This window comes from Streptomyces sp. SP17BM10 (assembly GCF_036322405.1).
In the GTDB taxonomy this organism is placed as follows: Bacteria; Actinomycetota; Actinomycetes; order Streptomycetales; family Streptomycetaceae; genus Kitasatospora.
This window is the reverse complement of the sequence record NZ_JAQYXB010000637.1, coordinates 171,334-212,229: the sequence shown is the minus strand read 5'-3', so window position 1 is coordinate 212,229 and position 40,896 is coordinate 171,334. Positions and strand designations below refer to the sequence as shown.

36 protein-coding genes (1 of these 36 only partly in view) are annotated in these 40,896 nt (G+C 72.9%); 18 read left to right on the top strand and 18 right to left on the bottom strand.

The annotated features are described in order from the left end of the window. On the bottom strand, window positions 1-300 hold a 300-nt coding region (locus tag PUR71_RS28030), incomplete at its 3' end, for a ricin-type beta-trefoil lectin domain protein (protein WP_329929920.1). A 969-nt stretch (window positions 301-1,269) separates the two neighbouring features. On the opposite strand from PUR71_RS28030, the gene PUR71_RS28025 reads away from it, so the two are divergent. The 6 genes from PUR71_RS28025 to PUR71_RS28000 all read left to right on the top strand — a co-directional run bounded on the left by PUR71_RS28025 (window position 1,270) and on the right by PUR71_RS28000 (window position 8,162). Further along, on the top strand, window positions 1,270-2,259 hold the full coding sequence (locus PUR71_RS28025; protein WP_329929919.1) for a LacI family DNA-binding transcriptional regulator: 990 nt from the start codon (window positions 1,270-1,272) through the stop codon (window positions 2,257-2,259). A 357-nt stretch (window positions 2,260-2,616) separates the two neighbouring features. Then, window positions 2,617-3,600: an ABC transporter substrate-binding protein gene (locus PUR71_RS28020; protein ID WP_329929918.1), complete on the top strand. Its 984-nt coding sequence runs from the start codon at window positions 2,617-2,619 to the stop codon at window positions 3,598-3,600. Window positions 3,601-3,679: 79 nt separating this feature from the next. Next, window positions 3,680-5,206 (top strand): sugar ABC transporter ATP-binding protein, encoded by a 1,527-nt coding sequence (locus PUR71_RS28015; protein WP_329929917.1) that lies wholly within the window; start codon window positions 3,680-3,682, stop codon window positions 5,204-5,206. After that, entirely contained in the window at window positions 5,203-6,291 is a 1,089-nt protein-coding gene (locus tag PUR71_RS28010; protein WP_329929915.1) for an ABC transporter permease, read from the top strand. The genes PUR71_RS28015 and PUR71_RS28010 overlap by 4 nt, the downstream gene beginning before the upstream one ends. Before the next feature lie 14 nt (window positions 6,292-6,305). Continuing rightward, complete coding sequence (gene yjfF, locus PUR71_RS28005; protein ID WP_329929931.1) at window positions 6,306-7,259, top strand: galactofuranose ABC transporter, permease protein YjfF; 954 nt, start codon at window positions 6,306-6,308, stop codon at window positions 7,257-7,259. A gap of 378 nt (window positions 7,260-7,637) precedes the next feature. Next, the gene (locus tag PUR71_RS28000) at window positions 7,638-8,162 is read left to right on the top strand and encodes a hypothetical protein (protein ID WP_329929914.1); all 525 of its coding nucleotides are present in this window, start codon (window positions 7,638-7,640) and stop codon (window positions 8,160-8,162) included. Between the two features lie 66 nt (window positions 8,163-8,228). Here the strand turns inward: PUR71_RS28000 and PUR71_RS27995 are convergent, their stop codons facing one another. From PUR71_RS27995 to PUR71_RS27975, 5 genes are all read right to left on the bottom strand, one after another. Next, entirely contained in the window at window positions 8,229-8,915 is a 687-nt protein-coding gene (locus PUR71_RS27995) for a DUF6544 family protein (protein WP_329929930.1), read from the bottom strand. 95 nt (window positions 8,916-9,010) lie between these two features. Then, window positions 9,011-9,391 carry a hypothetical protein gene (locus PUR71_RS27990; RefSeq protein ID WP_329929913.1) on the bottom strand — a complete coding sequence of 127 codons (381 nt, stop codon included), beginning with the start codon at window positions 9,389-9,391 and terminating at the stop codon, window positions 9,011-9,013. Window positions 9,392-9,649: 258 nt separating this feature from the next. Further along, the gene (locus tag PUR71_RS27985; RefSeq protein WP_329929912.1) at window positions 9,650-10,276 is read right to left on the bottom strand and encodes a hypothetical protein; all 627 of its coding nucleotides are present in this window, start codon (window positions 10,274-10,276) and stop codon (window positions 9,650-9,652) included. Window positions 10,277-10,447: 171 nt separating this feature from the next. After that, on the bottom strand, window positions 10,448-12,112 hold the full coding sequence (locus PUR71_RS27980; RefSeq protein ID WP_329929911.1) for an oleate hydratase: 1,665 nt from the start codon (window positions 12,110-12,112) through the stop codon (window positions 10,448-10,450). A gap of 116 nt (window positions 12,113-12,228) precedes the next feature. After that, a complete protein-coding gene (locus PUR71_RS27975) occupies window positions 12,229-12,513 on the bottom strand; it encodes a hypothetical protein (RefSeq protein ID WP_329929910.1) in 285 nt (94 codons plus the stop codon). A 469-nt stretch (window positions 12,514-12,982) separates the two neighbouring features. Between PUR71_RS27975 and PUR71_RS27970 the strand changes: the two genes are divergently transcribed. Then, window positions 12,983-15,367 (top strand): phosphoketolase family protein, encoded by a 2,385-nt coding sequence (locus tag PUR71_RS27970; protein ID WP_329929909.1) that lies wholly within the window; start codon window positions 12,983-12,985, stop codon window positions 15,365-15,367. Window positions 15,368-15,547: 180 nt separating this feature from the next. Here PUR71_RS27970 and PUR71_RS27965 read toward each other — a convergent pair whose 3' ends face one another. From PUR71_RS27965 to PUR71_RS27955, 3 genes are all read right to left on the bottom strand, one after another. Beyond that, on the bottom strand, window positions 15,548-16,357 hold the full coding sequence (locus PUR71_RS27965) for a phytanoyl-CoA dioxygenase family protein (RefSeq protein ID WP_329929908.1): 810 nt from the start codon (window positions 16,355-16,357) through the stop codon (window positions 15,548-15,550). A 490-nt stretch (window positions 16,358-16,847) separates the two neighbouring features. Continuing rightward, window positions 16,848-17,669 (bottom strand): ABC transporter permease subunit, encoded by an 822-nt coding sequence (locus tag PUR71_RS27960; protein ID WP_329929907.1) that lies wholly within the window; start codon window positions 17,667-17,669, stop codon window positions 16,848-16,850. Beyond that, the gene (locus PUR71_RS27955; protein WP_329929906.1) at window positions 17,666-18,643 is read right to left on the bottom strand and encodes an ABC transporter ATP-binding protein; all 978 of its coding nucleotides are present in this window, start codon (window positions 18,641-18,643) and stop codon (window positions 17,666-17,668) included. The genes PUR71_RS27960 and PUR71_RS27955 overlap by 4 nt, the downstream gene beginning before the upstream one ends. Window positions 18,644-18,881: 238 nt before the next feature. On the opposite strand from PUR71_RS27955, the gene PUR71_RS27950 reads away from it, so the two are divergent. Continuing rightward, window positions 18,882-19,331, top strand: a complete 450-nt coding sequence (locus PUR71_RS27950; protein WP_329929905.1) for a universal stress protein — start codon at window positions 18,882-18,884, stop codon at window positions 19,329-19,331. Window positions 19,332-19,400: 69 nt separating this feature from the next. Next, the gene (locus PUR71_RS27945) at window positions 19,401-20,075 is read left to right on the top strand and encodes a CBS domain-containing protein (protein WP_329929904.1); all 675 of its coding nucleotides are present in this window, start codon (window positions 19,401-19,403) and stop codon (window positions 20,073-20,075) included. Between the two features lie 92 nt (window positions 20,076-20,167). On the opposite strand, the gene pflA is transcribed toward PUR71_RS27945, so the two are convergent. The 4 genes from pflA to PUR71_RS27925 all read right to left on the bottom strand — a co-directional run bounded on the left by pflA (window position 20,168) and on the right by PUR71_RS27925 (window position 26,962). Next, entirely contained in the window at window positions 20,168-20,902 is a 735-nt protein-coding gene (pflA, locus tag PUR71_RS27940) for a pyruvate formate-lyase-activating protein (RefSeq protein WP_329929903.1), read from the bottom strand. A gap of 89 nt (window positions 20,903-20,991) precedes the next feature. Next, on the bottom strand, window positions 20,992-23,256 hold the full coding sequence (gene pflB / locus PUR71_RS27935) for a formate C-acetyltransferase (RefSeq protein WP_329929902.1): 2,265 nt from the start codon (window positions 23,254-23,256) through the stop codon (window positions 20,992-20,994). A 14-nt stretch (window positions 23,257-23,270) separates the two neighbouring features. After that, window positions 23,271-25,901, bottom strand: a complete 2,631-nt coding sequence (gene adhE / locus PUR71_RS27930; RefSeq protein ID WP_329929901.1) for a bifunctional acetaldehyde-CoA/alcohol dehydrogenase — start codon at window positions 25,899-25,901, stop codon at window positions 23,271-23,273. A 200-nt stretch (window positions 25,902-26,101) separates the two neighbouring features. Further along, window positions 26,102-26,962, bottom strand: a complete 861-nt coding sequence (locus PUR71_RS27925) for a universal stress protein (protein WP_329929900.1) — start codon at window positions 26,960-26,962, stop codon at window positions 26,102-26,104. A 219-nt stretch (window positions 26,963-27,181) separates the two neighbouring features. On the opposite strand from PUR71_RS27925, the gene PUR71_RS27920 reads away from it, so the two are divergent. Then, window positions 27,182-28,900 carry a GAF domain-containing sensor histidine kinase gene (locus tag PUR71_RS27920; protein WP_329929929.1) on the top strand — a complete coding sequence of 573 codons (1,719 nt, stop codon included), beginning with the start codon at window positions 27,182-27,184 and terminating at the stop codon, window positions 28,898-28,900. A gap of 12 nt (window positions 28,901-28,912) precedes the next feature. Here PUR71_RS27920 and PUR71_RS27915 read toward each other — a convergent pair whose 3' ends face one another. The 4 genes from PUR71_RS27915 to PUR71_RS27900 all read right to left on the bottom strand — a co-directional run bounded on the left by PUR71_RS27915 (window position 28,913) and on the right by PUR71_RS27900 (window position 31,869). Further along, the gene (locus tag PUR71_RS27915; RefSeq protein ID WP_329929899.1) at window positions 28,913-29,290 is read right to left on the bottom strand and encodes a pyridoxamine 5'-phosphate oxidase family protein; all 378 of its coding nucleotides are present in this window, start codon (window positions 29,288-29,290) and stop codon (window positions 28,913-28,915) included. A gap of 98 nt (window positions 29,291-29,388) precedes the next feature. Further along, entirely contained in the window at window positions 29,389-30,054 is a 666-nt protein-coding gene (locus PUR71_RS27910) for a response regulator transcription factor (RefSeq protein WP_329929898.1), read from the bottom strand. Between the two features lie 118 nt (window positions 30,055-30,172). Then, window positions 30,173-31,171, bottom strand: a complete 999-nt coding sequence (locus tag PUR71_RS27905) for an Acg family FMN-binding oxidoreductase (protein ID WP_329929897.1) — start codon at window positions 31,169-31,171, stop codon at window positions 30,173-30,175. A 65-nt stretch (window positions 31,172-31,236) separates the two neighbouring features. Then, on the bottom strand, window positions 31,237-31,869 hold the full coding sequence (locus tag PUR71_RS27900) for an Rv1733c family protein (RefSeq protein WP_329929896.1): 633 nt from the start codon (window positions 31,867-31,869) through the stop codon (window positions 31,237-31,239). A gap of 363 nt (window positions 31,870-32,232) precedes the next feature. On the opposite strand from PUR71_RS27900, the gene PUR71_RS27895 reads away from it, so the two are divergent. From PUR71_RS27895 to PUR71_RS27865, 7 genes are all read left to right on the top strand, one after another. Further along, window positions 32,233-33,606: an amino acid permease gene (locus PUR71_RS27895; protein WP_329929895.1), complete on the top strand. Its 1,374-nt coding sequence runs from the start codon at window positions 32,233-32,235 to the stop codon at window positions 33,604-33,606. A 40-nt stretch (window positions 33,607-33,646) separates the two neighbouring features. Then, window positions 33,647-34,870, top strand: a complete 1,224-nt coding sequence (locus PUR71_RS27890) for an arginine deiminase (protein ID WP_329929894.1) — start codon at window positions 33,647-33,649, stop codon at window positions 34,868-34,870. A gap of 22 nt (window positions 34,871-34,892) precedes the next feature. After that, a complete protein-coding gene (gene argF / locus PUR71_RS27885; protein ID WP_329929893.1) occupies window positions 34,893-35,897 on the top strand; it encodes an ornithine carbamoyltransferase in 1,005 nt (334 codons plus the stop codon). A gap of 2 nt (window positions 35,898-35,899) precedes the next feature. After that, entirely contained in the window at window positions 35,900-36,844 is a 945-nt protein-coding gene (locus PUR71_RS27880) for a carbamate kinase (RefSeq protein ID WP_329929892.1), read from the top strand. Beyond that, on the top strand, window positions 36,841-37,614 hold the full coding sequence (locus PUR71_RS27875) for a ribosome hibernation promotion factor (RefSeq protein ID WP_329929891.1): 774 nt from the start codon (window positions 36,841-36,843) through the stop codon (window positions 37,612-37,614). The genes PUR71_RS27880 and PUR71_RS27875 overlap by 4 nt, the downstream gene beginning before the upstream one ends. Before the next feature lie 145 nt (window positions 37,615-37,759). Then, on the top strand, window positions 37,760-38,557 hold the full coding sequence (locus tag PUR71_RS27870; RefSeq protein WP_329929890.1) for a universal stress protein: 798 nt from the start codon (window positions 37,760-37,762) through the stop codon (window positions 38,555-38,557). Between the two features lie 25 nt (window positions 38,558-38,582). Then, window positions 38,583-39,374, top strand: a complete 792-nt coding sequence (locus PUR71_RS27865; RefSeq protein WP_329929889.1) for a universal stress protein — start codon at window positions 38,583-38,585, stop codon at window positions 39,372-39,374. 309 nt (window positions 39,375-39,683) lie between these two features. Here the strand turns inward: PUR71_RS27865 and PUR71_RS27860 are convergent, their stop codons facing one another. Beyond that, window positions 39,684-40,211, bottom strand: a complete 528-nt coding sequence (locus tag PUR71_RS27860) for a dsRBD fold-containing protein (protein WP_329929888.1) — start codon at window positions 40,209-40,211, stop codon at window positions 39,684-39,686. Window positions 40,212-40,561: 350 nt separating this feature from the next. Here PUR71_RS27860 and PUR71_RS27855 point away from each other — a divergent pair, with 350 nt between their 5' ends. After that, window positions 40,562-40,896 carry the beginning of a YhjD/YihY/BrkB family envelope integrity protein gene (locus tag PUR71_RS27855; RefSeq protein ID WP_329929887.1) on the top strand. It continues 547 nt past the right edge of the window, so the window shows 335 of its 882 coding nt (coding positions 1-335); its start codon is at window positions 40,562-40,564; the stop codon falls past the right edge of the window.

Here is a 40,896-nt window from a genome sequence, read left to right as displayed (position 1 = left end):
GGTGGCGTGGCCCGGCACGTCCAGGCACTTGTCGCCGTACACGGTCAGCTGGTCGCCGGCCGTCGACGTCCACTGCTGGTTGGCCCCGCCCGAGCAGTCGTAGACCTGCAGGGACGTGCCGTCGGCCCGGCCGAAGTTCGGCACGTCGAGACACCGGCCGGAACCCGCACCGCGCAGGGCGCCGCTGGTGTCCGCCTGAGCCGGGTTGGCGACGAGCATCGCCGCCAGTGCCGCCGCGACCGCAAGTACGGTGGTGAGCACCACAGAGGGGTGCCTGGGGCTGGAACTTCGTCTATGCATGGAGACCTCCATTGTGAACGGACCGGAGCTGTCGCACGGCTTTGTTAGCGATGACATCCGAGTGCTGCCGTGAGCGCGCGCTCCAAGAGTTGTCAATCGGCCGGCGAAGGAGTCCTCGCCTTGGCCGGTGGGTTTCAAAGTCCCCTTCACGTGCCGACCTGTGCGTTTGGCAGGTCGCCGGGGCTTCTCATTGAGTCGTGGTGTGTCCATCGCTCCCCATCTGCGGGGATGCCTGCGCACCGGTGGCGCCCGGTCGGCCGGGGGACCTACCGGGTTGCCCGGGCTGCCTGTTAGCGCTAACAATCCTTCGAGGATCACTCACGTGGCATGCTCAGGTAAATCTTCGGCAGGTGATGCGCGTTGTCAATACTCTGCGCGGCGGACCGTCAGCTCACGCCACAGGAGACCGTCGGCCAGAGGGCCGGCATGACGGCGCGCGCCCTGCGGACGATCCGCCGGAGGCGGCTGGTCCCAGGGGGGTGGGGTGGAGCGAGCTCACGTCGGTGATCCGTCCTGCCGATGAGTGGGGCGGATCCCTTCGTGCCACCGATGGCCGCGAAGGATGGGCCCGCCGGACTGCGTCGCGCGGCGGTGCACGGAACCGACTCGTCATCAACGTCGCCGCGTCCGCCACCGGTTGCCGAACACACCGGGATCCACGGCCGTTCGGACGTGTCGACGGCGACAGTGTTGGGCTCCGCTCGACAAGCTGTCAACGCTTCCGGCCGGTACGGCGAAGGCATTGCCGATCTTTCTTCGCCGGCGTGCCGGCCAGGCGATCAACGGCCGGTGCACGCCCAGGAGGGGCCGGAACCTGCCCGTATGTTAGCGCTAACGTCTGCACTGCACAGTGGAGGCATGAGACAGTGGCGCCGCCGCATGACGACGTGGCGCACGGTCGGATCGGGCACCAGAGGGGGGCTGCGCGTGGGAAGTGAAGCGGTTGGTTCGGCGGCGAGACAGCCGGTGATGGCGGACGTCGCGAAGCTGGCCGGCGTCTCCCACCAGACGGTGTCCCGGGTGCTCAACGGCGCCCCACACGTGCGGCCGGGCACCCGGGAGAGGGTACGTGCCGCGATCCGCGAACTCGACTACCGGCCGAACTCGGCCGCGCGTGCGCTGGTCACCCGCCGCTCGCGGACCCTGGGCGTGGTCAGCTTCGACTCCATCCTGTACGGGCCCGCCTCGATGCTCGACGGCATCGAGCGCGCCGCCCGCACCGCCGACTACTTCGTCAGCGTCGCCAGCCTGCGTTCCCTGGACAGCCGCTCCGTGCAGGAGACCGTGGACCGGCTGCGCGACCAGGGCGTGGACGGCGTCGTGGTGATCGCCCCACAGGTCGACGCGGTCGGCGCTCTCGCCGACCTGTCCAGTTCGGTGCCGGTGGTCGCGGTCGGTTCCGGCAGCCGGTCCCCGGTGCCGATGGTGTCGTTCGACAACCGGGCCGGCGCCGAGGCCGCCACCCGCCACCTGCTCGACCTGGGCCACCGCACCGTGCACCACGTGGCGGGGCCGGTGGGCTGGATGGAGAGCCGCGACCGCCAGGACGGCTGGCGGCAAGCTCTGGAGGCCTGCGGTGCCCGGGTGCCTCAGGTCGGCGGCGGCGACTGGAGCGCCCGTTCGGGTTACGAGGCGGGCCGCCGGATCGCGCAGGACCCGGAGGTCACGGCCGTCTTCTGCGCCAACGACCACATGGCCCTCGGCCTGCTCCGCGCCCTGCACGAGGCGGGCCGCGCGATGCCGGGCGAGATCAGCGTGGTCGGCTTCGACGACATCCCCGAGGCCGCGTACTTCACCCCGCCGCTCACCACCGTCCGCCAGGACTTCGGGGAACTCGGCCGCCGTGCCCTCGAACTCCTCCTCGAGGAAGTCGCCGGGATGACGCACACCCGCAACCGTGCCCGGATCTCCCCGGAAATGGTTCTCCGCCGCAGCGCCGGACCCGCCCGCCGCGACTGACCTGCCGCCTGCGGCAGCTGAGGTGAAGGTGAAGTCGTCGCAGCCTTCCCCCGGATTCACGGCTCTCCGCGTGCTGCCTTCCAGCTGGGCGGGTGTGCGCGTCATCCAGGCTCCGTGCGCTGCGCGCGTGGCACGGATCGCACGCGCAGCGGCTCAACGCGGCTTGCCGCAGGCGAGTTGACGGCACTTCGGACAGCCCTCGGCGAGCTGGTCAAGATTGGGTAACGGGGTGCGAGAGCCTTGCCGGTGGCGTTTGTTAGCGCTAACAATCGACCTCGAGCGAAACGGCGCCGATACCTCACGTTCACGTGGCGGGTGCCGTTCGCGCGATCGACGAACCCGAGAGGAAGTCCCACCATGTCCAAGAGAGCTGCGGCGGCCCTGGTCGCCGGTGCGATGGTCACCGTCCTCACCGCGTGCGGTTCCGGCGGTGGCGGGGGCTCGGCCGACAAGGGTGCCGGCCACAAGCTCGTCGTGGGCTTCTCGCAGGTCGGTGCGGAGAGCGGCTGGCGCACCGCGAACACCAAGTCGATCCAGGAGTCCGCGAAGAAGGCGGGCATCGAGCTGAAGTTCTCCGACGCTCAGCAGAAGCAGGAGAACCAGATCAAGGCGATCCGTTCGTTCATCCAGCAGAAGGTCGACGTGATCGCCTTCTCGCCGGTGGTGGAGTCGGGTTGGGACACCGTGCTGAAGGAGGCGAAGGACGCCAAGATCCCGGTGATCCTGACCGACCGGGCGGTGGACTCCAAAGACGACTCGCTCTATGTCTCCTTCCTCGGCTCGGACTTCGTCGAGGAAGGAAAGAAGGCCGGCGACTGGCTGGTGAAGGAGTACCAGGGCAAGTCCGACGAGGTGAACATCGTCGAGTTGCAGGGCACGACGGGGTCGGCGCCGGCCAACGACCGCAAGGCGGGCTTCGGCGACGTGATCAAGGCGGACGCGAAGTTCAAGGTGGTGGCCTCGCAGACCGGTGACTTCACCCGGGCGAAGGGCAAGGAGGTCATGCAGGCCTTCCTGAAGGCCCAGCCGAAGATCGACGTGCTGTACGCGCACAACGACGACATGGCGCTGGGTGCCATCCAGGCGATCGAGGAGGCCGGCAGGAAGCCGGGCACCGACATCAAGGTCATCTCGGTGGACGGGGTGAAGGACGCCTTCACCGCGATGAGCCAGGGCAAGATCAACGTCGACGTGGAGTGCAACCCGCTCCTCGGTGACCAGCTGATGGACCTGGTGAAGAAGGTCAAGGCCGGCGAGCAGGTGCCGAGGCGGATCAAGACCCAGGAGGGTGTCTTCACCCAGGACCAGGCCGCTGCCGCACTGCCGACCCGCCAGTACTGACCGAGCCCGCCCGCCCGGGGAGCGATCGGCGGATCGCTCCCCGGGCGGGCCGGGTTCGCACGAGGAGAGGAGAACCGGGGTGCGTCAGCAACCGGTCCTGGAAGTGCGGGGGATCCGCAAGGAGTTCCCCGGGGTGGTGGCGCTGGACGGGGTCGATTTCCGGCTCTTCCCCGGCGAGGTGCACGCCCTGATGGGGGAGAACGGCGCCGGCAAGTCCACGCTGATCAAGGTGCTGACCGGGGTGCACCCGGCGGACGGCGGCGAGGTGGTGCTGGCCGGGCAGCGGGTGTGGATCGCCGGTCCGCTCCAGGCCCAGCAGGCGGGCATCAGCACCGTCTACCAGGAGGTGAACCTCTGCCCGAACCTGTCGGTCGCGGAGAACATCTTCATCGGCCGCGAACCGCGCCGCTTCGGGCTGATCGACTGGGCCGAGATGCGGCGCCGGGCCGCCGAGTTGGTCCGCACACTGGAGCTGGACATCGACGTCAGCGCGAGGCTGGACAGCCACTCCATCGCCGTCCAGCAACTGGTCGCCATCGTCCGCGCGGTGGACGTCTCGGCCAAGGTGCTGATCCTCGACGAGCCGACCTCCAGCCTGGACCGAGACGAGGTGCGCCAACTCTTCACCGTGATGCGGCGGTTGCGTGACCAGGGGGTCGCCATCCTGTTCGTCTCGCACTTCCTCGACCAGATCTACGAGATCTGCGACCGGATGACCGTGCTGCGCAACGGGCGGCTCGAGGGCGAGTACCTGACCAGTGAACTCGACCAGGTCGACCTGGTCGCCCGGATGATCGGCGCCGAACTCGCCGGACTCGAGCAACTCGCCGGGGGCGGCGGGCGGCGCGAGCGCTCCGCGTCGGCCACCGACCGGGCCTTCCTGCAGGCCGAGGGGCTGGCCCGGCAGGGCGCCGTCGAACCGTACGACCTCGCCATCCGCCCCGGTGAAGTGGTCGGCCTGGCAGGCCTGCTGGGATCGGGCCGGACCGAGGCCGCCCGGCTGCTGTTCGGTGCCGACCACAAGGACCGCGGCACCGTGCGGATCAACGGCACCGAGACGGACCTGCGCACCCCGCGCGACGCGATCGCCCACGGCATCGCGTTCTGCTCGGAGAACCGCAAGACCGAGGGCCTGGTCGGCGAGTTGACCGTCCGGGAGAACATCGTGCTGGCGCTCCAGGCGGCCCGCGGCTGGGCCCGTCCGCTGTCGCGCACCGCACAGGACGAGTTGGCGCTGCGCTGGATCCGCGCCCTGGACATCCGCCCGGGCAACCCGGAGGCGCTGGTCCGCAACCTCAGCGGCGGAAACCAGCAGAAGGTGCTGCTGGCACGCTGGCTGATCACCGACCCCAAGTTGCTGATCCTGGACGAGCCCACCCGCGGCATCGACATCGGCGCCAAGGCCCAGATCCAGAAGCTGGTCGCGGACCTCGCCGAGGAGGGCATGGCGGTGCTGTTCATCTCCGCCGAACTGGAGGAGGTGCTGCGGCTCAGCCACCGCGTCGGCGTGCTGCGCGACCGCCGGATGGTCGCCCAACTGAGCAACGACGGCGAACTCACCCCGGAGCGCGTCCTGGCCACCATCGCGAGCGGAGCGGAACAATGACCACGGCACCGACCACCCAGCGGGCCAGGGCGGTGACCCGGTACCGGCTGTTCTGGCCGGCCGCGGTGCTGGCCGGGCTGCTGCTCGCCAACCTCGCCTTCACTCCGGACTTCTTCGCCGTCCACCTCAAGGACGGCCACCTGTACGGCAGTACGATCGACATCCTGCACTTCGGCGCTCCGCTGATCCTGGTGTCGCTCGGCATGACCTTGGTGATCGCCACCGGCGGCATCGACCTCTCGGTCGGCTCCACCGTCGCCATCGCCGGCGCGCTGGCCTGTCTGCACATCAGCGAGGCCGCCGACCCGGCGAGTCTCGGCACGGTGCTCGGCGCGGTCGCCATCGCGCTCGGTACGGCGGTGCTGCTGGGCGTCGCGAACGGGGTCCTGGTGGCCCGGGTCGGGGTGCAGCCGATCATCGCCACCCTGATCCTGATGGTCGCCGGACGCGGCGTCGCCCAGCTGATCACCGATGGTCAGATCATCACGATCACCAGCGAGCCGTACAAGCTGATCGGCGGCGGCTACTGGCTGACGATGCCGTTCGCGATCCTGCTCAGCGGAATGGTCGCGCTGCTGACCGCGCTGCTCACCCGCTCCACCGCGCTCGGCCTGCTGCTGGAGTCGGTCGGCGGCAATCCGGTGGCCAGCCGACTGGTCGGGATCCGGGCGATGCGCCTGGTGGGCCTGGTGTACGTGTTCAGCGCGCTCTGCGCGGCGGTCGCCGGGCTGATGGTCTCCTCCAACGTCTCGGCGGCGGACGGCAACAACGCCGGCCTGTGGATCGAACTGGACGCCATCCTCGCCGTGGTGATCGGCGGGACCTCGCTCAACGGCGGCAGGTTCTCCATCGGCGGTACGGTCCTCGGCGCGTTGATCATCCAGACCCTCTCCACCACGGTCTACACCATCGGCATCCCGCCGGAGACCACGCTGGTCTTCAAGGCCTTCGTGGTGATCACGGTCTGCCTGATCCAGTCGCCGAACTTCCGTGCCAAGCTCGCCCGGCGCGGCGCCGGGCGCCGGAGCGGCGTGCGGCCTGGTCGTCCTGCCACCACCACCACCAACCGGGAGGTCGGCGCGTGAACGCCAACGCCCTGATGACCAGAGTGCGCACACAGATCCCGCTGCTGGTCACCTCCGTCCTGCTGGTGTCGATGTTCACCGTCGGATCGGTGCAGTACGACGGGTTCTTCTCCGGGCAGGTGCTGCTCAACCTGTTGATCGACAACGCCTTCCTGCTCGTGGTCGCGGTCGGGATGACCTTCGTCGTGCTGACCGGCGGCATCGACCTGTCGGTCGGCGCGGTGGTGGCGCTGTCCACCATGGTCTCCGCCTGGCTGGTGGAGCGGCACGGGTGGCCGCCGCTGGTCGTCATCCCGCTGGTGCTGCTGATGGGCGCCGCCGGCGGTTGGGTGATGGGGTGGGTGATCCACACCTTCGAGATCCAGCCGTTCATCGTGACGCTGGCGGGCATGTTCCTGGCCCGGGGCCTGTGCTACACGATCAGCATCGAGTCGATCTCCATCACCAACCCGTCGTACACCGCGATGGCGCAGACCCGGATCCCGCTCGGCGACCTGTTCGTATCGCCGAGCGTGCTGGTCGCGCTGGTGGTGGTGGCGGCCGGGTTCGTCGTGCTGCACTACACCCGGCTCGGGCGGAACGTGTACGCGCTCGGCGGCAGTGAGCAGTCCGCTCTGCTGATGGGCCTGCCGGTGGGGCGGACCAAGACCACCGTGTACGCGATCAGCGGCTTCTGCTCGGCGCTCGGCGGTGTGCTGCTCACGTTCTACATGCTCTCCGGCTACGGTCTGCACGCCGTCGGTCTGGAACTGGACGCGATCGCCGCCGTGGTGATCGGTGGCACACTGCTCACCGGCGGATCCGGCTACCTGCTGGGCACCGTGCTGGGGGTGCTGGTGCTGGGCCTGATCCAGACCGTCATCAGCTTCCAGGGCACCCTCAGCTCGTGGTGGACCAGGATCGTGATCGGCGGGCTGCTGTTCGTCTTCATCGTCCTCCAGCGCCTGATCACCGCCCGCCGCCGGTAGCACACCACGCCAACCCGGCCGGCCTGCCCAGGCTGTGCAGAGGTGCGTCGACAGGCGACCGCCAGCGGTCACGATCCTTCTCGGAGGCGATGACCCCCGGCCGGGTCCGTCCCCGCCGCCGGGGCCGGCCGGGAGGACGCGGGCAGCCTGGACCGGATCGCCACCGCGCACCTGCCGCACCGAGTGAGTGCCGGACTGCACGGCTCCTGGATCCCCGACGACCCGCAGGACGGTGCCACCGACTGACCCTGTGCCGCCGCGCCGTACGGCAGCCTGGGGAGGGTAGCGGAAGAGGGCGGGGGTCGGCGTCACGCCGACCCCCGCCCTGTGCCGTACGGCTGCCGGAGGCCCAGCGTGAACCTTCCGTCGGACAGTCAGATGGCGCTCGCTCGTACGCTGCCCTTGCGGCACGTCCGGGGCCCGGATGGACGCTTCGACCAGCAGCTGAACCTGCTGCACGCGCAGGAACTCCCGCTCGTCGAGGGCTTGCCCGGCGGCGGGAACCTCGCCGGCAGCCGTCAGACGCTACGTCAGATCCTGCTCTTCGGGCCGGAGAAGTCCGTGCGCCCCGGCTGCCGGTTCACCCACGACAGGACCAACCCGTCGGGCACGGTGACCGCGCACGTCGCCGACGGCACCGGTGCGACAGGTGACGTACTGGTGGGCGCGGACGAGGGAAACTCGGCGGTCGGCCGCGAGTACCTGCGCCGGGCCCGCGTGGTCGACGGCGGACCGCGACTGCTGTACGGCAAGGCCCCGCTCGTCGGCGACGAAACCCGCTCCTGTTCCTGGCCGGACTCCGGGCCTGTGCACCGCGGTCGGACCGGCCCTGCGCCGGGCCGACGTGCATCGGTCCCGCGGTACCCCGCCGGCCGGGGGCGAAAGTGGCGCTCCAGGTCTTGAGTCGCGGTAGGCCAGAGGCAGGATGACGAGGCGCGGCCTGCCGGCCGAGTGCGAGGAGGGCATTCCTCAGCGGTACACAGCACGGTCGACGGTGAACCTGAAGAACTCGCCCTCCGACTGGCGCTCGGTGCCGTACCACCATCCGGCGCTCGCGGTGCACGGGATCGTGAAGCCGCCGAAGACGGCCTCGTCCTGGAAGCCGGCGCCGAAGGTGTGCTCGCGGTAGCCCCTGCGGTCCGGATCGCCCCATCGGTACAGCGTGACCGACTCCAACGCCCCCGAAGCCGAGACCTCCAGCGTCACGCGGACCTCGCGCCCTCCGATCGAGACCCGGGCGACAGCCCGCCGGTCGTCGAGCGGCTCCCAGACGACCGCCGGCCCCAGGGCCGTAGCCGGCACGAAGACGAACTCGCCCGCCAGGCGACCGGCGGCGCTGCGGGTGACATCGGCTCCGACGCCGGACATGACCGGGAACGCGCCGAGCAGCCGCCAGCGCATCTCGCCGGTCCCGTTGCCGTACCGGTCGAAGCCGCTGACCGGCAACGCGGTGATATGCGCGGTCGCCGCCCAGAGGAACCCCTGCGGCGGGGTGAGGATCTGAGCGGCCTCAAAACGCCGCCAGGCGCCCAGCCGGATCCCACCGTGCATGGCCAGCTCGACCGACCGCAGCAGCGCGGTCCCGGGGGCGATGGCGTGCACCAGCCAGCGCCGCACCGGTGGGGGCAAGTGCACCACCATGGCCGGATCGAACACCGCGGGCCGCGGGGTGGGGACGGCAAGGGAGGCCCATTCCCGGCGCGCCCGACCGGTGAGCGTGCGCGGGGGGCGCCCGACGGCCGCTGCCCGGCTCACCGGAACCTCACCTGCGCGCCGCGCCGCGGGACGAATGTGCGGCCGAGCACTGTGATGAGCACGCCGATGTCGACGACCAGACCCGCTCGCGCAGCCGACCCCATGAGCGTGACCACTGGCGCCGACACGACAGCGGCCACGACGGTCACCGCCGCCCATGGCAGGCGGGTCACCAGCAGCACCGCCGACCACACGAAGAGCACCGCCGCCGACAGCCACAGGGCGCCCACCGTGGTGCCGGCTGACGAGCCCGGCCGGGGGACCGCGTCGGCGTACCGCAGGTTTCCCGGCTCGGCGAGCCGCCACAGCACGGTCATGCCCAGGAGATGGACCAGGCCGTGTCCGGCCAGTACGGCGCCGCCCAGCCAGCGCACCACCCGCTGCCCGCCGGTGGGTCCGTGACCATGCTCCGGCGGGGCCGCTGCCGTCGCAGAGGACGGTAGATGCCGAACGGATCCGGGCATGTCTGCCTCCTGGCCTCCGGACCCGCCAACCGGGTCGCCCGCTCTGAGTCTGGCCGCCACGAGGGGGCGTTTCCAGGGCTGAACGGCACCGATGCGCCCGGCAAACGGCCCGCCGCGCAGGGAGGCCGGCCGCGACGACGGCTCGCGGCCGGCCTGATGTGCTGACGGGGCTCAGCGGAGCCAAGCGTGGTCGCGGACGAACGGGAGGGCGGCCCAGCGCCGGCCCAGGCCCCAGGTGTCGCCGGCGGCGGTGGCGGCGAGAGCGACGAGGAGCAGGGCGTAGATCAGGTGGTAGTCGGCGACGGGGTTGCTGGATCCGCTGGCGGCACCCTGGGCCAGGTGGCGGGCGGGTGGCCACTCGGCGGCCCACATCAAGGCCAGCAGCAGGGTGCCGCTGACGGCGGCCATCCGCAGGCCGATGCCGCCGATGAGGGCGAGGCCGATGCCGAGCAGGCCGAGCATGAACAGCCAGTCGGCCCAGGCCTGCCCGGCCCAGTGGTGGAACGTCGACTGGAGCGGGCCCGCCGACACGTGGCTGAGGAAGCCATTGGTCGGGGAGGCGCCGTCCAGCCAGGAGTTCGCGCTCCTGGTGGCGTAGCCGAGGCCGAAGGTCTTGTCGAGGAAGGCCCAGAGGAAGACGAAGCCGAGGCCGACCCGGGCGGTGGCGAGGGTCCGTGCGCCGGTGGTGGTCGCTACGGCGGCGCCGGCCGCGTCCCGGGTGGCGTGGGCGGCGTTGTGGCGGAGCCGGCTGGTGAACCGGTGGGCGAAGCGGGGAGTGTGCGCGTGGTGAACGGCCATGGCGCGGCCTACCTTTCCCAATTCCATGGTGGGTGTGGTGTGTTGTGCCTGATGCAGTCTGTTGCCGGGCGACTGGGGTGATCAGGTGTCGAAGGTCCCGGTTGCGCGGGCGAAGGGCCGGGCCGATCCGGGCCGGGTGGGTCGAGGGGCCGGGCGCACTCGGCGGTTCGGTTACCTGCGGTGCATGGTGTGCAGGGCCTTGGCCAGGATGTGCGGGTCGTGGTGGCCCTTGTAGACGGCCGGCGGCTGCTTGTCGGTCTTCAGGAGCTGCGCGACGGCCGTCCAGGCGGTGCGCACGGAGTACTCGACGGTGAAGACCACGTCGTCGGGGACCTCGGCGAACTGACCGATGAAGGCGAGGTTGGTCGACCCCTTCGGCACGACCTGGGGACGGTCGCCGTGGCTGCGGACCAGGAACTGGCTGGTGATGTAGGGCATCAGGCAGGGAATGGCGGTCGAGGTCGCCAGCACGCGGTCCGTCACGTCGGCGTCGACGTTCAGGTGGCGAAGTGTCTCGTGGAGGATCTCCTCGCCGGTGCATTCGGACATCGGCTTCTGGACGAAGTTGCCCGGCCGGTCCGGGAAGAGGCCGTAGCCCCACCAGACGGAGACTCCCTCGGGCTGCCGCTGGTAGACGGGCTGGCGGTTGACGACGAGGGTGAGCAGCCAGTTGGAGGCGGTCAGGGTCAGCAGGCCGCCCCGGCCGGTGGTGCGGCCGGTGAACGTCTCCATCCAGTCCAGGAAGGCCGGGTCCTCGGCCGTCACGGTGAAGGACTCCCAGGTGGAGTCCTTGACGTTGCCGTCGAAGACGGCGGGGTGGCCGAAGTCCTCGCGGCCGCGGGCGAGTCGGTGCCACAGCAGCCAGGAGCCGGGGCTGCGGCCGGTGTGCGGGGCGGGCGGGGCCCCGGTGTGGGAGCCGTAGACGGAGTCGGCGGTCATCGAGCCGTTGGTGACGAACACCAGGTCCTCGGGCGCGACGGGGATCTCCTCGCGTCCGCCGGCGAACAGGATCCGCTGGACGGTGGTGCCGTCGCCGGGCTTCAGCGAGAGGTCGGCGACCCGGCAGCCGGTGTGGATCGTCACTCCTCGGTCGCGCAGCCACGCCGTCAGGGGGCGCACGATCGAGTCGTACTGGTTGTAGCGGGTGCGGTAGATCCCGGACATGGTCTCGAACTCCGGGAAGAGGTGGACGAAGCGCTTCAGGTAGCGGCGGAACTCGATCGCGCTGTGCCACGGCTCGAAGGCGAAGGTGGTGCACCACATGTACCAGAAGTCGGTGGTGAAGAAGTCCTCGGCGAAGCAGTCGGTGATCCGCTTGCCGTCCAGCATCCGTTCCGGGGTGGCCAGGCACCTGACCAGCTCCAGCCGGTGGCGCTCGGAGAAGCCCATCGCATGTCCGTCGACGATCCGGCCCCCCTCGGTGACGAGGCGGGCGGCGTCGTCCCAGGGGGACTCCTCGTGCGAGTCGAGGATGTCCTGGGTGGCCGACTTCGACGGGTCGTCCAGGGAGGGAACGCCCGCCAGCAGATCGAAAGTGCAGCGGAACCGGGCCTCGAACATCCGCCCGCCGCGCATCGTGTAACCCGCCTGGGGCGTGCCGCCCGCATCGAGACTCCCGCCGACCTCCTCCTGCTCCTCGAACAGGTGAATGTCGGCGCCGGAGAAGCCTCCGTCGCGGATGAGGAACGCCGCCGCGGACAGTGCGGCGATGCCGCTGCCGACCAGGTACGCCTTGGCCATCACGGACTCCTGAACTCTCGCTCTCCGTTGCTCGACCCCTGTTGGGGCCGACACGGAAAGCCTCGCGGCCGCAGCGCGAGCGGGTCTGTGGGCCATTGGTCACGGGGACGGGAACAACGGTCCCGGTGACACCGGTCCTGTTGGGACCTCCCGGTCAGGGCGCTCGGTCCCGGCGGCGCAGCAGTGGAACGGCCGCGCCGAGACGGGCGTGCTCAGGTCTTGCGACCCTGCGCCCACGCCTCGATCCGTCGCTGGTACGCCTCCTGTCGGCGGGTCGCGTTGCTGCCGTCCAGTTGTCCCGCGAAGGCGCGGTAGGCCGCCGCTACGAGGTCCTCCCGGTCGGCCGGCGCGGTGCTGGCGATCGCCCACAGGGCGTCGTCGGTGTCCTCGTCCAGCCCGGTATGGGTGCGCACCTCGCCCGTCAGCGCGGCCTGCAGGTGGTAGTGGAAGCTCTCCCGAAACTGCTTCTGGCTCGGCCTGTCGGAGCGAAAGCCCATTCGTACCTCCCCCTGTTGGATCCCGAGCCCACAAGGACGCACCCGGCCGGTCATCCGGTTCCGGCCTGGCCGCCGGGATACTCATCGGCCTGCTCACTCTCTGCGGCCCGCTTTTCGGGGGCCAGGGCCCGGTCGCGCAGCCCCGCGGCGGAGCAGCTGCCCGCCTCGACCGCGCCGAGGCAGGCGTCTATGCCGGTCACCGCGTGGTGGACCTGCCGGGTCGAACTCCTCGCCACCCTCCTGCACCCGCCCGCCGACGGACGGCGGGGACCCGCGCCCGCCGCATAGCCACCCGTCGTCCCGTCCCGCGACGATGGCGGAAGCCGCCTGGGGGCAGCCGGGACCACCGGCCCGCTCCGCCGCAGGGAACATGGCCCGTTCGGCCCTGCGACGGCTTCGGCCGGAGGGCGACGATGGGGGCCCGGCCGCCCGTCGGCGGCGTCCACGGATTGCGAGGAGACCGCTCACGATGTCCGTCACCCCCAGCCCGGCTCCCGGTGCACCGCCCGAGGAGGAGATCCGTGCGCTCGACGCCCACTGGCGGGCCGCCAACTACCTTTCGGCGGGCCAGATCTACCTGATGGCCAACCCGCTGCTGCGCGAGCCGCTGCGGCCCGAGCACATCAAACCGCGTCTGCTCGGCCACTGGGGCACCTCGCCCGGCCTCAACCTGGTGCACACCCACCTCAACCGCGTGATCAGGGCCCGGGACCTGGACGCGATCTGCGTCTGGGGCCCGGGACACGGCGGGCCCGCCGTCCTCGCGAACTCCTGGCTCGACGGCAGCTACACGGACACCTACCCGAGCGTCACCCGCGACGAGGCCGGCATGGCCCGGCTGTTCCGCCAGTTCTCGTTCCCCGGCGGCGTGCCCAGCCACGTCGCCCCCGAGACGCCCGGCTCCGTCCACGAGGGCGGCGAACTCGGCTACGCGCTGTCGCACGCCTACGGCGCGGCCTTCGACAACCCGGGCTTGCTGGTCGCCTGCGTGATCGGCGACGGCGAGGCGGAGACCGGCCCGCTGGCCGCCTCCTGGCACGGGAACAAGTTCCTCGACCCCGTCCACGACGGAGCGGTGCTGCCGATCCTCCACCTCAACGGCTACAAGATCGCCAATCCGACCGTGCTCGCCCGCCTTCCCGAGGCCGAACTCGACGCCCTGCTGCGCGGGTACGGCCACCTCCCGCTGTACGTCGGCGGCGACGACCCGCCGGCCGTCCACCGAGCCATGGCCGAGGCGATGGACACCGCCCTCGACCTGATCGCCACCGCCCAGCGGGGCGCCCGCACCGGGCGCACCACCCACCGGCCGCAGTGGCCGGTGATCGTGCTGCGCACCCCCAAGGGCTGGACCGGCCCGGCCGAGGTGGACGGCCTGCCGGTCGAGGGCACCTGGCGGGCCCACCAGGTGCCGCTCGACCGGGTCCGCGACGACCCCGCCCACCTGCGGCAGCTGGAGGACTGGCTGCGCTCCTACCGGCCCGAGGAGCTCTTCGACGGGCACGGGCGTCCCGCGCCGCAGGTCCTCGCACACGTCCCCGGGGGCGCCCGCCGCCTCGGCGCGAACCCGCACGCCAACGGCGGCCTGTTGCTGCGCGATCTGCCGCTGCCGCCGCTGGAACGGTACGCCGTGACCGTCGACAAGCCCGGTGCGACGCTGCACGAGCCCACCAGGGTCCTCGGCGACCTGCTCGCCGACCTGACCGCCGCCACCGCCGAGCGCCGTGACTTCCGCCTGGTGGGCCCGGACGAGACCGCCTCCAACCGCCTCCAGGCCGTCTACCGGGCGACCGGCAAGGCGTGGCAGGCCGACACCCTGCCCGTCGACGAACACCTCGCCCACGACGGGCGCGTGCTGGAGATCCTCTCCGAACACACCTGCCAGGGCTGGCTGGAGGGCTACCTGCTGACCGGCCGGCACGGCCTCTTCTCCTGCTACGAGGCCTTCGTCCACATCGTCGACTCCATGGTGAACCAGCACATCAAGTGGCTGCGCACCTCCCGGGCCCTGCCCTGGCGCGCACCGATCGCCTCCCTCGACTACCTGCTCACCTCGCACGTCTGGCGCCAGGACCACAACGGCTTCTCGCACCAGGACCCCGGATTCGTCGACCACGTCCTCAACAAGAGCCCGGAGGTCGTCCGGGTCTACTTCCCGCCGGACGCCAACACCCTCCTCGTGACCGCCGACCACGTGCTGCGCAGCCGCGACCACGTCAACGTCGTGGTGGCCGGGAAGCAGCCGTGCTTCGACTGGCTCACCCTGGAGGAGGCCCGCGCCCACTGCGTCCGCGGCGCCGGGATCTGGGAGTGGGCCGGCACCGAGGACGGCACCGGCGAGCCCGACGTCGTCCTCGCCTGCGCCGGCGACGTCCCGACGCAGGAGGTGCTGGCCGCCGCCGGGCTGCTGCGCCGGCACCTGCCCCACCTCCGGGTCCGGGTGGTCAACGTGGTCGACCTGGCCCGGCTGATGCCCGCCGAAGAGCACCCGCACGGCATGCCGGACGCCGAGTTCGACGCGCTGTTCACCCGTGACCGGCCGGTGATCCTCGCCTACCACGGCTACCCGTGGCTGATCCACCGGCTCGCGTACCGCCGTGCCGTCCACCCGCACCTGCACGTGCGCGGCTACAAGGAGTCCGGCACCACCACGACGCCCTTCGACATGGTCGTCCGCAACGACCTCGACCGCTACCGCCTCGTCATGGACGTCATCGACCGCGTCCCCGGACTGGCCGTGCGCGCCGCCGCCCTGCGCCAGGAGATGGCCGACCGGCGCACCCGCCACCACGACTGGATCCGCGAGCACGGTACCGACCTGCCCGAGGTCACCGACTGGACGTGGCAGGACTGACCGGCGGCCTCCGGTCCGCCGGCTGACGGCCGCCAAGGCCCGGCACCGCTCGAAGGGCGTTCACGCCGGCGAGCGGTGCCGGGAGGCCCTGTGGTCGCATCGGCACGCGATCGCGGTAGCGGGCCCAGTGAGGTCGCCCTCCCGCGTGTGACCGGCTGCTGCCGGCCCCGGGGGCTGCCCTTACCGAGCCGTCGAGCCGCCGGCCTGGCTCAGTCCGAGCCGCACCGCGCGCTCGACCGGCGTGTACGCGCCGTCGGCGCGGTCGAGGTCGAGCGGTGCGGCCGACATCAGCGGAGGCTGGGCGAGGAACCGCGGCCGGGTGCCGCGGTTGGGCTGGGCGGCGTGGATCAGGAACGGGTGGCAGAGGTAGACGTCTCCGGCTCGCCCGGTGGCGAGCGCCAGCGGGCGGTCAGGGGCATCGAGCCTGCCCGCGGTGTCCATGGTCCGGCAGAGCTCCATCCCGTCCACACCGCGTTCGCCGGCCGGCTCCAGGAAGGCGGGAACGTCCAGGTGCGATCCGACCTTGATCCGGGTCGGCCCGTGGTCGGCGTCGACGTCCGAGAACAGGAACAGCATCAGCAACGCCCGCTCACGGGAGCGGAGGTTGAGCCAATAGCCGGTCTCCCCCTCAGGCGTGTAACTGGCATCCATGTGCCACCCGGTGTCGCCGGGATCGTCAGGATGTGGAAAACGAATGGGAAACGTGCCCAGGCCGGTACGCGGCAACCAGCGTCCGGGTCCGACGAGTTGGTCGAACGCACCGTGCAGGCGCTCGGTGGTCGCGGCGCGCTGGAACGGCGCCTCCGCGTATCCCCACAGCCTGACCACCGGCTGGGTCCAGGTGGCGGGATCGTCTGGATCGAGACCGGTCTCGCGCCACAGGAACGTCCGGCACTCATCGGCCAGCGACCGGGAGAACGCCTCTTCGAGGTGGACGAAGCCATCGGAAACGAATCGGTCGATCTGATCCGAGGTCAAGACATCGCGCATGCTGACACTTTCGTGAGCGAGTTGGTGGACAAGCAGCAGGTCTTTCGGGGTCGCGCAGACCTGCGATGCACGACACCGCCGAGCCCACTGCCGGGCGGCGGCAGGCCGGCAGCAGCCCCTGGCACGCCGTTGGCGCCCACTGTCATCTCTTCCTCCTCGGGTGGCTGGTCCAACCGGACCCGCGCCTCGGACACACCGGGCGGCGCAGGTCGTAGGACCGACGCTAGGAGGGGTGACGACGAGTCGACCCGACCTTTCGAGGAGGGCTTCGGTCGGGTCGACGGAGCCGGGAACGGGTAGGTGTCAGGCCGGGCGGTTCACGGCGGCGAGCCGCTGCCGCGAAGCCTCGTCCAGTACGGCGCTCGCGGCGTTCGTCGCGGTCACCCTTCTCGTCGGTGCCGACCAAGGCGATCGGCTGCCCGTCGGCCCGCTGCTCGCCGACCCGTGCCGTCACCTCGTCGCGCGGTGACACGGGCACGGCGGGGCGGGGTCAGGGCGCGAGGTCCCGTCGGCGCAGCAGGGGGAGTGCGGTGCAGGCGCCCGCGATGCCGACGGCGGTCAGGACGCCCAACGGCCCCCATTCGAGCGTGCCGTGGGCGAGGGCGTCGCCCGGAGTGTAGTAGTGGAAGGGGCTCAGGTACCGCAGCGGAGCGGCCGGCTGCCACGCCATCGCCACGAAGTTGAGGGCGAAGCCGACGGCGCCCAGCGCGATCGTGGCGCCGATGACCGGGGCGCGGCGCCGCGCGGCGGCCGAGACCGCCAGCGCCGGCCCTGCCAGGCAGAGCGTGAACGCGCAACCCTGGAGCCCGGCCGCGAGGATGCCGCCCAGCGGCACGGCCCGGTGCAGGGCGGGGGAGAGCGCGACCCCGGCCACGAGCGTCAGGGTGGCCGCGGCGTTGAGGAGAAGCGAGGAGGCCAGGACGGCGGCGGCCCGCTCGGCCAGCAACCGCGCGCGGGAGACCGGACGGACCATCAGCAGCTCGATGGTGCCCGATTCGACGTCGGCCGCGACGGCCGCCGCGGCCAGCGAGCCGATCGCCGTCAGCTGCATCGCGATCCAGAACGGGTGCACCAGCCCGGCCCCGAGCAGACCGGCGTGGCTCGCGATGGACACGTCCCCGGTCGACCCGGAGAACGCCCTCAGTGTGTCCGGCACGGCCCGCCCGGCGCCGGCGAACCACTGTTCCGGCGGCACCGCGCGGACCACGGCGACCATCAGGGTCTCGAACAGGACCATGCCCGCGGCCAGGAGGGCGAGCATCCTGCGCCGACGGTGCAGGGCCAGCCGGAACAGCGGGAACCCCGTGCTCATGACCGCACCTCCGCCGCCTGCGCGCCCTCCTGCCGGTACAGGTCGAGGAACGCCTCGTCCAGCCCGGCCTCCTCCACCGACAGGTCGGCCACCGGGAGAGCGGCCAGGAGTTCGCCCACGCCCCGGACCAGTTCGTCGGGCGGGACGAGCAGCCGCACCTCGTCGCCGTGCCACTGCGGTGACCACCGCTGCGCCCGTCCCAGGCCGCGCGAGCCCAGCCCGTCGGAGAGCACCAGGCGCACCCGGCGGGCGCGCTCCTCCCGCAGCGCCGACACGGCCCGCACCGCGACCAGCCGTCCGGCCCGAACGAGCGCCACCCGCCCGCAGGCGCGCTGCACCTCGGGCAGCACGTGGCTGGAGAGCAGGACGGTGCGCCCGGCTCGCCGGGCCTCGTCGAGCAGCGCGAAGAAGACCTCCTGGACCAGCGGGTCCAGCCCCTCCGTGGGTTCGTCCAGGACCACCAACTCGGGGTCGTGCTGGAGCGCCTGGACGAGGCCGAGCTTCTGCTTCATCCCGCGCGAGTACTCCCGCACCGGCCGGGCCAGGTCGCCCGCCGTCAGTCCGAGCCGCTCGCACAGTTCGCCGCGCCGGGGCGTCGGGGCGTCCTGCAGGTCCCCGAGCAGCTTCAGGGTCCGGGTGCCCGTCAGCTCCGGGTAGAGCCGCAACTCGCCCGGCAGGTAGCCGAGCCTGGGGGCGAGTCGCCGGTGGTCGGCCACCGGGTCGAGGCCCAGCAGCCGGATCCGCCCTGCGCTCGGGCGCAGCAGGCCCACCAGGCAGCGGATCGTGGTGGTCTTCCCGGCGCCGTTGGGGCCGAGGAAGCCGAACACCTCACCGCGTCCCACGGCGAGGTCCAGGTGGTCGATGCCGGCCTTGCGGCCGTAGTACTTGCTCAGCGCGGCCAGCTCGATCGCCGGCCCGTCGCCGTCCCCGCCCGTACCCTCCCCGCCCGTACCGCCCATGCCCGTGCCGCCCATGCCCGTCTCCCTCGTCGTGTGCCCGGTGCCCGCAGCTCCTGCCGGCACCACGACTGCACCGCACGGCGGCGCCCGGGGACAGGGCGCATGGTCCCTGCCGGTCGGGCCGGTCGGGCCCGACCTTCGCCGGGGACGGCGGACGGGGCTGAAGGTCCCGGCGTCGCGGCCCGTTCGGTCCTTCGCAACACCCCCGGCGGCGCGGATGGTTGGGAGGACGAGAACACGAAGGAGTGGACCGGTGAGTGAGAAGAACGGATCGCACGAGCGGCGGATCGTGGTCGGCGTCGACGGGTCGCCGTCCTCGGTCGACGCACTCCGGTGGGCCGTCGGCCAGGCCCGCCTGGAGGACGCCGTGGTGGAGGCGCTGAATGTGTGGCAGCCCCCGGTGACCAACGGCTGGTCGGTGCCGATCACGGCCTACGAGGACCTGCCGGGCATCGCGCGGACGATCCTCGACGACAGCGTCGCAGCGGTGCGCGGTTCCGGCGCCCCGGTGGAGATCAGGACCCGCGTCCTGGCGGGCGGCGCCGCGTCGTGCCTGCTGGACGCGGCCGGTGGCGCCGAACTCCTGGTCGTCGGCAGCCGGGGCCACGGGGGCTTCGCCGGAGCCCTGCTCGGCTCCGTCAGCCAGCACTGCGTCCAGCACGCGCCCTGCCCGGTCGTCGTGGTCCGCCACCGGAACGACTGACCCGCCGACCCCGCACACCCAGCGACCGACGCGCGGCCGTGCCGCCGATCGGAGAGGAGTGAACCGACCATGCGCCACCGGATCGTGGGAGAACTGATGACCCCGGCCGTCGTGCACGTACGGCCCGACACCGGCTTCAAGGAGATCGCCCGGCTGCTCGCCGAGCACGACATCACCGCCGTGCCCGTCGTGGACGGGGAGGACCGGCCGCTGGGCCTGGTCTCCGAGGCCGACCTGCTGCTCAACGAGGCCGCCCAGGAGGACCCCGCCGGGCTGCTCCTGGCCCCGGACCTGCCGCCCCGCGAGCGCGCCCGCAGCCGCGCGACCACCGCCGTGGGACTGATGAGCGCCCCGGCCGTGTGCGCGCGTCCGGAGTGGACCGTCGTGGAGGCGGCCCGGCTGATGCAGGGCGAGCGGGTCAAGCGCCTGCCCGTCGTCGACGAGGCCGGCCGCCTGGTGGGCATCGTCAGCCGCAGCGACCTGCTCCGCGTGTTCCTGCGGCACGACGCCGCGATCCGCGAGGAGATCCGGGCCGAGGTCCTGCGCCGTGTCCTGGGCATCGACCCGGACACCCTGGACGTCCGGGTCCGGGACGGCCGTGTGAGCCTCACCGGAACGCTCGACCACGCCGGCCAGGCGCCGGTGGTCCAGCGCCTGTGCCGCAGCGTGGACGGGGTCGTCGACGTCACCTGCCACCTCGGCCACCGCACGGTCCCCGCCGCCGCCCGGCACCACGCCGACTGAGCCTCCGGGGCCTCCCCGCGCAACGGACCGGCCACCGCCCGAGCCTCGGGCGGTGGCCGGTCCGTTGCGCCTCCCGAAGAACGGGGCGCGGGTCAGCAGGCGTACAGGCCGTGCGCGGCGAAGACCGCGCGGGCCGCGGCGGTCTGGTCCGGAGTGGGGACCGGGGTGTCGGCGAGGGGGAAGTCGAGGCCGAGGGCGCGCCACTTGGCGGCGCCGAGCTTGTGGAAGGGCAGGACGTCCACCCGGGTGACGTTGCCGAGCGAGGCGGCGAAGGCGGCGACGCCCTCGACGTTGTCGGCGGGGTCGGTCAGGTGCGGGACGAGGACGGAGCGGATCCAGACCTCGGTGCCGACGTCGGCCAGGTGGCGGGCGAAGTCCAGGGTGGGGGCGAGTTCCCGCCCGGTCAGCCGCCGGTGGAGGGCGCGGTCCCAGGACTTGATGTCGAGCAGCACGAGGTCGGTGTCGGCGAGCAGCGCGTCGTCGGCGCGGGCGCCGAGGTGGCCGGAGGTGTCCAGTGCGGTGTGCAGGCCGAGCTCGTGCTTGAAGCGGTGCAGCAACTCGCCCGTCAGGGCCGGCTGGAGCAGCGGTTCGCCGCCGCTGACGGTGGCGCCGCCGCCGGCGGCGCGGATGAAGCCGGTGTACTTGGCGGCCTCCCCGACGATCTCGTCGGCCGAGCACGGGTGGCCGTTGCGCCTCGACCGGGTGTCCGGGTTGTGGCAGTACAGGCACCGCAGCGGGCAGCCGGCCAGGAAGGCGACGAAGCGGGTGCCGGGGCCGTCGACGCCGGTGGACAGGTCCCAGGAGTGCAGCGTGCCGGTCGCGGTCATGGGTGTTCCTCGTGACGGAGGCGCGGTGCCGGCGCCCTTGGTCGGGGAGGTGCCGGCACCGCGAGCGAGTGGTGGGGGACGGGGCGGGACTACAGCGCGTCGTGGAAGGTGCGGCCGATCACGTCGAGCTGCTGCTCGCGGGTGAGCCGGACGAAGTTGACGGCGTAGCCGCTGACCCGGATGGTCAGCTGCGGGTACTTCTCGGGGTGGTCCATGGCGTCGAGCAGGGTGTCGCGGTCGAGGACGTTGACGTTCATGTGGAAGCCGCCGCAGGTGGTGAAGCCGTCCAGCACGCCGACCAGGTTGCGCACCCGGTCCCCGGGGGTGCGGCCGAGTGCGTCGGGGGTGACGGTGTTGGTCAGCGAGATGCCGTCCTCGGCGTGCTCGTACGGCAGTTTGGCGACCGACAGCGCGCTGGCCACGTAGCCGTGGGCGTCGCGCCCGTTCATCGGGTTGGCGCCGGGGGAGAAGGGCTCGCCGGCCCGCCGGCCGTCCGGGGTGTTGCCGGTCTTCTTGCCGTAGACGACGTTGGAGGTGATGGTGAGCACCGACTGGGTGTGCTCGGCGCCCCGGTAGGTGGGGTGCTTGCGCACCTTGTGCATGAACTCCTCGACCAGCCGCACGGCGATCCGGTCCGCCCGGTCGTCATTGTTGCCGTACGCGGGGTAGTCGCCCTCGACCACGTAGTCGGTGACCAGCCCGCTCTCGTCGCGCACCGGCCTGACCCGCGCGTACTTGATCGCGGACAGCGAGTCGGCGGCGACCGCGAGGCCGGCGATGCCGCAGGCCATGGTGCGCCGGACGTCCCGGTCGTGCAGGGCCATTTCGAGGCGCTCGTAGGCGTACCTGTCGTGCATGTAGTGGATGACGTTCAGCGCGTGGACGTACGTCCCGGCGAGCCACTCCACCTGCTCGTCGAAGCGGGCGAGCACCTCCTCGTAGTCGAGCACGTCCCCGCCGACGGGCGTGGTGACCGGGCCGACCTGCTCGCCGGACAGCTCGTCGCGGCCGCCGTTGATCGCGTAGAGCAGGGTCTTGGCGAGGTTGACCCGGGCACCGAAGAACTGCATCCGACGGCCGACCTCCATCGCGGAGACGCAGCACGCGATCGCGGTGTCGTCGCCGAAGCGGGGGCGCATCAGCTCGTCCGATTCGTACTGCACCGAGGAGGTGTCGATGGACACCCGGGCGCAGAACTCCTTGAACCCCTGCGGGAGCCGGGGGGACCAGAAGACGGTCATGTTCGGCTCGGGCGCCGGGCCGAGGTTGTAGAGGGTCTGCAGGTAGCGGAAGGACGTGCGGGTCACCAGGGTGCGGCCGTCCGCGCCCATGCCGCCGATCGACTCGGTGACCCAGGTCGGGTCCCCGGAGAACAGCTCGTCGTACTCGGGGGTGCGCAGGAAGCGGACGATCCGCAGCTTGATGACGAAGTCGTCGATCAGCTCCTGTGCCTGACGTTCGGTCAACGTTCCGGCGTGCAGGTCGCGCTGGAGGTAGACGTCGAGGAAGGTCGAGGTGCGGCCGAGCGACATCGCCGCCCCGTTCTGCTCCTTGACCGCCGCCAGGTAGGCGAAGTACAGCCACTGGACCGCCTCCCGGGCGGTGCCGGCCGGCCCGGAGAGGTCGTACCCGTACGCCGCGGCCATCTCCTTGAGCTCGCCCAACGCGCGGATCTGCTCGGCGAGTTCCTCGCGGCCGCGGATGGTCTCCTCGATCCGGGCCGGGTCGGTGGGTGCCGCGTCCAGGTCGCTCTTCTCGGCGAGCTTGGCCTCGATCAGCCGGTCCACGCCGTAGAGGGCGACGCGGCGGTAGTCGCCGATGATCCGGCCGCGTCCGTAGGCGTCCGGCAGTCCGGTGACGACGCCGGCCTTGCGGGCGGCGCGGATCCCGGGGGTGTAGGCGTCGAACACCCCGTCGTTGTGGGTCTTCCGGTAGCGGGTGAAGACCTTCTCCAGCTCCGGATCGACCGGGTAGCCGTAGGTCTTCAGGGCCCCGGCGACCATCCGCCAGCCGCCGTTGGGCATGATCGCCCGCTTCAGCGGGGCGTCCGTCTGGAGGCCGACGATCAACTCCCGCTCCCGGTCGATGTATCCGGGCGCGTGTGCGGTGATGGTGGAGGGGACGTCGTACGCGACGTCGTACACGCCCCGGGCCCGCTCCTCGGGGAAGCGATCGGTGATCCGCCGCCACACGGCGAGGGTGCGTTCGGTGGGGCCGCTCAGGAAGGAGGCGTCGCCCTCGTAGGGGGTGTAGTTGTGCTGGACGAAGTCGCGGACCTCGATGGCGTCCCGCCAGAGCCCGCCCTTGAAGCCGTCCCAGGCGCTCGTGGTGTGGTCCTGCTGCGAGGTGGTCATCTCGGTGTCCTCTCTCAGGCCTGGTCGCCGTAGTAGGCCTGGCGCATCAGCCGTTGCATGTCGTCGAGCATCGGCATCCGGGGGTTGGCGGGCGCGCACTGGTCCTCGTAGGCGTTCATGGCCTGCTGCGGGAGGGCCGCCAGGAAGGCCTCCTCGTCCACGCCGGCCGCCTTGAAGGACCGCGGGATGCCGACGCGGTCGCGCAGGTCCTCGACGGCCGCCGCGAGGGACTCGACGCCCTGTTCCGGGGTCGCGGCCGGCAGGCCCAGCATCCGGGCGACGGCCTGGTAGCGCTCGGGGGCCAGGTAGCTCTGGTATTTGGGCCAGCCGGTCACCTTCGCCGGCGCCGAGCCGTTCCAGCGGATGACGTGCGCCAGCAGGAGGGCGTTGGTGCGGCCGTGGGCGACGTGGAAGGTGGCGCCGAGCGTGTGCGCCATGGCGTGCACCGCGCCGAGGAAGGCCGAGCCGAAGGCCATGCCGGCGATCGTGCCCGCGTTGTGCATCTTCTCCCGGGCCACCGGGTCGTCCGGGCCGTTCACCACGGCGCGCTCCAGGTTCTCGAAGATCAGCCGGATGCCCTGGAGGGCCAGGCCGTCGGTGAAGTCGTTGGCGTAGACGGACACGTAGGTCTCGATGCAGTGGGTCAGGGCGTCGAAGCCGGTGTCCGCGGTGACGTGCTTCGGCAGTCCGGTGGTCAGCGCCGGGTCCACGATCGCCACGCTCGGGGTGAGCGCGTAGTCGGCGAGCGGGTACTTCTGGCCGGTCGCGGTGTCGGTGATCACCGCGAAGGGGGTGACCTCGCTGCCGGTGCCCGAGGTGGTCGGGACGCACACCAGCCGGGCCTTCGCGCCGAGGTCGGGGAAGGTGAAGGCGCGCTTGCGGATGTCGAAGAACTTCTCCTTGAGGTCCGCGAACTCGACCTCGGGGTGTTCGTACATCAGCCACATCACCTTGGCCGCGTCCATCGGCGAGCCGCCGCCGAGGGCGACGATGGTGTCCGGCTCGAACTCCCGCATCAGTGCGGCGCCCTTGCGCACCGTGTCGATGCTCGGATTGGGTTCGACGTCGTCCACCACCCGCACCTCGACCGGGTCGCGGCGACGACCGAGGACGTCCCGGACCCGTTCCAGGTGCCCGATCTCCACCATGGTCCGGTCGGTGACGACGACGATCCGGTGCGCGTTCGGCATGCTCGCCAGGTACTTGACGGAGTTGCGCTCGAAGTAGATCCTCGGCGGGACCTTGAACCACTGCATGTTGGTGTTGCGCCGCCCGATCCGCTTGATGTTGACGAGGTTCAGCGCCGAGACGTTCCCGGACACCGAGTTGTGCCCGTAGCTGCCGCAACCGAGGGTCAGCGAGGGCGTGAACGCGTTGTAGACGTCGCCGATGCCGCCCTGCGAGCTCGGTGCGTTCCAGATGATCCGGCAGGCCTTGACCGCGTGCCCGAACTCCTCGGCGAACGCCGCGTCCTCCGTGTGCACGGCGGCCGAGTGCCCGAGCCCGTCGAACTCCACCATCGCGGCGGCCAGTTCGACGCCCTCGCGGCGGGAGTGCGCGGTGAGCACGGCGAGCACCGGGCAGAGCTTCTCCCGGGTCAGCGGCTCGGCCGGCCCGACCCGCTCGCAGTCGGCGAGGATCACCGAGGTGTCGGCCGGCACCGTGAAGCCCGCCGCCTCGGCGACCTCGGCGGCCGAGCGGCCCACCACGGCGGCGTTCAGCCGGCCGCCGGAGCAGGACGTCCCGTCGCCGGCCCCGAACAGGTACCGCTCCAGGAGCGCCTTCTCCGCGGCGCTCGCGCGGTGCGCCTTGAGCCTGGCGAACTCGGCGAGCGCGGCGTCGCGGATCTCCGCGTCCACGACGACGGCCTGCTCGGAGGCGCAGATCATGCCGTTGTCGAAGGACTTGGACAGGACGACGTCGTTGACCGCCCGCTTGAGGTCCGCGCTGCGCTCGATGTACGCGGGGACGTTGCCCGCGCCGACGCCCAGGGCCGGCTTGCCGCAGGAGTACGCGGCCCGGACCATCGCGTTGCCGCCGGTGGCCAGGATCGTCGCGACGTCCGGGTGGTTCATCAGGGCGTGGGTGGCCGCCATCGACGGCTCCTCGATCCACTGGATGCAGTGCCGCGGCGCCCCGGCCGCCACCGCCGCGTCCCGGACGACGCGGGCCGCTTCGGCGGAGCAGCGCTGCGCCGCCGGGTGGAAGGCGAGGACGAGCGGGTTGCGGGTCTTGAGCGCCAGCAGGCACTTGAAGATCGTGGTCGAGGTCGGGTTGGTCACCGGGGTGATGCCCGCGACGACGCCGACCGGTTCGGCGATCTCCACGATGCCGTCGATCTCGTCGCGGCGGACCACCCCGACCGTCTTCGTCCGGGCCATCACATGGGTGACGTTCTCGCACGCGAAGACGTTCTTCACCGCCTTGTCCTCGAACACTCCGCGTCCGGTCTCCTCCACGGCGAGCACCGCGAGGGCGGTGTGCCGCTCCAGGGCGGCGAGCGAGGCCTTCTTGACGATGTGGTCGACCTGGACCTGGGTGAAGTCGGCGTACTCCCGGAGGGCGGTCAGGGCGGCGGTGACCAGGCGGTCGACGCTGGTGGGCTCCTCGTCACGAGGGCCTTCGGTCTGCGGGTGGCGTGGCATGCGGGGCTGCCTTTCCGGGGCATCGTCATGGATCGGGGCGTCGTCGTGGATCGGGGCTCGGCGGGGCTCGGATGCGCCTTCGCCTCAAGGCTTCCTGTCGCGGGGGTCCCGGGTATCGGCCCATCGGGACACGTCCGGCGGTTCGAAGGTCCCGGGGCCGGGTGCGGTTGGTCCCTGCCCCGGGGCCGGGGGAGGGCGGGTCAGTCGTGCGGGACGATCGCGACCGGGCTGTGCGCGTGGTGGAGGACCGCGTGGGCCACCGGCCCGAGCCGGGGCGCGGCGAGCGGATGCCGGGGGGCGCGCCGCCCGAGCACCACCAGCGACGCGCTGCGGGAGGCCTCCACCAGTGCCCGGCCGGCGTTCCAGGCGCACACGTCCACCTGCGTGCGGACCTCGGGGTACTTCTCCCGCCAGCGGGCCAGCGCGTCCCGGAGCCGCACCTCCTCGGCCGTCCGGAGCGACTCGGTGATCTCGCGGTCGTCCAGCGGCGCGTCCGTCACGTACGGGCCGTGGGAGGGGTGCCGGCTCTCGACCGCCCGCAGCACCGCGCCGGTGTCGGCCGCGTGCCGGAACGCGAAGCCGAGCACGGCGTCGCACGGCCGGTCGCCCTCCACGCCCACCACGACGTCGCCGGGCGATCCGCCCCGGCCGTCCGCGCCGGCACGGACCAGGACGACGGGGCAGTCGGCGTGGGCGGCGGTGCGCAGTCCGACCGAGCCGACCAGCAGCCCGGTGAAGCCGCCGAGGCCACGGGACCCGAGGACCAGCAACCGGGCGCCGTGGCCCGCGGCGGCGAGGGCGTACGCCGGTTTCCCGGGCAGGACCTCGCATGAGGAGTCCAGTCCGGGCACGGCGGCCGCGACCCGGTCGCGGATCGCGGCCACGGGCTGCGGCACCCCGCCCACGCCGTCGAGTTCACGGGCGAGGGCGTCGGCCTCGGTGCCCGCGACGTGGACCAGCCTCAGCGCGGAACCCGTCCGGTGGGCCTCCTGGGCGGCCCACTCGGCCGCCGCCGCGCTCGGCTCCGAGCCGTCGACCCCGACCACCACGTTGTGCGACATGTGCGCGACCTCCTCGGTCCTCGGCCGTCCGCGCCACCGGTGTGGGCGGTCCGGGCCGGTGACCAGCGTCCCGTCGGGTGCCGGGTGGGCCACAGGGGCCGAGCAGCCCCGCTGCGGCTCCGAAGGTCCCGGCGAGGGCGGGCCGGAGGGACTGGGCCGGCGGTCGTCCGGAGTTCGCCGATGTCTGCGAGAATCTGGCGCGTCGGACGGGCGAGGAGGATGTCGGTGGGTGGCGAGATCGTGCGGTCACGGATGCCGCAGTTGCGGCTGGACGAACTACTGGAGGAGCTCCAGGCACGGATCGACGCCGCCAGGGGCACCCGGGACCGGGTGCACAGCCTGCTGGAGGCGGTGCTCTCGGTCGGCCGCGAGCTGGACCTGACGCAGGTCCTGCGGCGGATCGTCGAGGCGGCCGCCGTCCTGGTGGACGCGCGGTACGCGGCGCTCGGGGTGATCGGGACGGACGGACGGACGCTGTCCCAGTTCCTCACCGTGGGCCTCACGGAGGAGGACATCGCCCGGATCGGCCCGTACCCGACCGGCCGGGGCCTGCTCGGCGAACTGATCCACCACCCCCAGTCGTTGCGGCTGGAGGACCTCTCCGCGCACCCCTCGTCGTACGGGTGCCCGGCGCACCACCCGGTGATGCGCACGTTCCTGGGCGTGCCGGTGCGCGTGCGCGAGGAGGTGTTCGGGAACCTCTACCTGACGGACAAGCAGGGCGGAGAAGAGTTCGACGCCGAGGACGAGGCGGTGATCTCCACGCTGGCCGTGGCCGCGGGGGTGGCGATCGACAACGCCCGGCTGTACGAGGAGGCCCAGCGCCAGCAGCGCTGGCTGGGGGCGAGCGGGGAGATCACCCGTGCGCTGCTGTCCGGTGGCTCGCGCTCGGAGGTGCTGGAGCTGATAGCGCAGCGGGCGCGGGAGATCACCGGCGCGGACCTCGCCGACGTGTCCGTTCCGGTGGCCGGGACGGACACGGTGCGCGTGGAGCTGGCCCTGGGCGGGGACACGGACGGCCGGGCGGGCCTGGTGGTGCCGTTGGAGGGGTCGCTCTCGGGTGAGGCCTGCGCCTCGGGTGTGCCGGTGACGACAGCCGATCTGGCCCGTGACCCGCGGCTGTCCGCGGGTCCGCGCCGGTTCGACGGGCTCGGACCGGCGGTCGCGGTGCCGCTGGGCCGGGCCGAGGGGCAGATCGACGGCGTGCTGATGCTGGCCAGGGAGGCCGGCGCGGCCGAGTTCACCGACCGTGAGATCGGTCCGCTGCTGGGTTTCGCCGATCAGGCCGCGCTCGCGCTGGAGCTGGCGGAGCGCCGCCGCGACGCCGAGCAGCTGGCGATGTTGGAGGACCGCGACCGGATCGCCCGGGACCTCCACGACCTGGCCATCCAGCGGCTGTTCGCCACGGGGATGACGCTGCAGAGCGCGGCGCGGTTCATCGACCACACGGGTGCGTCGGACCGCGTGCTGCGCGCGGTGGGCGACCTGGACGAGACCATCAAGATCATCAGGTCGACCATCTTCGGCCTCCGGGCCCGGGAGGAGGCCACGGCCCGCGGGCTGCGCGCCAGGGCCGTCCGGGCGGTGGAGCAGGCGCAGGCGGTGCTCGGGTTCGCGCCGCGGCTGAGCATGGAGGGCCTGCTGGACACCGACGTCCCGCCGGAGGTGGCCGAACACGTCCTCGCCGTGCTGGCCGAGGCACTGAGCAACGCCGCGCGTCACGCGCGGGCCGCCCGGGTCGAGGTCGCGCTCCAGGCGGCGGGCGGGCGGGTCGTGCTGTCCGTGCAGGACGACGGCGTGGGAATCCCCGAGCAGGGACGGCGCAGCGGCTTGCGCAACCTCGCGGAGCGGGCCGAGAACCTGGGCGGGTCGTTCGAGCTGGAACGTCCGCAGGAGGGCGGCACCCGGCTGGTGTGGTCGGCGCCGCTCGGGGTCTGAGGCGGACGCCGGTCAGGCCGGGCCGTCCGGCAGGAGGCGGCCGGTGACGAGTTCGGGCCGGATGCGGATCGCGACCTGGCCCGGGAGGCGGCCCGCCGAGGCGTCGGCGCGTCCGAGCACCGTCACGCTCCAGCCGGTGCCGTCCGCCGCGTCGACCTCGCCCGCCTCGAACGCCACCAGCGCGCCGGACACCGCCCGCACCAGTTCGGAGCGGGCGGTGGCGTGCAGGAGCACGCTGCCGTCCGGGCCGAGCCGGTAGCGGATCGGGAGCACGGCCGGCAGGGCGCCGATCGTGTAGACCACGCGGCCGACCGAGGCGCCCGCCAGCAGGCGTAGGCACTGCCGCTCGTCCAACGGTGCGTTCACGGTGGGGGTGTGGTCGGGTTCCATGGACTCGATTGTTCGCGCCGTCTCCCTGCGGGGCGAGGGCCGTTCGGTCCCGGGCGGCCTGCCGAGTGGCCCGGAACGGCCCGGTGCTGCTCCCTGCCCTACCGCGCGGGGGAGAGGGTCCGGTTGGCGATGAGCGCGGCCTGGACGCGTCGTTCGACGCCGAGCTTGGCGAGCAGCCGCGAGATGTGGTTCTTGACCGTCTTCTCGGCGAGGTACAACCGCTCGCCGATCTGGCGGTTCGTCAGCCCTTCGCCGACCAGGGCGAGGATCTCCCGTTCCCGCGCGGTCAGTTCGGGCAGCCCGGACTCCTGCGGGGCGCGCTCGCACCGCAGCCGGGCCATGATGCGGCTGGTGGCGCCGGGATCGAGCATGGACTGGCCGGAGGCGACGGTCCGGATCGCGGCGATCAGGTCGGTGCCGCTGATCTGCTTGAGCGCGTAGCCGGCGGCGCCGGCCATGATCGAGTCGAGCAGCGCGTCCTCGTCGTCGAAGGACGTGAGCATGAGGCAGGCCAACTCCGGCATGCGCGAGCGCAGTTCGCGGCAGACGCTGACGCCGTCCCCGTCGCTCAGACGCATGTCGAGCACGGCGACGTCGGGGCGCAGGGCGGGCACCCGGGCCAGCGCCTGCTCGGCGGTCGCGGCCTCGCCGATCACGGTGAGGTCGGGCTCGGTCTCGATGAGCTCGCGCACGCCCCGACGGACCACTTCGTGGTCGTCGAGCAGGAACACGCGGATGGGGAGGGCCGTCGCGGTGTCCGTCATGACTTCTCCGGGGTCCTGGGTCCGCCGGGCCGGCGGGGTGGATGTGCCGCTGCACAGCGTGCATCCCGGACGGGCCCGGCCGATAGGGCCGAACGGCCCCGATGCCCCGGACGGAGGGTCAGCGAGCGGCGGAGAGGACCGCGGGCTGCTGGAGGAGGACGGTCGTGGGGTGGCGCGGCGTGGGGAAGCCGGCCGGGCCGTAGCCGATCCTCAGCAGCATGTGCGCGGTGCCGCGCCCGGGGCCGGGGCCCGCCATGAGGTCGCGCAGGTCGGGCCACTCCAGCGCCTGGTGCAGGAGGGACGCGCGCACGCCGTGGAGGGTGAGCAGCAACAGGACGTGCTGCAGGGCCTGGCCCGCGCGCAGCCAGTCGGTCCGTCCGTCGTGGCGGGTGGTGAGCAGGAGCAGTTGGGGGTCCCGTTCGAAGGCCGCCCGTTCCGTGGTCACTCCGTCCGCGGGGCCGGCGAAGGCGCGCATCGGCAGGTGCCCGGTGGAGTCCTGCGCACCGAGGGCGTAGACGGGCAGGCCCTCGGCCGCGCCGGGGGCGGCGAGGCAGGAGCGGCTCTCGGCCCGGCGGTCCGGGTCGGAACCGCAGCGGTGCTCGGCCTCGGCGGTGAGGGCGAGCAGCCGGTCGCGTTCGGCCGCGTCGGGACGGCGCAGCAGAGCGCCGTCGGACCGGGCGGCCTCGGCGAGTTCGGCGAGGACGGGGCCGGGCACCGGGTCGGCGAGGAACGGCACCCGGCTGGAGCGCCGGCGCCAGATGGCCCGATAGAGGTCGGGGCGGCGCAGCAGCGCGGCGCGCGGGGCGCCGGCGAGCCGGACGGTGGCCAACGGGCCGGGGCGGTCCCCCCGCGGGAGCAGGCGCACGACGGGCTCCCAGCCCAGGTGGACGGCCGCCGCCGCGAGGTTGCAGAGGGCGGTGCCGACCGAGAGGTGGACCGCGCGGCCGTTCGGGTCGGTGTGCGGGAGGGGGTGTCGCCGCTCCGCGTACACCTCGAAGGTGCGGTGGGCGGCGTCGAGGCGGAAGCGCCACGGCTGGGTGTTGTGGATGGACGGTGCGGCGGCTGCCGCGGCGACGAGGGCGTGTGCGGTGCCGTCGTCGAGGGGCTGTCCCGGCATGGCAGGAGTCCTTCCGGTGGGCTGGTCGGGGTCGAGGGTGGTGGTGGCGCCCGGCCGGTGCGCGGTCAGGGGGTGCGGCGGCCGCTCCAGACCGGTTCGAGCCGGGCCCAGGAGAGTTCCCAGCGCCGGTCGGCCCAGTGGTCGAGTCGGCGCAGGCGTATGCACAGGGCCGTCCCGATCAGCACTCCGAGGGCGGCGAGCCCGGCGAGCCCGAGGAACACGGCGTCCATGACGAGGTCGGCGGTGGCCGGTGGCGCGGCGGCCGGGTGTCCGTCGTCGTCCACCCACAGGCGGGTGACGGCGCCGGAGGCGAGCGGGCGGTCGACGTCGACCGGGCCGGTCGCGGGCCGCCCGGACGGCGCCGTCCAGGCGGCGGTGGCCTGGAACCGGACCCGGCTGAGGCCCGCCAGCCCGGCCACCTGCTCGGCCGGGGCCAGCAGCGTCGCGCTCACCCGGTGCCGGTGGGCCGCGGTCACGGCGGCCGCGCGCTGCCCCGAGGCCAGCGCGGCGAGCGAGACGCCGGAGCCGGCGACCGCCGCCAGTACCAGGCCGAGGACGGCCAGGAGCAGGGCGCGGCTGCGCTTGCGGTCGAGCGGGCGGCTCAGCGGGTTGTCGTCGGCGCCGATGGCGCGGTGGAGGTGGTGCCGCAGGGGGTGTGCGACGGCGGCGGACCGTACGGGTGCGGATGAGCCGGCCATGTCCGTGTACTCCTTCGTCGGGGGCCCGGGGGACGGTGGTGGTCCGGTGGTGGCCCGGCGTCACTCTCGCGGCCGGACCTGACGGCGGCCCAGGGACGGACGGGACCCCGGACGGGGCCACTGGTCCCGGAGGGTCGCGCGGCGCCTGCGGTGAGCGCAGGGCGGCCTCATCACACGCCGGGCGCGCATTGCTGGACAACGCGCCCCCCAGGGACCCTCGGGACGTCGGTCCGGGACGAGCGGCGAACGGAGGAGGGACCGTTGTCCCCTGCTGCGGCGGGCCCCGCCCTTCGAGGATCTACCTCAGTGAACGCGGCCCCCCGGCCGCACCCCTCTTCCGGCCCGTCACGAAGGAGCGCCCCCATGCCCACAGCCGACCAGGGAAGACCACCGGCCGACCGGCCACCACGGCAGGGCGGGTCGTTCGGGCTGCCGGCCGCCACCGCACTCGTCGTCGGCAGCATCATCGGCACCGGGGTGTTCGCCCTGCCCTCCGCCCTCGCGCCCTACGGGCCGATCGCGCTGGTGGCGTTCGTGCTGGTGACCGTCGGCGCGCTCGCGCTCGCGGCCACCTTCGGGCGCCTCGCCGAACGCGTGCCCGGCAGCGGCGGCCCGTACGTCTACGCGAGGGAGGCCTTCGGCGAGTTCACGGGCTTCCTGACCGCCTGGTCCTACTGGATCACCGCCTGGGCCGGGAACGCGGCCATCGTGGTGGCCTGGGTCGGCTACGTCGAGGTGTTCGTGAACAAGGGGCACCACACCTGGGGGTCGGTCGCCATCGCGCTGGTCGGACTCTGGCTGCCCGCGGTCGTCAACCTCGCCGGCGTGCGCAGCATCGGCGCTTTCCAAGTGGTCACCACCGTCCTGAAGTTCCTCCCGCTGGCGTTCATGGCGACGGCCGGACTGCTGTTCGTCAGGTCCGGCAACCTCGGTGCCTTCAACGCCTCCGGCACCTCGGCGGTCGGGGCGGTCTCGGCGGCCGCGGCGATCGCCCTGTTCAGCTACATCGGGCTGGAGACCGCCTCGGTGGCCGCCGGGCGAGTCCGGGAGCCGCGGCGCAACGTGCCCCGGGCGACCGTCTACGGCACGCTGGCCTGCGCCGCGATCTACCTGCTGGGCACCCTCGCGGTGTTCGGGACCGTCCCGCACGCGCGACTCGTCGGCTCGACCGCGCCGTTCACCGACGCCCTCAACACCATCGCGGGCGGCACCTGGGCGGGGAACCTGGTAGCCGTCGCGGCGATCGTCTCCGGGCTCGGCGCGCTCAACGGCTGGACGCTCATCTGCGCCGAGATGCCGATGGCCGCGGCCCGCGACGGCCTGTTCCCGGCCGCGTTCGGCCGGACCCGCGGCGAGGTGCCCGCCTTCGGGATCGTCTCCGCGACGGTCCTCGCGTCGGTGCTCACCGTCGTCAGCTACACCCGGTTCACGAAGGTCTTCACCGAGATCGTGCTGCTGAGCGTGCTCACCGCCGTCATCCCGTACCTGGTGTCCGCCGCCGCCCAGCTGTACTGGCTGGCCCTGCGGGGACGCGCGGAGCTCGACCGGCGGCGGTTCGCCCGGGACGTCACCGTCGCCGTCCTCGCGCTGGTCTTCTCCTACTGGTCGATCCAGGGCAGCGGCTACCAGACCGTCTACTACGGCCTGTTCACGATCCTGCTCGGCATCCCCGGCTACATCTGGCTCAAGCGCCCGCACGCCGTGCGGTTCGGCCGGGACCCGGCCACCCGGACCTGAGCGCGACGTCCACCAGCACCGAGCACGAAGGAGTACCACCATGTCCGTCCTGCGAGTCGATTCCGAGGCCGGCCGCCTGCGCCAGGTGATCCTGCACCGCCCCGGCCTGGAACTGTCCCGGCTCACCCCGCGCAACGTCGACGGGCTGCTGTTCGACGACATCCTGTGGGCCAAGCGCGCCCGCGAGGAGCACGACGCGTTCGCCCAGGTGCTGCGCGACCACGGCGTGCGCGTCCACCACTACGCCGAACTGCTCGGCGAGACCCTCGAACTGCCGCCGGCCCGGGCCTGGCTGCTCGGCCGGGTGGTCACCCCGGCCACCGTGGGGCCCGCCCTGGTCGACCCGGTCCGGGAGCTGTGCGGGGAACTGGACGGCCGGACGCTGGCCGAGTACCTCATCGGCGGCGTCCTCAAGGACGACCTGCCGCTGCGCGACCCGCACAGCCTGTTCTGGCACACCCTCGGCGCGCAGGACTTCGCCCTCCCGCCGCTGCCCAATCACCTCTTCCCGCGCGACAACTCCTGCTGGATCGGCGCCCGCTACAGCCTCAACCCGATGGCCCGCCCGGCCCGGCGGCGCGAGACCCTGCACACCGCCGCGATCTACCGCTTCCACCCGCTGTTCGCCGAGACCGCCCCGCCGCTGCTCGACGGCACCGACCCCGAGCCGGGGACGACCGTCGAGGGCGGGGACGTCCACGTCGTCGGCGAGGGGGTGGTCATGGTCGGCATGGGCGAACGGACCACCCCGCAGGCCGTCGAACAGCTCGCCCGGAACCTGTTCCGGTTCGGCACCGCCCGGCGGGTGATCGCCGTTCGGCTGCCCGAGAGCCGGGCGTTCATGCACCTCGACACCGTCCTGACGATGATCGACCGGGACACCTTCGTCCGCTACCCCGGGCTGGCCGAACCGCTGCGCTCGTGGACCGTCGTGCCCGCCCCCGACCGGCCCGCCGGCCTCGACGTGCGCCCCGACCAGGACCTCGCCCGCTCCCTCGCCGAGGCGCTCGGCCTGGAGGGGGTCCGCTTCCTCTCCGCCGACCAGGACGTCCGCGCCGCCGAACGCGAGCAGTGGGACGACGGCAGCAACTTCCTCGCCCTGGAACCCGGGGTCGTCGTCGGCTACGAGCGCAACACCACCACCAACACCCACCTGCGCAAGCAGGGCGTCGAGATCGTCACCATCGCCGGGTCCGAACTCGGCCGCGGCCGGGGCGGCCCGCGCTGCATGAGCTGCCCGATCCAGCGCGACGCCGTCCACTGAACCCACCCGAGGAGCCACAGCCATGACCGTCGACCTGCGCGGCCGCCACTACCTGAGCGAACTGCACTACACCGCCCCCGAGATCCACCACCTCCTCGACCTCGCCGCCGAGCTGAAGGCCGCCCGCCGGGCCGGCACCGAGACGCCCCGGCTCACCGGCCGCAGGATCGCCCTGATCTTCGAGAAGAACTCCACCCGGACCCGCTGCGCCTTCGAGGTCGCGGCGGCCGACCAGGGCGCCACCACCACCTACCTCGGCCCGGACGGCTCGCACATCGGTCACAAGGAGAGCATCGCCGACACCGCCCGCGTCCTCGGCCGGATGTACGACGCCATCGAGTACCGGGGCTTCGAGCAGGACGCCGTCACCGAACTCGCCCACCACGCCGGCGTGCCCGTGTACAACGGCCTGACCGATGCCTGCCACCCCACCCAGAGCCTGTGCGACGTCTTCACCATGCGCGAGCACAGCGGCCGGCCGCTGACCGGGATCTCCTTCTGCTACCTGGGCGACGCCCGGAACAACACCGCCAACTCGTTGCTGACCATGGGTGCCCTGCTCGGCACGGACGTGCGGATCGCCGCGCCCCGCGCGCTGTGGCCGCAGCCGCAGGTGGTCGCCGCGAGCCGGCAGCTCGCCCTCGGCAGCGGTGCCCGGATCACCCTCACCGAGGACGTGGCGGAGGGGGTGCGCGGCGCCGACTACCTCTACACCGACGTCTGGGTCTCGATGGGCGAGGCTCCGGAGAAGTGGCGGGAGCGCATCGAACTGCTCCGGCCCTACCAGGTGAACGCCAAGACCCTCGCGGCCACGGGCAACCCGGACACCGCGTTCCTGCACTGCCTGCCCGCCCTGCACGACCGCCGCACCGACCTCGGCGCCGAACTCGCCGAGGAGCACGGCGAGGACGGGCTGGAAGTCACCGACGAGGTCTTCCGTTCGCCCGCCAGCCTGGTCTTCGAGCAGGCCGAGAACCGCATGCACACCATCAAGGCGATCCTGGTCGCCACGCTCGGGAGGGACTGATCATGCGCATCGTCGCCGCACTCGGCGGGAACGCCCTGCTCCGCCGGGGCGAACACCCGGACGCCGAGGTCCAGTTGCACCACGTCCGGGAGGCCGCGCGCTCGCTCGCCGAACTCGTCGAGGCCGGGCACGAGGTCGTCGTCACGCACGGCAACGGACCGCAGATCGGCCTGCTCGCCGTCGAGAGCGAGACCGACCCGGCCCTGACGGCGCCCTACCCGCTGGACGTCCTCGGTGCCCAGACCCAGGGCATGATCGGCACCCTGCTCGCCCGGGAACTCCTCGCCCGCCTGCCGGGCCGGGCGGTGGCCGTGTTGGTCACCCACACCGAGGTCGATCCGGACGACCCGGCGTTCAAGCACCCCGCGAAGTTCATCGGGCAGCCGCTGACCGACCGCCAGGCCGTCCGGCTGACCCGCGAACTCGGCTGGTCCACCGCGCAGGACGGAGCGGTCCGGCGCCGCGTCGTGCCCTCGCCCGAGCCGAAGGCGGTGCTCGAAGCGCCCGTGGTGCGGCAACTCCTCGGTGGCGGCACCGTCGTCATCTGCGCGGGCGGCGGCGGAGTGCCGGTGGTCCGCAACCGGACCACCGGCCGGACGACCGGCGTCGAGGCGGTCGTCGACAAGGACCGCACGGCCGCGCTGCTCGCCGAACAGCTCGACGCGGACGCGCTGCTGATCCTCACCGACGTCACCCACGTGTTCACCGGTTTCGGCACCTCCCGGCCCCGCCCCCTGCTCACCGCCACCCCGGGGCACCTACGCCGGCTCGACCTGCCCGAGGGCTCGATGCGGCCCAAGGCCGAGGCCGCGGCCTCCTTCGTCGAGCGGACCGGCGGCCTCGCCGGCATCGGCCCGCTCGACAACGCCCTCGGCATCCTCCTCGGCACCACCGGGACCACCGTCCGGACCTCCTCGGCCGCCGTCCCGAACGGAGCACGCGCATGAACCCGCCGCAGAGCCCGCCCGCCGTCGACGTCGAGATCACGACCCGGGGGGCCGTGTCCTCGGCCGCGCCCGACTACGCCCGGGCCAAGGTGCGCGCCGTGCTCGGCCGGATCCACGAGCCCGTGCTCGCCGTCCGGGTGAAGCTCACGCAGGAGGCGCACCACGCGATCGTCCGTCCGTCCGTCGCCCAGGCCGTGGTGGACCTCGACGGACGGCCGGTCCGCGCGCACGTGGCCGCCGCCACCATGCAGGAGGCCGTCGACCTCCTCCAGGACCGCCTCCTCGCCCGGCTCGACCGGGCCCGCCAGCGGCACCACCCCATCTCGCACGGCGTCCGGGTCGGGCCCGGTCGGGAGGACCACCGCCCGCAGCACGTCCCGCGCCCGCCGCAGGAACGGCGCATCGTGCGGCGCAAGTCCTACGGTCTGCGCCGGGAGAGCCCGTTGACGGCGGTGCTCGACCTGGAGGCCATGGACCACGCGTTCCACCTGTTCACCGACGCCGCGACCGGCTTCGACGCCGTCGTCCACCGCGACGAGCACGACGGCACCCACCGGATCGCCTCGGCCGGCGTGCTCGCCGCCCCCGTCCCCGGGCTCGGCGTGAGCACGGACGCGGTCCCGGAGCTGACGGTCGCGCAGGCGGCGGACCGCCTCGGCCTCACCGGGGCGCCGTTCGTCTTCTTCACCGACACGGCCACCGGACGGGGCAACGTCCTCTACCACCGCTACGACGGCCACTACGGCCTCATCACCCCCGCGGAGGCGTGAGCGCGCGGGCCGGGCCGGGGCGGGTGGTCCCGGGAACGGGGGCCGCTGGTCCCGCCCCGGGCCGGCCCACCCGGTCCTGGCGCCGGCCCGCGGCCGGCGGGACGATGAGTGTGGCCGTTCGTCGAACCGGAAGGAGATGGCCGTCATGGAACTGCCCGTCACGGTGGGGGTCGACGGCTCGTCCGCGAGCCTGCGGGCGGCCGACCTCGCCGCGGAGGAAGCCCTGCTGAGGGGGCGCGGGTTGCGCGTCCTGCACGCGTTGCCGCTCATGCCGCACCTGCTGTCGGGGCGGGACACCCGCCCCCGGTGCGGCGAGCGGAGCGCACTCGCGCAGGTGCGGCACGTGCTGGCCGTCCGCCACCCGGAGCTGGCGGTGCGGGCGGAGGAGGTGCACGACGTCGCCACGGCTGCCCTGGTCGCGGCGGCGGAGGAGGCCGAACTGCTGGTCCTGGCCGCGCGCGGGGACGGCGGCTTCCCCGGACTGCGCGTGGGCGCGACCGCCCTCCACGTCGCGGCGCGGGCCGGCTGCCCGGTCCTCGTGACCCCGGCGGCCGAGGACCCGGTGCCCCGGGACCACGTCCTCGTCGCGGTGAACGCCCGCTGCCCTGCCGGGGCGGCCCTCGACTTCGCCTTCGACCTGGCGCGCCGGCACGGGCTGGCGCTGCGCGCGGTGCACGCGTGGCCGCCCGGAGGTCCTGGCCGGTCGGAGCGCGAACTGCTCTCGACCGCCCTCGCGCCCTGGCGGGCCGCGTACCCGGACGTGCCGCTCACCGAGGACGACGAACCGGGCGGCGCGGGTCAGGTGCTCGTCGAGGCGTCGGTGAAGGCCCGCTTCCTGGTGCTCGGCCGGCGCCGGAGCACCCCGGTCGGCCGACTCGGGCCGGTGGCCCACGCGGCGCTGCACCACGCCGGGTGCGCGGTCGCCATCGTGCCGGAGTCCTGAAGCGTCGGGAGGGAGGAGTCGGACCATGTCCTTCGAAGTCGTGGCGGGCGTCGACGGTTCCGCGCCGAGCGAGGCCGCCGCCCGCTGGGCCGCGTACGACGCGTACCGCCGGGGCTGCGGGTTGCGCCTGGTCGCCGTCACCCGGGACACCCGGGCGTTCGGCGATGACGCGCCGCAGGGAATGCCGGGGTTCGTGCCGGTGCTCCGGGAGCACCTCGCGGACCTCCTGCCCGAACTGGCGATCACCTGCGAGGCCGTCCCGGGCACACCGTGGAGCGTCCTGGCCTCCGCCGGCCGGCGGAGGGGCCTGCTGGTGCTGGGCTCGCGCGGCCCCGGCGGCCCGGCCGGACTCACCGGCTCCGTGGCACTGCGGGCGGCGACCGAGGCGCACTGCCCCGTCGTCCTGGTCCGCCCCGGAGCCGAGGACGCGGAAGCGGGCCGGGGCCCGGTCGTCGTCGGGGTCGAGCCGGACCGGCCGTGCGACGAGGTGCTCGACTTCGCCTTCGCGCAGGCGGCCCGCTGCGGGGCCGGCCTCCGGGTCCTGGCGGCACGGGACCGGGGAACCTCCGCAGGGGAGCCGGGGCTCGGAGAGGCCGTGGCCCGCCCTTGGGACACGTACCCGGACGTCCGCGTCACGAGTGAGGTCACGGGCCGGTCCGCCGTCAGCGCACTGGTCGAGGTCTCCCGGACGGCCGCCCTGGTCGTCCTGGGCCGTCGTATCCGCCGACTACCCCTGGCCGCTTTGAGATTGGGACCGGTGGCCCACGGGGTGATCCACCATGCCCACGGCCCGGTGGTGATCGTCCCGCATCCGTGAGCAGGGGTCGGCCGGCCCCTCGCCCCCGTCAGTCCTGCGAGCGGTCGTGGCGGCGCCGGCCGGACCAGCCGGTGGACCCTCGTCCACTTGGAGACGGACCGGACACCGGGGATGAACGGCACGGGTACGAGGGCCGGGCCGAGCACCGCCATGATCGCCCAGACCTCGGCGCCCGCGTTCTCCGAGGTCTTGAGCGGGTCGATCCGGTGCCAGAAGGTGTACAGCCTCAGCCGGGCCTGCCCGGGTGGTTCCCGGTCTCGCACGCCGGCACGCGACGTGGGCCGACCGTGTGGCCGGCCGCCGACCCGGTCAGTCCTCGTCGGCGGGCGCGTTGGCGGCCGAGTCGGAGAGACCGGCGCGCAGGAGCCGGTGGCCGAGGTCGATGAGGGCGCGGGCGGCGGCGTACTCGTCGCCGATCTCGGGGACGGGCGGGTCGTGGGGGCTGCGGCGCGCGGTGGTGTGGCTCTCCAGGACGTTGTCGCCGGTGTCGAGGACGGCGTGGACCTTGGTGTCGTCGCCTTCCTCGAAGATGTCGAGCCGCAGGGTCCACCGCTTGGTGCGCATCGTCGTGGTGCTGTTCGTGGTCATGTCGGTCTCCCGGGGCTCCAATGCCGAGCGTGTCCTTGTGGGGTTCAGGCCGCGGTCTCGGGCAGCGCGCCGGCGCTTGCGGGCGCTCGACGGCCGCGGCCTGGTGTCGTGCGGTTCGCAGGCCGTGCCGAGGATGACGCGTCCGGTGTCCGGCAGCACCTGCGGGCTGAAGCGGGACACCGCGATGGTCCGCCCGCGGGCGGTGTGCATCAGCTGTCGGCCGGTGGCGCGGGTGTCGTCGGTCAGCACGGCCGTGCCTCCGGGGTCCAGGGCCCGGCACGGGAACCGGGCCTCCGCCATCCATGGGACCGCCGCCTGCCGCCGGTCGGCAGGGCCGTTCGGCCCGCCACAGGGCCCCATCGGCGGGGCGGGACCCACCGTGACCGCCTGAGCGGGCCTCCGGTGGATGCCTCTGGCTGGCCGGGAACGGCCGGGGTGCCCAGGATCGGGGTAGGGCGCTGCTCCTGGCACCCGGCACGGACCGAGCGGGTGGGGCGACGGCGCCCGGATCTCCGGAGGCCCAGACGACACGGATCAGCCGCGAGACCATCCTGAGGACGGCGACCTTCTGGCTCCGCCCGGCCTTCGCGCTGCGCGTGGTGAACCGGTTCCAGCGACTGGTCGGTTTCGACCGCTCGATGGCCCTGGCCTCCGCAGGGCTGACGGCACTGGTGCCGTTGGCCGTCCTGTGCAGTGCCCTCGTCGTCCGCTGGGGCGGCAAGGACGTCGCCGACCGCGTCATCGACCGCTACGGCCTCACCGGGGACGGAGCCGACGCCGTGCGCCACGTCCTCTCCGTCTCGTCCTCCACCGGGGAGTCGGCCACCGCGGGCGTCTTCGGAGTGGTGTTCCTCCTCATCTCGGTGTCGAGCTTCGCGCGGGCCGCCCAGAGGCTCTTCGAACAGGGCTGGGAACTGCTGCCGCTGAGTGTGCG

What these genes read in the sequence shown, in the direction of transcription:
- adhE (WP_329929901.1), bottom strand. Translation starts at nt 25,901, where the DNA reads ATGCCACGCCACCCGCAGACCGAAGGCCCTCGTGACGAGGAGCCCACC.
- PUR71_RS27880 (WP_329929892.1), top strand. Translation starts at nt 35,900, where the DNA reads ATGCGCATCGTCGCCGCACTCGGCGGGAACGCCCTGCTCCGCCGGGGC.
- pflB (WP_329929902.1), bottom strand. Translation starts at nt 23,256, where the DNA reads ATGACCACCTCGCAGCAGGACCACACCACGAGCGCCTGGGACGGCTTC.
- PUR71_RS27865 (WP_329929889.1), top strand. Translation starts at nt 38,583, where the DNA reads ATGTCCTTCGAAGTCGTGGCGGGCGTCGACGGTTCCGCGCCGAGCGAG.
- PUR71_RS28025 (WP_329929919.1), top strand. Translation starts at nt 1,270, where the DNA reads ATGGCGGACGTCGCGAAGCTGGCCGGCGTCTCCCACCAGACGGTGTCC.
- PUR71_RS27900 (WP_329929896.1), bottom strand. Translation starts at nt 31,869, where the DNA reads ATGGCCGGCTCATCCGCACCCGTACGGTCCGCCGCCGTCGCACACCCC.
- PUR71_RS27960 (WP_329929907.1), bottom strand. Translation starts at nt 17,669, where the DNA reads ATGAGCACGGGGTTCCCGCTGTTCCGGCTGGCCCTGCACCGTCGGCGC.
- PUR71_RS27925 (WP_329929900.1), bottom strand. Translation starts at nt 26,962, where the DNA reads ATGTCGCACAACGTGGTGGTCGGGGTCGACGGCTCGGAGCCGAGCGCG.
- PUR71_RS27920 (WP_329929929.1), top strand. Translation starts at nt 27,182, where the DNA reads ATGTCGGTGGGTGGCGAGATCGTGCGGTCACGGATGCCGCAGTTGCGG.
- PUR71_RS28020 (WP_329929918.1), top strand. Translation starts at nt 2,617, where the DNA reads ATGTCCAAGAGAGCTGCGGCGGCCCTGGTCGCCGGTGCGATGGTCACC.
- PUR71_RS27890 (WP_329929894.1), top strand. Translation starts at nt 33,647, where the DNA reads ATGTCCGTCCTGCGAGTCGATTCCGAGGCCGGCCGCCTGCGCCAGGTG.
- PUR71_RS27955 (WP_329929906.1), bottom strand. Translation starts at nt 18,643, where the DNA reads ATGGGCGGCACGGGCATGGGCGGTACGGGCGGGGAGGGTACGGGCGGG.
- pflA (WP_329929903.1), bottom strand. Translation starts at nt 20,902, where the DNA reads ATGACCGCGACCGGCACGCTGCACTCCTGGGACCTGTCCACCGGCGTC.
- PUR71_RS28000 (WP_329929914.1), top strand. Translation starts at nt 7,638, where the DNA reads ATGGCGCTCGCTCGTACGCTGCCCTTGCGGCACGTCCGGGGCCCGGAT.
- PUR71_RS27970 (WP_329929909.1), top strand. Translation starts at nt 12,983, where the DNA reads ATGTCCGTCACCCCCAGCCCGGCTCCCGGTGCACCGCCCGAGGAGGAG.
- PUR71_RS28010 (WP_329929915.1), top strand. Translation starts at nt 5,203, where the DNA reads ATGACCACGGCACCGACCACCCAGCGGGCCAGGGCGGTGACCCGGTAC.
- PUR71_RS27875 (WP_329929891.1), top strand. Translation starts at nt 36,841, where the DNA reads ATGAACCCGCCGCAGAGCCCGCCCGCCGTCGACGTCGAGATCACGACC.
- PUR71_RS27945 (WP_329929904.1), top strand. Translation starts at nt 19,401, where the DNA reads ATGCGCCACCGGATCGTGGGAGAACTGATGACCCCGGCCGTCGTGCAC.
- PUR71_RS27905 (WP_329929897.1), bottom strand. Translation starts at nt 31,171, where the DNA reads ATGCCGGGACAGCCCCTCGACGACGGCACCGCACACGCCCTCGTCGCC.
- PUR71_RS27915 (WP_329929899.1), bottom strand. Translation starts at nt 29,290, where the DNA reads ATGGAACCCGACCACACCCCCACCGTGAACGCACCGTTGGACGAGCGG.
- PUR71_RS27975 (WP_329929910.1), bottom strand. Translation starts at nt 12,513, where the DNA reads ATGGGCTTTCGCTCCGACAGGCCGAGCCAGAAGCAGTTTCGGGAGAGC.
- PUR71_RS27870 (WP_329929890.1), top strand. Translation starts at nt 37,760, where the DNA reads ATGGAACTGCCCGTCACGGTGGGGGTCGACGGCTCGTCCGCGAGCCTG.
- PUR71_RS27965 (WP_329929908.1), bottom strand. Translation starts at nt 16,357, where the DNA reads ATGCGCGATGTCTTGACCTCGGATCAGATCGACCGATTCGTTTCCGAT.
- PUR71_RS27980 (WP_329929911.1), bottom strand. Translation starts at nt 12,112, where the DNA reads ATGGCCCACAGACCCGCTCGCGCTGCGGCCGCGAGGCTTTCCGTGTCG.
- argF (WP_329929893.1), top strand. Translation starts at nt 34,893, where the DNA reads ATGACCGTCGACCTGCGCGGCCGCCACTACCTGAGCGAACTGCACTAC.
- PUR71_RS27895 (WP_329929895.1), top strand. Translation starts at nt 32,233, where the DNA reads ATGCCCACAGCCGACCAGGGAAGACCACCGGCCGACCGGCCACCACGG.
- PUR71_RS27985 (WP_329929912.1), bottom strand. Translation starts at nt 10,276, where the DNA reads ATGGCCGTTCACCACGCGCACACTCCCCGCTTCGCCCACCGGTTCACC.
- PUR71_RS27910 (WP_329929898.1), bottom strand. Translation starts at nt 30,054, where the DNA reads ATGACGGACACCGCGACGGCCCTCCCCATCCGCGTGTTCCTGCTCGAC.
- yjfF (WP_329929931.1), top strand. Translation starts at nt 6,306, where the DNA reads ATGACCAGAGTGCGCACACAGATCCCGCTGCTGGTCACCTCCGTCCTG.